Origin of the sequence: Bradyrhizobium sp. 187 (genome assembly GCF_023101005.1) — a bacterium.
GTDB lineage: Bacteria > Pseudomonadota > Alphaproteobacteria > Rhizobiales > Xanthobacteraceae > Bradyrhizobium > Bradyrhizobium canariense_D.
In genome coordinates, this window is sequence record NZ_CP064693.1 from 5217173 (window position 1) to 5274170 (window position 56998).

The 56998-nt window shown below is 62.4% G+C and carries 50 protein-coding genes and 2 pseudogenes (2 of these 52 cut by a window edge); 13 read left to right on the forward strand and 39 right to left on the reverse strand.

Going from position 1 to position 56998, the window contains the following annotated elements; translation table 11 throughout:
* The 3 genes from asnB to IVB19_RS25210 all read right to left on the reverse strand — a co-directional run.
* On the reverse strand, nt 1-103 hold the beginning of the coding sequence (asnB, locus tag IVB19_RS25200; RefSeq protein WP_247819995.1) for an asparagine synthase (glutamine-hydrolyzing). 1736 nt of this gene lie to the left of the window's left edge; 103 of the gene's 1839 nt are visible here — the first part of the coding sequence; it begins with the start codon at nt 101-103; the stop codon falls past the left edge of the window.
* Between the two features lie 3 nt (nt 104-106).
* Nucleotides 107-1660 (reverse strand): lipopolysaccharide biosynthesis protein, encoded by a 1554-nt coding sequence (locus tag IVB19_RS25205; protein ID WP_247821702.1) that lies wholly within the window; start codon nt 1658-1660, stop codon nt 107-109.
* Nucleotides 1661-2976: 1316 nt separating this feature from the next.
* Nucleotides 2977-5727, reverse strand: coding sequence for a M10 family metallopeptidase C-terminal domain-containing protein (locus IVB19_RS25210; RefSeq protein WP_247819996.1), 2751 nt, complete (start codon nt 5725-5727; stop codon nt 2977-2979).
* A 195-nt stretch (nt 5728-5922) separates the two neighbouring features.
* On the opposite strand from IVB19_RS25210, the gene IVB19_RS25215 reads away from it, so the two are divergent.
* Nucleotides 5923-6237 (forward strand): hypothetical protein, encoded by a 315-nt coding sequence (locus tag IVB19_RS25215; protein ID WP_247819997.1) that lies wholly within the window; start codon nt 5923-5925, stop codon nt 6235-6237.
* 133 nt (nt 6238-6370) lie between these two features.
* Nucleotides 6371-7564: a CaiB/BaiF CoA transferase family protein gene (locus IVB19_RS25220; RefSeq protein ID WP_247819998.1), complete on the forward strand. Its 1194-nt coding sequence runs from the start codon at nt 6371-6373 to the stop codon at nt 7562-7564.
* A 130-nt stretch (nt 7565-7694) separates the two neighbouring features.
* Here the strand turns inward: IVB19_RS25220 and IVB19_RS25225 are convergent, their stop codons facing one another.
* The 6 genes from IVB19_RS25225 to IVB19_RS25250 all read right to left on the reverse strand — a co-directional run bounded on the left by IVB19_RS25225 (nt 7695) and on the right by IVB19_RS25250 (nt 14149).
* Nucleotides 7695-8564 (reverse strand): outer membrane protein, encoded by an 870-nt coding sequence (locus IVB19_RS25225; protein WP_247367414.1) that lies wholly within the window; start codon nt 8562-8564, stop codon nt 7695-7697.
* A gap of 156 nt (nt 8565-8720) precedes the next feature.
* The gene (locus IVB19_RS25230) at nt 8721-10238 is read right to left on the reverse strand and encodes a tripartite tricarboxylate transporter permease (protein WP_247367410.1); all 1518 of its coding nucleotides are present in this window, start codon (nt 10236-10238) and stop codon (nt 8721-8723) included.
* 12 nt (nt 10239-10250) lie between these two features.
* Nucleotides 10251-10793 carry a tripartite tricarboxylate transporter TctB family protein gene (locus tag IVB19_RS25235; protein WP_247819999.1) on the reverse strand — a complete coding sequence of 181 codons (543 nt, stop codon included), beginning with the start codon at nt 10791-10793 and terminating at the stop codon, nt 10251-10253.
* A gap of 186 nt (nt 10794-10979) precedes the next feature.
* Nucleotides 10980-11966, reverse strand: coding sequence for a Bug family tripartite tricarboxylate transporter substrate binding protein (locus IVB19_RS25240; RefSeq protein ID WP_524536682.1), 987 nt, complete (start codon nt 11964-11966; stop codon nt 10980-10982).
* A gap of 141 nt (nt 11967-12107) precedes the next feature.
* Entirely contained in the window at nt 12108-12905 is a 798-nt protein-coding gene (locus IVB19_RS25245; RefSeq protein WP_231190537.1) for an enoyl-CoA hydratase/isomerase family protein, read from the reverse strand.
* A 44-nt stretch (nt 12906-12949) separates the two neighbouring features.
* The gene (locus IVB19_RS25250) at nt 12950-14149 is read right to left on the reverse strand and encodes a pyridoxal-phosphate-dependent aminotransferase family protein (RefSeq protein ID WP_247789809.1); all 1200 of its coding nucleotides are present in this window, start codon (nt 14147-14149) and stop codon (nt 12950-12952) included.
* A gap of 219 nt (nt 14150-14368) precedes the next feature.
* Here IVB19_RS25250 and IVB19_RS25255 point away from each other — a divergent pair, with 219 nt between their 5' ends.
* Both IVB19_RS25255 and IVB19_RS25260 read left to right on the forward strand, forming a co-directional pair.
* Nucleotides 14369-17380: an FAD-binding and (Fe-S)-binding domain-containing protein gene (locus tag IVB19_RS25255; RefSeq protein WP_247820000.1), complete on the forward strand. Its 3012-nt coding sequence runs from the start codon at nt 14369-14371 to the stop codon at nt 17378-17380.
* Nucleotides 17373-17801: a GlcG/HbpS family heme-binding protein gene (locus IVB19_RS25260; protein ID WP_247531683.1), complete on the forward strand. Its 429-nt coding sequence runs from the start codon at nt 17373-17375 to the stop codon at nt 17799-17801. The genes IVB19_RS25255 and IVB19_RS25260 overlap by 8 nt, the downstream gene beginning before the upstream one ends.
* A gap of 131 nt (nt 17802-17932) precedes the next feature.
* On the opposite strand, the gene IVB19_RS25265 is transcribed toward IVB19_RS25260, so the two are convergent.
* The 3 genes from IVB19_RS25265 to nagA form a co-directional block, all read right to left on the reverse strand.
* Nucleotides 17933-18229, reverse strand: a complete 297-nt coding sequence (locus IVB19_RS25265; RefSeq protein WP_247820001.1) for a hypothetical protein — start codon at nt 18227-18229, stop codon at nt 17933-17935.
* A gap of 95 nt (nt 18230-18324) precedes the next feature.
* Nucleotides 18325-18699 carry an HNH endonuclease family protein gene (locus tag IVB19_RS25270; protein ID WP_247820002.1) on the reverse strand — a complete coding sequence of 125 codons (375 nt, stop codon included), beginning with the start codon at nt 18697-18699 and terminating at the stop codon, nt 18325-18327.
* 137 nt (nt 18700-18836) lie between these two features.
* On the reverse strand, nt 18837-20045 hold the full coding sequence (gene nagA, locus IVB19_RS25275) for an N-acetylglucosamine-6-phosphate deacetylase (protein WP_247361562.1): 1209 nt from the start codon (nt 20043-20045) through the stop codon (nt 18837-18839).
* Nucleotides 20046-20163: 118 nt separating this feature from the next.
* Between nagA and IVB19_RS25280 the strand changes: the two genes are divergently transcribed.
* Genes IVB19_RS25280 through IVB19_RS25290 form a run of 3 tightly spaced genes read left to right on the forward strand, consistent with a single transcriptional unit; the run spans nt 20164 to nt 23085 of the window.
* Complete coding sequence (locus IVB19_RS25280) at nt 20164-21102, forward strand: glucosamine kinase nucleotide-binding domain-containing protein (RefSeq protein WP_247820003.1); 939 nt, start codon at nt 20164-20166, stop codon at nt 21100-21102.
* Nucleotides 21103-21121: 19 nt separating this feature from the next.
* A complete protein-coding gene (locus IVB19_RS25285) occupies nt 21122-22075 on the forward strand; it encodes an N-acetylmuramic acid 6-phosphate etherase (RefSeq protein ID WP_247820004.1) in 954 nt (317 codons plus the stop codon).
* 11 nt (nt 22076-22086) lie between these two features.
* A complete protein-coding gene (locus IVB19_RS25290) occupies nt 22087-23085 on the forward strand; it encodes an SIS domain-containing protein (RefSeq protein ID WP_247361558.1) in 999 nt (332 codons plus the stop codon).
* 247 nt (nt 23086-23332) lie between these two features.
* On the opposite strand, the pseudogene IVB19_RS25295 reads toward IVB19_RS25290, so the two are convergent.
* Nucleotides 23333-24093: pseudogene (locus tag IVB19_RS25295) on the reverse strand (IS5 family transposase).
* Nucleotides 24094-25664: 1571 nt separating this feature from the next.
* Here IVB19_RS25295 and IVB19_RS25305 point away from each other — a divergent pair.
* On the forward strand, nt 25665-26621 hold the full coding sequence (locus IVB19_RS25305) for a LysR family transcriptional regulator (protein ID WP_247361554.1): 957 nt from the start codon (nt 25665-25667) through the stop codon (nt 26619-26621).
* Here the strand turns inward: IVB19_RS25305 and IVB19_RS25310 are convergent.
* The 11 genes from IVB19_RS25310 to trbB all read right to left on the reverse strand — a co-directional run bounded on the left by IVB19_RS25310 (nt 26594) and on the right by trbB (nt 36117).
* Nucleotides 26594-26833: a DUF2274 domain-containing protein gene (locus IVB19_RS25310; protein WP_247364588.1), complete on the reverse strand. Its 240-nt coding sequence runs from the start codon at nt 26831-26833 to the stop codon at nt 26594-26596. The genes IVB19_RS25305 and IVB19_RS25310 overlap by 28 nt on opposite strands.
* 4 nt (nt 26834-26837) lie before the next feature.
* Nucleotides 26838-28040, reverse strand: a complete 1203-nt coding sequence (locus tag IVB19_RS25315; protein ID WP_247361552.1) for a TraB/TrbI/VirB10 family type IV secretion system protein — start codon at nt 28038-28040, stop codon at nt 26838-26840.
* Nucleotides 28037-29050: a P-type conjugative transfer protein TrbG gene (trbG, locus tag IVB19_RS25320; protein ID WP_247456318.1), complete on the reverse strand. Its 1014-nt coding sequence runs from the start codon at nt 29048-29050 to the stop codon at nt 28037-28039. The genes IVB19_RS25315 and trbG overlap by 4 nt, the downstream gene beginning before the upstream one ends.
* Before the next feature lie 17 nt (nt 29051-29067).
* Entirely contained in the window at nt 29068-29751 is a 684-nt protein-coding gene (trbF, locus tag IVB19_RS25325) for a conjugal transfer protein TrbF (protein WP_247456319.1), read from the reverse strand.
* A gap of 98 nt (nt 29752-29849) precedes the next feature.
* Nucleotides 29850-31079 (reverse strand): P-type conjugative transfer protein TrbL, encoded by a 1230-nt coding sequence (gene trbL / locus IVB19_RS25330; RefSeq protein WP_247820005.1) that lies wholly within the window; start codon nt 31077-31079, stop codon nt 29850-29852.
* Entirely contained in the window at nt 31076-31432 is a 357-nt protein-coding gene (trbK-alt, locus tag IVB19_RS25335; RefSeq protein WP_247334645.1) for a putative entry exclusion protein TrbK-alt, read from the reverse strand. Before trbK-alt ends, trbL begins: the two co-directional genes overlap by 4 nt.
* A complete protein-coding gene (gene trbJ / locus IVB19_RS25340) occupies nt 31432-32163 on the reverse strand; it encodes a P-type conjugative transfer protein TrbJ (protein ID WP_247820006.1) in 732 nt (243 codons plus the stop codon). The genes trbK-alt and trbJ overlap by 1 nt, the downstream gene beginning before the upstream one ends.
* A complete protein-coding gene (gene trbE, locus IVB19_RS25345) occupies nt 32160-34601 on the reverse strand; it encodes a conjugal transfer protein TrbE (RefSeq protein WP_247820007.1) in 2442 nt (813 codons plus the stop codon). The genes trbJ and trbE overlap by 4 nt, the downstream gene beginning before the upstream one ends.
* A 10-nt stretch (nt 34602-34611) precedes the next feature.
* Entirely contained in the window at nt 34612-34875 is a 264-nt protein-coding gene (locus IVB19_RS25350) for a VirB3 family type IV secretion system protein (protein ID WP_018454774.1), read from the reverse strand.
* Complete coding sequence (locus IVB19_RS25355) at nt 34875-35201, reverse strand: TrbC/VirB2 family type IV secretion system protein (protein ID WP_051112975.1); 327 nt, start codon at nt 35199-35201, stop codon at nt 34875-34877. The genes IVB19_RS25350 and IVB19_RS25355 overlap by 1 nt, the downstream gene beginning before the upstream one ends.
* 1 nt (nt 35202) lies before the next feature.
* Nucleotides 35203-36117, reverse strand: a complete 915-nt coding sequence (gene trbB, locus IVB19_RS25360; RefSeq protein WP_247821704.1) for a P-type conjugative transfer ATPase TrbB — start codon at nt 36115-36117, stop codon at nt 35203-35205.
* Between the two features lie 440 nt (nt 36118-36557).
* Here trbB and IVB19_RS25365 point away from each other — a divergent pair, with 440 nt between their 5' ends.
* Both IVB19_RS25365 and IVB19_RS25370 read left to right on the forward strand, forming a co-directional pair.
* Complete coding sequence (locus tag IVB19_RS25365; RefSeq protein ID WP_247337111.1) at nt 36558-36809, forward strand: helix-turn-helix domain-containing protein; 252 nt, start codon at nt 36558-36560, stop codon at nt 36807-36809.
* A complete protein-coding gene (locus tag IVB19_RS25370; protein ID WP_247820008.1) occupies nt 36809-38128 on the forward strand; it encodes a type II toxin-antitoxin system HipA family toxin in 1320 nt (439 codons plus the stop codon). Before IVB19_RS25365 ends, IVB19_RS25370 begins: the two co-directional genes overlap by 1 nt.
* Nucleotides 38129-38138: 10 nt before the next feature.
* Here the strand turns inward: IVB19_RS25370 and IVB19_RS40735 are convergent, their stop codons facing one another.
* From IVB19_RS40735 to IVB19_RS25410, 8 genes are all read right to left on the reverse strand, one after another.
* Nucleotides 38139-38597 carry a hypothetical protein gene (locus tag IVB19_RS40735; RefSeq protein ID WP_247820009.1) on the reverse strand — a complete coding sequence of 153 codons (459 nt, stop codon included), beginning with the start codon at nt 38595-38597 and terminating at the stop codon, nt 38139-38141.
* Nucleotides 38598-38610: 13 nt separating this feature from the next.
* Complete coding sequence (locus IVB19_RS40740) at nt 38611-39471, reverse strand: MFS transporter (RefSeq protein WP_247820010.1); 861 nt, start codon at nt 39469-39471, stop codon at nt 38611-38613.
* 112 nt (nt 39472-39583) lie between these two features.
* Nucleotides 39584-40015 (reverse strand): CopG family transcriptional regulator, encoded by a 432-nt coding sequence (locus IVB19_RS25385; RefSeq protein WP_247820011.1) that lies wholly within the window; start codon nt 40013-40015, stop codon nt 39584-39586.
* A gap of 6 nt (nt 40016-40021) precedes the next feature.
* On the reverse strand, nt 40022-42007 hold the full coding sequence (locus IVB19_RS25390) for a conjugal transfer protein TraG (protein WP_247820012.1): 1986 nt from the start codon (nt 42005-42007) through the stop codon (nt 40022-40024).
* A gap of 37 nt (nt 42008-42044) precedes the next feature.
* Nucleotides 42045-43808, reverse strand: a complete 1764-nt coding sequence (locus tag IVB19_RS25395; protein WP_247820013.1) for a relaxase/mobilization nuclease domain-containing protein — start codon at nt 43806-43808, stop codon at nt 42045-42047.
* Nucleotides 43809-44355: 547 nt separating this feature from the next.
* Nucleotides 44356-45420, reverse strand: coding sequence for an IS110 family RNA-guided transposase (locus tag IVB19_RS25400; protein ID WP_524536763.1), 1065 nt, complete (start codon nt 45418-45420; stop codon nt 44356-44358).
* Between the two features lie 198 nt (nt 45421-45618).
* Nucleotides 45619-46296 (reverse strand): lytic transglycosylase domain-containing protein, encoded by a 678-nt coding sequence (locus IVB19_RS25405; RefSeq protein WP_247820015.1) that lies wholly within the window; start codon nt 46294-46296, stop codon nt 45619-45621.
* 206 nt (nt 46297-46502) lie between these two features.
* Complete coding sequence (locus IVB19_RS25410; protein WP_247820016.1) at nt 46503-46997, reverse strand: S26 family signal peptidase; 495 nt, start codon at nt 46995-46997, stop codon at nt 46503-46505.
* A gap of 35 nt (nt 46998-47032) precedes the next feature.
* Between IVB19_RS25410 and relB the strand changes: the two genes are divergently transcribed.
* Nucleotides 47033-47260, forward strand: a complete 228-nt coding sequence (relB, locus tag IVB19_RS25415) for a type II toxin-antitoxin system RelB family anti-toxin (RefSeq protein WP_007594546.1) — start codon at nt 47033-47035, stop codon at nt 47258-47260.
* Between the two features lie 152 nt (nt 47261-47412).
* Here relB and IVB19_RS25420 read toward each other — a convergent pair whose 3' ends face one another.
* Entirely contained in the window at nt 47413-47733 is a 321-nt protein-coding gene (locus tag IVB19_RS25420) for a DUF736 domain-containing protein (protein ID WP_027562526.1), read from the reverse strand.
* 797 nt (nt 47734-48530) lie between these two features.
* On the opposite strand from IVB19_RS25420, the gene IVB19_RS40470 reads away from it, so the two are divergent.
* The gene (locus IVB19_RS40470; RefSeq protein ID WP_346283309.1) at nt 48531-48833 is read left to right on the forward strand and encodes a hypothetical protein; all 303 of its coding nucleotides are present in this window, start codon (nt 48531-48533) and stop codon (nt 48831-48833) included.
* A 68-nt stretch (nt 48834-48901) separates the two neighbouring features.
* Here IVB19_RS40470 and IVB19_RS25430 read toward each other — a convergent pair whose 3' ends face one another.
* The 4 genes and pseudogenes from IVB19_RS25430 to IVB19_RS25445 all read right to left on the reverse strand — a co-directional run bounded on the left by IVB19_RS25430 (nt 48902) and on the right by IVB19_RS25445 (nt 52516).
* Entirely contained in the window at nt 48902-49825 is a 924-nt protein-coding gene (locus tag IVB19_RS25430) for a DUF2493 domain-containing protein (RefSeq protein WP_247299368.1), read from the reverse strand.
* A 329-nt stretch (nt 49826-50154) separates the two neighbouring features.
* Nucleotides 50155-51216 carry a DUF7146 domain-containing protein gene (locus IVB19_RS25435; protein WP_247820017.1) on the reverse strand — a complete coding sequence of 354 codons (1062 nt, stop codon included), beginning with the start codon at nt 51214-51216 and terminating at the stop codon, nt 50155-50157.
* Nucleotides 51216-51458, reverse strand: coding sequence for a hypothetical protein (locus tag IVB19_RS25440; RefSeq protein ID WP_247392225.1), 243 nt, complete (start codon nt 51456-51458; stop codon nt 51216-51218). The genes IVB19_RS25435 and IVB19_RS25440 overlap by 1 nt, the downstream gene beginning before the upstream one ends.
* A 108-nt stretch (nt 51459-51566) precedes the next feature.
* A pseudogene (locus IVB19_RS25445) lies at nt 51567-52516 on the reverse strand (ArdC family protein).
* A gap of 1426 nt (nt 52517-53942) precedes the next feature.
* Between IVB19_RS25445 and IVB19_RS25450 the strand changes: the two are divergent.
* Nucleotides 53943-55244, forward strand: coding sequence for a site-specific integrase (locus tag IVB19_RS25450; RefSeq protein ID WP_247398422.1), 1302 nt, complete (start codon nt 53943-53945; stop codon nt 55242-55244).
* A 48-nt stretch (nt 55245-55292) separates the two neighbouring features.
* Here the strand turns inward: IVB19_RS25450 and IVB19_RS25455 are convergent, their stop codons facing one another.
* Nucleotides 55293-56075, reverse strand: a complete 783-nt coding sequence (locus tag IVB19_RS25455) for an enoyl-CoA hydratase/isomerase family protein (RefSeq protein ID WP_247820018.1) — start codon at nt 56073-56075, stop codon at nt 55293-55295.
* A 131-nt stretch (nt 56076-56206) separates the two neighbouring features.
* Nucleotides 56207-56998: the 3' end of a molybdopterin-dependent oxidoreductase gene (locus IVB19_RS25460; protein WP_247820019.1), read on the reverse strand. It continues 1299 nt past the right edge of the window; the window shows 792 of its 2091 coding nt (coding positions 1300-2091); its start codon lies beyond the right edge, outside the window — the gene reads right to left on this strand; it ends in the stop codon at nt 56207-56209.

Here is a 56998-nt window from a genome sequence, read left to right on the forward strand (position 1 = left end):
CGCCGAACGGACCACGATGCGCGATCAGGCTGGTCAGTCGCGAGATGTCGGCCGGTTCGACCGCATTGCCACCCAGATTTACGATGCCTGCGATTCCGCACATGTCCTAGACAGCCTTGAGGGGCAAGAAGCGACCGACGATCGAACGAATATCCTGCCAGCAAGCCCTTCGATACGGACCCAATTGCGACACCGCAACCGCGATTGCGAAAATGATCGCGGCCGTCACCGATGAAACAGCTCCCACCGACCACCAGGACGGCGCGGGCCGGAATGGCGCGCGGTCGAGACCGTATCGCACCGCCAGCGCCGTCGCGATGCCGATGCCGAGCGGCATCAGCACGCAATGCACGATGCGTGACCACATGCCGGCGAGGTCAAAACTCCGGCGCAACAGGAAGACAATGGTCGCCATCTGCGCGATCATTCCGGCGCATGCGCTCCAGCCCGCGGCCTGCCATCCGAAGCGTGGCAATGCGATGGCGCTGGTTACGAGTATGACGACACCCGTGATCAAGGCGATGAGCGCGTTGGAGCGCGACCGCCCGTGCGCCAGCAAGTAAAAGCCGAAGACGTTCGCGCTCGATCCGAGGATCCCGGCAATCGACAGGACGACGAGAACCTGTGCAGCCTCGGCCGCGACCTCGGCGCCGGTCCAAACATGCAGCAGCGGACCGGCCACTGGGATCAATCCGCCGAGCGCGCTTGCGGCCAGGACGTTGAGAATCCACGACGATCGGAACAGCAGATCGACCTTGCGGTCGTCGCTCTCCCCCTGCAGCGTGCTGAAGAAGGGAAACAGGATCTCGCCGACCTTCAGGATACCAATATACGTCGCCTCCTGCAGGCGCTGCGCAACGCCGTAGAAGCCGACAAACTGCGGTTGCAGCAGCGCGCCAAGCAGATATCGATCGGCCTGTCCCGCAAGCAGCGCACCGCCCTGTGCAGCAACCTGCCATCCACCAAACCGAACCAGCCTGCCAAGCGCCTCGCGATGCAATGCTGGAGGTGCCAGCCACTGACGCATTTGGCCGCGACACCAGGCCAGGGCCAGCAGCAGACCGATCGCCAACCCCATCGCCTGGCAACCCAGGAATGTCGATGCGTATGGCGCGGCGGGGATCAGGAGGAGCATCGAAAGAGTCGAGACCGCGGTGCTGACGATGCCGATGGAGGCGATCCGGCGATAGTCCTGCCGCGCAGTGAACAACGAAATGAAGACCGCCGATACACACTGGCACAACCAGCCGATACCGGCCAACGCGAAGGCCAGTCCGAGATCGGCAGCGGCGGGGCCGGCCAGATGAAATCCGAGACGCGCAAGCGGTGCCCCGGCGATCAGAAGGAAAATGGCGATCGGCCCGCCCGCGCCGACCGCGAGCATGACCGCGGTCGCGAACAGGCGTCGCGCGTCGTCGCGGTCGGACGGCTCCAGTCGCTGTGCAAGCTCGCGCGACGTCGACAGTCCGAGCGCGTTGCTGAACACCAGTGCTGGCGCGATGCAAGCCGTGACCAGACCCGCAACGCCGAATGCAGCGAGGCCGAGGTGAGTGATCACGAAAGGCAGGATGGCCAGATTCAGCACCACGGCCACAACGAAGGCTATCGCATTCCACGCCGAGTTCCCCAGCAAATCGGGCGGTTTTTGTCTCAAATCCATGCCAACCACCCGGCCTTCACCTCGAGCCTCCGCCACTCACCGATCAGGGTTCCCCTAAGCATCGCGAATTCGGGCTAGCAGTCAGCACAACGAAAGTCGATAGCCGAAAGAGGCGGCAGCGGCCCCACTGCGCTGGGCCCTTTCGACCGCCCACTCAGGCCCAGCGGGCCTCCCGGGACCTATCAGGACGTATGCGGCTTGATCGCGGAAGCCGTGCTCAGAGTCCGTCCGACTCGCCGTTCCTTGGCGTTGAGCGGAGGGCGAAAGGGCACGAACGACGATTCCGCTCGTCGCCGGCGTGACCAGCTTGCCCTCAACCCTCGCAGGATCAGCCGCGATCCGGCCTGAGTTCGCGGGAGCGGCCGCCGCATCCGACCGCTGCAGCGCCGGCACCTGGCTTCTGCTTGAGCGTCACCTCGCTGGCTGCACCGAGGTCAGCGACCAGCCGCCGAGGGATTCGCCCTGTCGCAGCCGCACGACCCTCTGGTCGGTACGGTTGAGAAAAATCGCGATGGCATCGCCCTCCCCGGCCACCGCGCCGACCAGCAGTAGCGGCGGCGCCTCGACCAGCTTGGGCGGCGGCGGAGCGATCTCTTCGATCGGGGATGCGGCGAGGGCGCGCGGTGGCGGCCGGCCGAGAAGATCGAGCGCTCCTGGGTCACGGTACGGAGCAACCGAGACTCTTGCGCACGCCCTCCGGTTGCGATCGCTTAGCTCTCTGCGCGCCGGATGCCATTCACTTCGTGTTCATCCTCTCGCTACCATTCTTGCTCAGGTGGAGGTGTCCAATGATCGTTACTGTTCTCGCAGTTGCACTGATGGCAGGCCGCGCCATGCCGGCGGTCGATGTGCAGCCGTCCGTTCAGCAAGTTCAGTATGGTGTTCCGAGGCATCCCCCGCCGTGCGGGCGTGGCTGGGACGTGAGTGCGCGAGATGGCTGGTGCTATCCGAACGGCTACCTTCCGCCTCAAGAGCAGCAGGCGCTGCAAGGCTACTATCGCGGCGGTCGAGGCTATGGCGGGGGTCGATATCCTGTCCCATGCGGCGATGGCGCAGACGTCGATATCCGAGACGGACAATGCTATCCGACCGGAACGGTGCCGCGCCGATTCCAAGAGGGGCTGCAGTATCGTCGAGGCTATTAGGAGCGCTGAGGGCTATATTGCGGCGAGCGCCGAATGACGGCGGTCAATATCAGCGTGATCGCCCCTCCGGATTGAAGCCGCATTCCTCTTCGGAAAAGAGCGAACTAGCAGCCCAGCCAGCCAATGTGGATGCCGGTTGGGCGGAAGCGGCTCAGCCCGTTCCCTGCGCCGTCAAACCAACAGGTAGCCCGTCACAGGATCGAGTTCGGTCGCGGACAGCGTTGGAGCGGCCGTAACAAGACCGATGTGGCCATCCCCATTGAGGTCCTGATGGAAACTCGGCTCCAGCGGCTGCAGCGCCGAGCTGGCGCCCGAGACAATTCCGCCCGTGCCGTTGCCGACCACGTTGCCGCCATTGTCGGTGGTCCAGACCGTGTACTGATCGCTGCTCAGCGAATGCAATGCAACCTCATAACCGCTACTGGTCTGCTCGGCGCCGATCACCCCCCAGCCGCCCAGCGACGCTGCTGAAAGCGGAGTGGCGCCGAACATCAATGTCGGCCCGGTGCCCCCTGCAACGGGATTGAGATGGAAATTGTCACCAACCTGCACCAGGCTTGTCGAACCAAGCGACTCGATCACGCGGCTCGGACTTCCGATCACTCCATCCCCGTTGAGGTCCTGGTGGAAACTCGGCTCCAGCGACTGCAGCGCCGAGCTGGCGCCCGAGACAATCCCGCCCGTGCCGTTGCCGACCACGTTGCCGCCATTGTCGGTGGTCCAGACCGTGTACTGATCGCTGCTCAGCGAATGCAATGCAACCTCATAACCGCTACTGGTCTGCTCGGCGCCGATCACCCCCCAGCCGCCGAGCGACGCTGCTGAAAGCGGAGTGGCGCCGAACATCAATGTCGGCCCGGTGCCCCCCGCAACGGGATTGAGATAAAAATTGTCACCCAGCAGCACCAGGCTCGTCGAACCAAGCGACTCGATTACCCGGCCCGGACTTCCGATCACTCCATCCCCGTTGAGGTCCTGATGGAAACTCGGCTCCAGCGACTGCAGCGCCGAGCTGGCGCCCGAGACAATTCCGCCCGTGCCGTTGCCGACCACGTTGCCGCCATTGTCGGTGGTCCAGACCGTGTACTGATCGCTGCTCAGCGAATGCAATGCAACCTCATAACCGCTACTGGTCTGCTCGGCGCCGATCACCCCCCAGCCGCCCAGCGACGCTGCTGAAAGCGGAGTGGCGCCGAACATCAATATCGGCCCGGTGCCCCCTGCAACGGGATTGAGATGGAAATTATCACCAACCTGTACCAGGCTCGTCGAACCAAGCGACTCGATCACGCGGCTCGGACTTCCGATCACTCCATCCCCGTTGAGGTCCTGGTGGAAACTCGGCTCCAGCGACTGCAGCGCCGAGCTGGCGCCCGAGACAATCCCGCCCGTGCCGTTGCCGACCACGTTGCCGCCATTGTCGGTGGTCCAGACCGTGTACTGATCGCTGCTCAGCGAATGCAATGCAACCTCATAACCGCTACTGGTCTGCTCGGCGCCGATCACCCCCCAACCGCCCAGCGACGCTGCTGAAAGCGGAGTGGCGCCGAACATCAATATCGGCCCGGTGCCCCCCGCAACGGGATTGAGATAAAAATTGTCACCAAACAGCACCAAGCTCGTGGAGCCAAGCGACTCGATTACGACCGGTGTCATGAACGACGAACTTGCCGTCCTCCCATCGAGGAACTGGAAATACTCGACGCCTGTTATCGTATCAGTACCATCCGGCGAGCCCGAGCGCTGGTCGCTGACAGTGAAGGTTTGAGTGCCCGAATTGTACGAAATGGCGTAATTGGCCCTGTTGCCCGAATACACCGCCGTGTCGGTGCCCGAACCGCCGTTGATGGCGTCGTTGCCGCCACCGCCGGTCAGCGTATCGTTGCCGGAACCGCCGTTCAGTGCGTTGGCGATGGCATTGCCGATGATCGTGTCGTTGCCGGAGCCGCCGATGGCGTTGTCGATGTAGGAACGCGAGTCGTTGTTGTAGAGATAGGCATTGTAGACGTTGCCCGACGCGTAATGGCCGTTGCCGAGATTGGCGAGCTGAACCGACGAGAACACGGACGACGCACCTGGATTGAGATTGATGCTCAGGTTCGTCGTGTAGTTCGACAGGTCGTAGGTATCGACGCCGCCACCATCCCAGATCGTCTCGTAGATGCGATTGGCCGAGCCACCAGCACCGCCATTGTCGGCCGGCTGGCCAGCGCCGTTGATGAACTCCTGCCCGGTGGTCGGGCTCCACGTATAGACGGTGGTCCCGCCCTGGGTGGTGTAGTCCGCGCCGTACATCGTCTGCAGCGCTAGGATATCGTTGGCCATATAGGTCTGCGGATATCCATAAGCTTCGTTGGTGTAGCCGCTCGTGGTCGAAGCACCGACATAGCTCCGATAGCTCATGACGGTGTATTCGCTGTCATCATGCGCGCTCGGCACGGCGACGTTGGCGGGACCGCCCGCTTCCTGACTGTGCTTCAGGCCAAGGGCGTGTCCGAGCTCGTGCAACGCAGTCGTGAAATAGTAGTTGCCGAGCGCAGCGAGCGAATAGTTGTAGGCGGTTCCGAACCACACGTCGCCGCCGGACGCGTAGTTGCCGGGATAATAGGCGTAGGATGTCGGATTGGCCGCTGGCGACTGCGCGACCATGATGTCGGCGCCGTTCGTCCCGGCGTACTGGATGTTGGCGTTGGTGTAGCCGAGGATCAGTCCGATCGCGTAATTGATCGCCGCCTGCATCTGACTCGGCGCCGAGGCAAAACCCGAGGCCGTCGGCTCACTGCTGCCGCCGCTGTAGGGACTGGTGTAGTCGCTTGCAGCGTCCGGAAAGCTGTAGGTGATCGCGCCGGTCCATTTATAGCCTGAAAGCAGGCCGTCGATCTCGGCGTTGTTGGTGGCACTGACGTTGACGGCGGTGGCCAAGGGAATCTCCGAAGCAGCAAACCCCGTTCGATTCGGGGCGCGTCAGGTGATTCTACCTTGAGAGTTAAACGTTTGGTTTAATTTGGGCGAACCGGTCCGGACTCCTTCCGTAAGGCCGTGTTAGCCATCAAATCCCGTAGTCATACGGGCCAGACCAAGGGATGTCGGTTCCGGCGACTTACAGCGAGTGAAATCATGAAACGAGGTCTACTCTCGGCCGGTCTGTTCGGCGCCCTGATGGCGCTCGCCGGGCCGGGCCATCTACCTTTCGGAGGACTGCCTGCCATGGTCGGAAAAGCCAATGCGGATGAGAGCGGCAAACAAGGCGGCACAGCGGGGCGCGCGCCCTCCGTTCCAATGGCCCGCGACCCCTCGGCTGCGGTCGCGGAGGAGTACGAATCCGCCCGTCGCAAGGGAACGCGGGAGGCGTTCGAGCTGTTCATTGCGCGCCACGGTGATGACCCGCTGGCCGAGCGGGCGCGCGCCGAGCTGAAACAGCTGGCGCGCTGATCCTTCGCGGGCGCCCTCAGACATTGCATTTCGACAGGCGGCATCCGCGCGGCCCAGACCTGCCGCGTGATCTCTTGCTGCATGGTCTTTCGGCACTATGGTAGGCCCGCAATCAGTCCCGGAGCCCATCAAGATGCCCTTTCCGCATGCCTCGGAAGCCCTGTCACGCTTTACCGTGCTCGATCTGACCCGCGTCCGGTCCGGGCCCACCTGCGTGCGGCAGCTCGCGGACTGGGGCGCGAACGTGATCAAGATCGACGCGCTGACCGAGGATGCCGGCGGCGAGCAGCCGGGCGGACCGCGGCTGGGCTCCGACTTCCAGAATTTGCACCGCAACAAGCGGGCGATGACGCTGAACCTGAAGGACGAGCGCGGGCTCGCCGTGTTCAAGCGCCTCGCCGCCAAGGCCGACGTCGTGGTCGAGAATTTCCGCCCGGACGTGAAAAAGAAGCTCGGCATCGATTATGAGGGCATGGCCAGGATCAATCCGCGCATCGTCTACGGCAGCATCTCGGGCTTCGGCCAGGACGGGCCCTACCACAAGCGGCCGGGCTTCGATCAGATCGCGCAGGGCATGGGCGGGCTGATGTCGATCACCGGCGCGCCGGGCGAAGGCCCGATGCGGGTCGGCATTCCGGTCGCCGACCTCACCGCCGGCTTGTTTTGCGCCATAGGCATCCTCACCGCGCTGCTGGAGCGCGAGGTCTCGGGCAAGGGCCAGTGGGTGCAGACCTCGCTGCTGCAGGCCCAGATCTTCATGCTCGATTTCCAGGCCGCACGCTGGCTGATGGAGAAGGAAGTGGCAAAGCAGGCCGGCAACAACCACCCGACCAGCATTCCGACCGGCGTGTTCAAGACCTCGGACGGCTACATCAACATCGCCACTACGGGGGGCCGGATCTGGGAGCGCTGCGCGCAGGCGATCGGCGCGCCGGAGCTCTACAGCCATCCCGACTATCTGACCGCGCCGGCCCGCTCCAAGAACCGCGACGCGCTCAATGCCGAGATCGAAAAGCGTACCTTGACGAAGTCCACCGAGAGCTGGGTCCGTGAACTCAACGAGGCCGGCGTGCCCTGCGGGCCGATCTACGCCATCGACCAGATGTTCGAAGACGAGCAGGTCAAGCATCTCGGCATTGCGCAGGAGGTGCCGAATGACGAAGGTCGCGACATCCGTCTGGTCGGCCAGCCCGTGACGCTGTCGCGCACGCCGAGCAGGATGGTGGCGCGGCCGCCGGAATTCGGCGAGCAGACCAACGAAGTGCTGAAGGAGTTCGGCTTCGGCGCGGACGAGATCGCCAAGCTCAGGGACGCCAAAGTGGTGTGAGTGCCTCGTTAGAGGTTGGCCGGCGACTCGCGGAGCAATGAACAGGCAACGCGGGGTCGAATAACCAGGCCGGAAACGACAAAGCCCGGCGTGAGCCGGGCTTTACTTCTTGTTGACGCCTCTGTTTTTCTTAGTACCGGGCGACCACCGGGCCACCGAACTGGTAGTTGATGCCGGCGCGCAGGATGTGGTCGGTGAAGCGCGACGAGACGTTGGCACTGATCGTGGAGAGCGGCGCCAGCGTGAATGGACCGGAGCCGAAGCGTCCGAGGTCCATGTAGAGATATTCGAGCTTGGCGCTCCAGTTCTGGGTGATCTTGCCTTCGACGCCCACGCCAGCGGTCCAGCCGGCACGCGTCGTCGAGTTCGAGCCGACCGAGCCGACCGCCACACCCGCGGGCGTGAAGCCGGACATCGTACCGGTGGTCTTGATCTCTCCAAAGGCCAGACCACCAGTGCCGTAGAACAGCACCTTCGGCGTCGCCAAGATGCCGACGCGGCCGCGGACCGTACCGAACCACTGAAGATGTTGGTCGATCGTCAGCGAGGTGCCGGCAGCGGCGCCGGCGGGAAGGAAGGTAAGGCCCGGAAGACAGGCTCCTCCTGCAGGTCCGGTGGGGGCGCAATTGAAACCGGCGCGGCCCTTTTCACCCGACCATTGCAGGTCTCCCTCGATACCGTAGACCCAATTGGCGCTCTGCCAGTTGTAGCCAGCCTGGCCACCGGCGATGCCACCGTTCATGTCGAACGACGCATTGGTGATGGAGCCGGCCGGCGGCGCGATCGCAGCACCGGTTGCCGAGTTGAAGTAGGAGACGTCGGTGCGCGAGCGGCCCCAGCTGTAGCCGCCATTGGCGCCGACGTAGAATCCGGTCCAGCTCCAGACCGGATCGACCATGACCGGCGCCTTGACGTAGGGCCTTGCGGCCAGATCGGCCGCCAATGCGCCCGTCGCGAACAGCGACATCGCCGCCGCCATTCCAATCACAATCCGCTTCATGGCAATTCCTCCGCCCCAATTTGATGATGAAAATATACGCGGAGGAGCGCCCAACGGCTGTGCCGCGCCAGCAACAACCGGAAACAATCGGGGCGTGCAACGCCCAAGCCTAGAGCGACATCACCCCTATGTATCTGAATCCAGGGGATATTCTACCTAGCTGGGCGCCTGCTTGGACCGCTGCGTCAATCCGACACGGGCAAGCAAGCCGTCGATCACAGGCCAAAACAGCAGCACGATCGCCAAGGTTGTGATCGAGCCCACCAGGCCGTTCGCCCAAAACACCTTGAGGTCGCCGCCCGCGCCGATCATCGACAGACGGAAGGCATCCTCGGCGCGGTTGCCGAGCACGAGCGCCAGCGTGAACGGTGCGAGCGGAATGCCGATCTTCTTGAAGACGTAGCCGACGACGCCGAAGCCGAGCATCAGCCAGATATCGAACATCGCGTTCTGGATCGCATAAGCGCCGATCGCGCAGGACACCACGATCATCGGCGCCACCGCGGCGAACGGCACGCGCAGGATCGAGGCGAAGATCGGCACCGTCGTCAGCACCAGCACGAGGCCGACGACATTGCCGAGATACATCGAGGCGATCAGGCCCCAGACGAAATCCTTGTGCTCGACGAACAGCAGCGGTCCCGGATTGAGCCCCCACACCATCAACCCGCCGAGCAGGATCGCGGCGGTGCCGGAGCCGGGAATGCCGAGCGCCAGCATCGGCAGCAGCGCCGCGGTGCCGGAGGCATGCGCCGCCGTCTCCGGCGCGAACACGCCCTCGATACGGCCCTTGCCGAAGCTCTCGGGATCCTTGGAGAAACGCTTTGCCAGGTTGTACCCCATGAAAGAGGCAGCGATCGCGCCGCCCGGGGTGATGCCGAGCCAGCAGCCGATGAAGGATGAGCGCAGCAGCGTCACCCAGTATTTCGGCAGGTCCTTCCACACACTCAGCACGACGCGCAACGAAATGCTCGCCGCGTGTCCGCGCAGCGCCAGGCGCTCCTCCATCGTCAGCAGGATCTCGCTAATGCCGAACAGGCCGATGACGGCGACGAGGAAGTTGATGCCGCGCAAAAGCTCGGAGGAGCCGAAGGTCATGCGCAGATTGCCTGACACCGTGTCCATGCCGATGCCGGCGAGCAACAGCCCCAGCGACATCGAGATGACGGTCTTGTGCTTGGCCTCGCGCCCTAGCCCGACGAAAGAGCAAAAGGTCAGCAGATACACCGCGAAGAACTCAGGCGGGCCGAACTTCAAGGCAAAGGACGAGATCATCGGGGCGAGGAAGGTGATCAGGAGCACCGCGACCAGTGAGCCGATGAAAGAGGACGTGAACGCAGCCGTCAGCGCCTCCGCCGCCCTGCCCTGCTGCGCCATCGGATAGCCGTCGAAGGTGGTCGCGACCGACCAGGCCTCGCCCGGGATGTTGAACAGGATCGAGGTGATCGCGCCGCCGAACAGCGCGCCCCAATAGATGCAGGACAGCATCACAATCGCCGAGGTCGGATCCATCGTGAAGGTGAGCGGCAACAGGATCGCGACGCCGTTGGGTCCGCCGAGCCCGGGCAAGACGCCGACGAAGATGCCGAGCACCAGCCCGACCATCATCAGCACGAGCGTTTTCCACGTCAGCAGGACCGCAAAGCCGTGAAGCAAGAGACCGAAAGCTTCCATGGCGGGCCCGCCTTAGTGGCCGAAGGCCGCTTCGAGCGGCCCTTTCGGCATGATGACGTCGAAGGCGATGTCGAAGGTAACGAACATGATCGCCGTGAATACGATAGCAGTGAGCAGCGACTTCCACAGCGCGATCTTGCCGACGAGACGCATGAAGCTCGCGATCAGCAGGAAGCTCGCGACATAGAGGCCGAGAAACTGCGTCGCCAGGCAGAACAGCAGCGTCGGTACGAACACCGCCATGACGCGGCGGGCTTGCGCGCGCGTGACGAAGGTTCCGGGTGCCGCGCGGTGCGCGACCAGCGCCACGATCAGGCCGTAGAGGCTGGCACCACCGAGAATGACGGAGAGGTAGAACGGGAAATAGCCGGGCTCCGGCCCGGTCGAATCCCAGGAGGCGCCGGTGCGCCAATTGTCGTAGCCGAGCGTGGCGGCCAGCGCGAGCAGCAAGAGACAGACGAATATCTCGATCGTGCCGGAGGAGACGACGGAAGGCGAGTCGTGTTCGGGCGCGGTCGGATCGTCGACGACGATTTCAAGATCAGTCTGGGGCATGAGCCGTTTCGGACGGAGTAAGTTCAATTCCCCCTCTCCCCCCTTGTGGGGAGAGGTCGGGGTGAGGGGAAGTCTCGACGGGGAGGGTGAGAGTTGGACTCGCGGAGAGAGTCCTCACCCCAACCCTCCCAGCGCGAGCGAAGCTCGTCGCGCCTCCGTAAGAACGGGGCGAGCGAGAAGAGGCCGCTACTTCGCGACGAATCCGGCTTCCGTCATCAGCGACTTGTTGACTGCATCGTCCTCCTCGAGGAATTGCACCATGTCCTTGCCGGTGAGGAAGATCGGCTTCAGCGCCTGCTTTTCCATGTAGTCCTTGTATTCCGCGGTCTGCGTCACCTTGTGGAACAGCTCGACATAGAAGGCCTGCTGTTCCGCCGTGACCTTGCCGGGCAGGAACATCGCGCGCAGCATCAGATACTGTACATCGACGCCCTCCTCCTTGCAGGTCGGGATGTCGGCCCAGGACTGCGTCTCCGTCACTTTACTGGTGTAGGAGATTCGCTCTTTGTCGAACACGCAGAGCGGACGCACCTGGCCCGCGCGCCAGACCTCGAGATTTTCGGATGGATTGTTGACGTTGGATTCGGTGTGGTTGCCGACGAGCTGGGTCGCGGCCTCGCCGCCGGACTTGTAGGGCAGATAGGAGAATTTCGCGCCGGTCTTCTGCTCGAGGAACACGGTCAGCACGTGATCCTCGCGCTTGGAGCCGGTGCCGCCCATCTTGAACGGCGCGCTCGCCGCCTTCGCGGCGGCGACGAACTCCTTCACCGTCTTGGGACCCGCGCTGTTGTCCCACAGCACGAACTGGTCAAGCGCGATCACCGAAATCGGAGTCAGCTCACGCCAGTTGAACGGGATCTTCGCCGATAGCGGCAGCATGTAAATCAGCGAATAGGCGATCAGCACCTTGTTGGGATCGCCCTCGCTGGACTTCATGTACATCAGTGCTTCCGCGCCGGAAGCCCCGCCCTTGAGCGAGACCACGATCGGTTGCTTCATCAGATTGTTCTTCTGGATGGCGGCCTGCATCATCCGCGCCATCTGGTCTGAGGCGCCGCCCGCGCCCGCGGCGACCACGATCTCGACCGGTTTGGCTGGCTCCCAGCCGGCAAGGGCCGGCGTGCTCGACGATAGCGCCGCTGCGACGCCAACAGCTTGGATCAGAATTCGCACGAGTTTCGTCCCCTGGTTATTGTTGGCTTTGTTTGCCAGGAATTTATCGGCGCATTGTGCGGACTAATGCGAGCGAGTTCAAGCACGCGGGCATGCCGCTGCCTATGACTTTCGGCTGACGAAGCCAAGCCAGGGTCCGCGCTACTTGCCCTTCCAGTTCGGCGTGCGCTTGTTGAGGAAGGCGTCCATTCCCTCGCGGAAATCTTCGCTCATATAGGCCTTGAGGATCAGATCCTCGCCTTCTTCGCGCGACAGCGTGCGGCGGATACGGCGCACTGCCTCCTTGGTCGCTTCAAGCGTCAGCGGGGCGTGGCTCGCCACCAGCCTGGCGGTCTCGTCGGCGCGGCGCTGCAGCGTCTCGACGTCGGGAACGATCTCGTTGAGGAGGCCGAGGGCCAGTGCTTCCGGTGCCTCGACGAGGCGCGCCTTGAAGATCAGATCCTTGGTGCGGGCGGGGCCGACCAGCGACACGACGCGGCTGATGTTCGACATCGACAGGCAGTTGCCGAGCGTGCGCGCGATCGGAAACCCGATGCGCGTGGTTTCAGTCCCGATGCGCAGGTCGCAGCAAGCCGCAATTCCGGCTCCGCCGCCGGTGCAGGCCCCCGCGATCGCCGCGATCACGGGCACGCGGCACTGCTCCAGCGTGCCGAGCACGCGGTCGATGCGGGATTCATAGTCGAGCGCATCCTGCGCGGTCTTGAACGCACGGAATTGAGAAATGTCGGTGCCGGAGGCAAACGCCTTGTCACCGGCGCCGGTCAGAATCAGCGCCTTGATCGAGCGGTCGGCGTTGATCTCCTGGCAGATCTCCGCCATGCGCTCGTACATGGCGAAGGTCAGTGCGTTGCGCGCCTGCGGGCGGTTGAAGGTAATCCGCGCGATGCCGTCCGTGACGGAGTAGAGCAGGTCTTCGTTGGCGGTCGTCGGTGCGTTCATCGCGCGCTCTCTTTTCTCGAAGTTGGCTCAGGCAAGCTGAGCCTTCAGGCAACCTGAGCCTTGGACATCGGCACCACGTCGCGTCCCTTCAGGACGTCCATGGCCGCCAACACCCCGCCGCTCCTGTGCGGGATCTTTGCAAGATCGAGGCCCATCTCGACTCCGGCGAGCGTGCCCATCAGCATCAGATCGTTGAAATGACCGATATGGCCGATGCGGAACACCTTGCCCTTGACCTTGTTCAGGCCGGTGCCGAGCGACATGTCGAAGTTTTCCAGCACCACCTTGCGGAAGGCGTCGGCATCGTGGCCATCAGGCACGCGCACGCCGGTCAGCGCCGGCGAATGCGCGGCAGGATCGGCGCACTGCGTCTCCAGGCCCCAGACCTTGATCGCGGCACGGGTCGCCGCGCTGTGGCGCTTGTGGCGCGTCCAGACGTTCTCGAGCCCCTCCTCTTCCAGCATCTTGATCGCCTCGCGCAGGCCGTACAGTAAATTGGTCGCGGGCGTATAGGGGAAGGTGCCGAGCTTGTTGAAGCCGATGACCTCCTGCCAATCCCAATAAGAGCGCATGCCGGGGTTGGCCTTGGCCACCGCGAGCGCCTTCTCCGAGACGGCGTTGAAGCCGAGGCCCGGCGGCAGCATCAGGCCTTTCTGGGAGCCCGCGACCGAGACGTCGATGCCCCAGGCATCGTGCTCGTACTCCATCGAGCCGAGGCCGGAAATGGTGTCGACCATCAGCAGCGCCGGATGCTTGATCCGGTCGAGCAGCTTGCGCACCTCCAGCGGCGGCGTCACGCAGCCGGTCGAGGTTTCGTTGTGGACGACGCAGACCGCCTTGATCGTGTGCTGCTTGTCGGCCACAAGGCGCTTCTCGATCTCGGCGAGATCGGCGCCATGGCGCCAGTCGCCCGGGATGAAGTCGACGTCGAGCTTGAACTTGTCGGCGATACCGCGCCACAGCACGGCGAACTGGCCGGTCTCGCACATTAGCACCTTGTCGCCGGGCGCGAGCACGTTGACCATCGCAGCTTCCCAGGCGCCGGTGCCGGACGAGGGGAAGATGATCACGGGCTGCTTGGTGCGGAACACCCGCTGCATGCCGGCGAGGACGGCGAAACCGAGCTCTGCGAACTCCGGACCGCGATGGTCCAGCGTCGGCATATCCATCGCCCGCAGCACCCGGTCGGGCACGTTGGTGGGTCCTGGAATCTGGAGAAAATGCCTTCCAGTATGCACGGTCATCGGCGTCCTTCCCGGTCTCTTGAGTCTGTCTTGGCTTTGAGCCCAGCTTGACTTCGCGCCCTTTGGCCTCAAGGGGCTGCGCAAGCCGCTCGAATATCACTATTCGCCGGGCTTGTCCCTCGCCGGGCGGGGTCCGTCAATGCACAAGAAGCAGGGCTCGCCTTGCCAAGGGCCGTGACCGGAGGCAAGACGGGGGTAGCGAACAGGCAAGAGCGGACCATGGCGGCGGAAGTGCCCGGAAAATCACAGGAATCGGCCAAAAAGGACGGCCTCGCGGCGCGTCTCGCCCGGGAAATCACCGGCGACGTCCTGTTCGACGCTTTCAGCCGGGGCCGGTACGCCACGGACGCGTCCTTCTACCAGATCATGCCCACTGGCGTAGTGGTGCCGCGCACCATGGACGACGCCCTCAAGGCGCTGGCGATCGCGCGCGACGCGGGATTGAAGGTGACCCCGCGCGGCGGCGGCACCTCGCAATGCGGTCAGACCGTCAATGACGGCCTCGTGGTCGATCTCTCGAAGCACCTGAACCGGATCCTGTCGCTCGACGTCGATGGGCGCACCTGCGTGGTCGAGCCGGGCATCGTGCTCGACGACCTCAACCGCCAGCTGAAAAAGCACGGCCTCTGGTTTCCGGTCGACGTCTCCACGGCGTCGCGCGCCACCATCGGCGGCATGGCGGGCAACAATTCCTGCGGCGGCCGTAGCCTGCGCTACGGCACCATGCGCGACAACACGCTGTCGATGGAGGCCGCGCTCGCCGACGGCACGCTGAGCCGCTTCGGCGAGGTCTCGCGCGATCTCTCCGATCTCGATGCGAACGACAGCGCGCGCGCCCTGTTCCGCGACATGCTCGAGCTTGGCGCCCGCGAGGCTAACGAGATCGCCGCACGCTTTCCAAGAGTGCAGCGCCGTGTCGGTGGCTACAATCTCGATGCGCTGGTGCCGCGCAATGCGCGCAACAACATGGCCCACCTTCTCGTCGGCTCCGAGGGTACCCTCGCTTTCACCACCAAGGTCGAGCTGAAGCTGTGGCCCGTGATCCGCAACAAGGCGCTCGGCATCTGCCATTTCGGCAGTTTTTACGAGGCGATGGACGCGGCCCAGCATCTGGTCAAGCTGAAGCCGATCGCGGTCGAGCTGGTTGATCGCACCATGCTCGCGCTCGGCCGTGACATCGCGATGTTCCGGCCCATCATCTCCACCGCCATCAAGGGTGATCCGGATGCGGTGCTCGTGGTCGAGTTCGCCGAGGAGGATCAGGCGGACAACCTCGTGCGCCTGAAGCAGCTCGGCGAGCTGATGGGCGATCTCGGCTTCGGCTGGAACAACGACAAGCGCAAATGGGGCGGCGTGGTCGAAATCACCGAGCCCACGCTGCAGAGCGGGATCGCCGATTTCCGCGCCGCCGGCCTCAACGTCATGATGTCGATGAAGCAGGAGGGTAAGCCGGTCTCCTTCGTCGAAGACTGCGCCGTGCCGTTACCACATCTCGCCGACTACACCGCGCGGCTGAGCGAGGTGTTTGCCAAGCACGGCACCAGCGGCACGATGTATGCCCACGCCTCCGAAGGCTGCCTGCATGTGCGGCCCGTGCTGAATTTGAAGCTGGAGAAGGACGTCAAGGCGATGCGGGCCATCGCCGAGGAAGCCTTCGAACTGGTACGCGAATACAAGGGCTCGCATTCCGGCGAGCACGGCGATGGCCTGGTGCGCTCCGAATTCCACGCAACGATGTTCGGCGAGCGTCTCGTCGCCGACTTCCGCGAGGTGAAGCAACGCTTCGATCCCGATGGCGTGCTCAATCCCGGCAAGATCGTCGACGCTCCCAGGATGGACGATCGCTCGCTGTTTCGCTTCAAGCCCGAGTATCGCGTCGCTGAGCTCAAGACAAAACTCGACTGGTCGGCTTATCCCGGGGCCGGCGGCGGCTTTCAGGGCGCGGTCGAGATGTGCAACAACAACGGCGCATGCCGCAAGCTCGAGGGCGGCGTGATGTGTCCGTCCTACCGCGCGACGCGCAACGAGAAGGACGTGACGCGAGGCCGGGCCAACACACTACGGCTCGCGATCTCCGGCCAGCTCGGCGCAGGCGCGCTCTCCTCCGACGAGATGATGGAAACGCTGAAGCTCTGCGTATCCTGCAAGGCCTGCCGCCACGAGTGTCCGACCGGCGTCGACATGGCCAAAATGAAGATCGAGGTGCTCGCCGCGCGCGCGGCCTCGCATGGTCTGACCTTGCGCGATCGCCTGGTCGGCTACCTGCCGCGCTATGCCGGCCTCGCGTCGCGCTTCGCGGCGCTGGCAAATTTGCGCAACCGCAGCCCTCTGCTGCGAAAGCTGTTCGAGCGCTTTGCCGGCATCAGTGCGCGCCGCGCGCTGCCCGCGTTCCGCAGCGACGTGTTCGTGCCGCCGGCCGAGGCGGTCGGGCCGGAAACCGGCCGCGAGATCGTGCTGTTCGCCGACACGTTCAATCGCATCTACGAGCGCGAAAATCTCGAGGCCGCGCTGCGCGTGCTTTCGGCCGGCGGCTATCGCGTGCATCTGCCGAAACCCGCAAGCGGCAGCCGTCCGCTGTGCTGCGGCCGCACCTTCCTGTCCGCCGGTCTCGTCGACCAAGCCAGGTCCGAGCTCGATCGTCTCGTCGCCGCCTTCGCTCCCTTTGCCGCGCGCGGCGTCCCGATCGTCGGGCTTGAGCCAAGCTGCCTTTTGACCTTGCGCGACGAGCTCGCCTCGCTGCGCAAGGACGATGATGCCAAGGCCGTCGGCGCCCACGCGCTGACCTTCGAGGAATTCCTGGTGCGCGAGGCCGAGGCCGGCCGGCTGCAACTGCCACTCGGCGCCGTCGCCGACAAGGCCGTGGTGCACGGCCATTGCCATCAAAAATCTCTCGGCGCGTTCAAGCCGGTCGAGCAGGTGCTGCGCCTCATCCCTCGCCTTGAAGTCGAGACCATCGACTCGAGCTGCTGCGGCATGGCCGGCGCCTTCGGTTATGGCGCGGACACCTACGATGCCTCGATCGAGATGGCCGAGCTCTCGCTGCTACCCGCCGTGCGGCGCGCGGACCAGGCGACGCTGGTCGTTGCCGACGGCACCTCCTGCCGGCACCAGATCCATGACGGTGCCCAGCGCGACGCGCTTCACGTTGCGCGCGTGCTGGCGATGAGCCTCGATCGTGCCGACATTCAATCCACAACCCCTCCCATTGCAAAGGAAACCAGCCATGGCTGACCTCACCCTCGACACCGCCGGCAAGATCCTCGACGCCGCCTTCGCGAAATCCACCGAGTTGAAGCTAAAGCCGCTCGTCGTCACCATTCTCGACGCCCGCGGCGTGCTGAAGATCGCCGCGGCGCAGGACGGCACCAGTCTGATGCGCGCCGAGATCGCGCACGGCAAGGCCTATGGCGCGCTCGCATTGGGCATGGGCTCGCGCGCTCTCTTCCAGCGCGCGCAGGAGCAGGCCTATTTCATCGACGCTGTGAACACCATGGCCAACGGCGCGCTGGTGCCGGTCCCCGGCGGCGTGCTGATCATGGACGGCACGACGCTGCTCGGCGCCGTCGGCGTCTCCGGCGACACATCGGACAATGACGAGGCGTGTGCGGTGGCGGGCATCCAGGCGGCAGGGTTGAAGGCCAACGCGGGATAGCGATCATCCACGCACCCAGATGAAACGATCCGCCCGCGCAGGGCGAAAGAGGGGCCGACATCGCCATTCTCAGCTTAGCTTAAAGATCACATGGCCGGATTTTGACTTAAGCTCTCGAATCGAGCTGCGAGTCAGGCTTCATCAACGTCGCCATCGTCATCCTGATCGTCATCATCCGAATCGACAGCCATAGCTTCGATGTAGTCACGGCGGACATCCCGCAGCGTGCGACCCGATGTCGGATCGGCCAGGAAGAACCACCATCCCCCGGTCTTCTTTCCATAGATGGCGATCGCCGCTTCCCTTGCGGTCTCAAAAGGCTGACCATCGACTTCCACGCGCCCGTCCGCCAGCAAAGTTGCCACGCGATGACTGTATTTCTTTCGTTTCGGAATCAAAGACATTCCGGGGGTGTAAATGACCTGCATTGATCAGGTCTGTAAGCTCCACCTTCCTTACAGATCGCTGCCGAGGGCGGCAAAGCCCGAGCGATGATTCGGAGGCACCGCCCAAATCTCCGCAATCAGACGCACCAGCTCTTGGTACGTTCTCGGATGGCCGCGTCTGTCCACTCGCTACCGCCCCTCTTCAACAAGTCCCTGTTCAAGATAAGTACGTCGTGACCCTCAAAACCCACGCGCTTGCCGTTTGCGCCTGACCAAGGACCGTTAGAGACTGTTGAATTAAGCTTTCCGGTCAGCAGGGTAAGATTGCCCAGCGTGTGTATGAGGCGATCTCGATCCTCCTCATCGATTCCCTGCACCGGCCAATGCTGCTGCCACTTCCGCGGCATCACATGCTCAATCGCCAATTTTGCACGGGAGACCCGCTCGCCTCCGAGTCCCTGCTTGCTACCATTCCAGCCGCGTAGATGATCTTCAATGCTTTCAAGCACCATACGAACCTGCTTGAGTTCATCAAGTGAGAAGAACAAGTTTACGAAGGGATTAGGGGTGGGCTCGGTTCTCCCAACCACCAGCGGGAAGAGATGGCAACATCGCCCGCTTCAATGTCGGGTTGCGAGTCGGTGGTCCGCTATGAACCGGGCGGCAGACTTGCGTCCTCTCCTTCAATCTTCGGCGTGAAGTCTCTGCCCATCGAACCGACACCGCCTACCCACGTGCCGACGATTTCAAAGTTCCGATTGAAGGCGACCAAATCCGCGCGGTATCCCGGCGCGATCCGTCCAAGCTCGGACTCAAGGCCCAGAAATGCCGCGGGCGTCCGAGAGGCCATGATGAGGGCATCGATAAGGGAGATTTCGAGCAGCGCAACAACATTGCGCACCGCCTCGATCATGGTGAGGTGAGCGCCAGCGAGTGTCCCATCGGGACCCGTCAGGCGGTTTTCGTGCAACGTGACCTGCCTTCCTTGCAGCAAGAATTGCCGGTCGTCGGTGCCCGCCAGTGGCATGGCATCGGTGACCAGCATCAATCGATCACGTCCCTTGCAGCGGAACGCAACGCGCAAACCGGCGCGATCAACGTGGATGCCGTCGCAGATGATCCCTGCAAACAGCCGGTCATCGTCAAGCGCGGCGCCGACCAGGCCCGGCTCCCGGGGGTTCAACTGCGACATGGCGTTGAACAGATGGGTCGCCCCCGAGACACCGCGATCGACCGCCTGCCCGATTTCGGCTGCGGTGGCGTCGCTGTGGCCGGCCGCGATACGCAATCCGGCGCCGATCAACTCATCGATCATGGATGCGGGCACGCATTCCGGGGCCAAGGTCACCATGGAGCGGCCGCACCCCCCAAAACTTTTGATTGCCGCGAGATCGCGCCGATCCGGCACGCGTATCTCGGCTTCCGGATGAATGCCCTTGCGAGACCTGTTGAGGGCCGGTCCTTCCAGATGAAAGCCGAGAACGCCGGGAATCGTCAGGCAAGCCTGGCCGACTGCAGCCAATCGCTCGATGACCTCGCTGCGATCGGTGATGAGGGTCGGCAAGCAGCCCGTGGTCCCCGCCTTGCGGTGCGCCTCAACGATGCGTCGGACGCCAGCCTCCGTGGGCTGGTCGTTGAGAAGAACGCCGCCGCCTCCGTTGACCTGGATGTCGATGAATCCGGGTGCAAGGATCGCGTCTCCGGGAAGATGGATTGAGGCGCGCGCCTCCGCCTCGCCGAAGGTGATGCTTTCAATCCGCCCCTGCGAGATTCTGACCGACCCCGGCCCGCGCATGTCGGCACCATCAAAGATGTGCTGCGCGGAAATCGTGGGAGCGGAATAACCAGCGTTGCCCATCTGTATTGATCCGAGAATGGCAGTCACGGACTCGTGAGGCGAGTCCCGTAGAAGGCCCTCAAATGTACACCAAGCAGCTTCGGCGGGACCCGGAAAGAAATCTCCGCGTTAACTTTCCATGGGAACAAAAGGTACCACGTATCTCGGCATTGATGGCGGCGGAACCCGCTGCCGCGCCCGGATCGAGGACGAAAGCAGCAGGGTACTCGGTGGAGCAAGCGCGGGGCCCGCCACGACGCGGATTGGCTTTGACAATGCTTGGCGGTCCATCATGGAAGCCACTGAAGCGGCAGCCGCACAGGCCGGACTGACGCGCGAGGATTTCGCGCGGATGCACGCCGGAATTGGCCTTGCCGGTCTCGGTCGCCGCGGTGCGGAAGCGGCCCTCAACAAGATCGCGCATCCCTTTGCGTCGGTCATCTTCATCAGCGACGGCCTGGCGGCCTGTCTCGGCGCCCATAGCGGTGCGGACGGGGCCATCGTGGTAGCCGGCACCGGCTCGGTGGGTGTCGGCCTGATCGACGGCCGCGAAGTCCGTCTCGCCGGTTACGGCTTTCCCCTGTCGGACGAAGGCAGCGGCGCCGACATCGGCCTGCAGGTTGTTCGACTGGCGCTGCGGGCCGCGGATCGCCGCGGCGAGCTGACCCCATTGCTTTCAGAGGTGCTGGGCGCCTTCGATCATGATCCTTATCAGGCGGTGGCCTGGTCTGAAGAAGCCAGGGCCACAGACTACGCAGCGTTCGCCCCGATCGTGATGCGGCACGCCAATCAGGGCGATCCGGTCGGCCGTCGCATTGTCGAACGCGCGGCCGATGCCATTGGCGATCTGCTTGATCTTTTCCTGGCGAGAGGAATTGACCGGCTCTCGCTGGTAGGCGGGCTCGCGGATGCCATTACGCCGTGGCTGACGCCAGACCTGCGCGCGCGCCTGAGGTGTCCTGATGCCGACGGGGCGGCCGGCGCATTACTGGTGGCGCGAGGGCGGCTTGAGGTGCCCAACAAAGACCTGCCCAAGAGAGAAGCTGACCAAGAGCAGGCTTCAAAGTTCCGCGTTTGATGGAGCATGGATCAATTATATGGCCACCGAAGAAGTCGATCCCCGCTTTGCCGATCTTGATGCATGGCAGCTCGCGTCAGCGATGGAAGCGATGTGGGAGGGCCAGCTTGCGGCAGTCGCGGCGATCGGCCCTGCCCTTCCCGCGATTACTGCGGCGACCGAGGCCGCCAAAGCGGCGCTGGGTGATCATGGACGCATAGTGTATGTCGGCGCCGGCACCTCGGCCCGCGTGGCGGTCCAGGACGGCGCCGAGTTGATGCCGACCTTCGCATGGCCCAGCGAGCGCGTTCACTTCATCGTCGCCGGCGGAGACAGCGCGTTCGTCACCAGCATCGAAGGTGCTGAGGATGATATCGATGACGCGGTCACACAGATCAATGCCGCGCGGCTCACGCCGCACGACGTTGTGATCGCCGTTGCCGCCAGCGGAACAACGCCATTCACGGTCGGGGCGCTGCAGCAGGCAGGCTCTTTTAGTACAGTGACGATCGGCGTTGCCAACAATCCCGGCACCGTACTGCTGGCGTCGGCAAAGTTTCCGGTGCTGATCGAGACGGGCCGCGAGTTGATTGCCGGCTCCACGCGGATGAAGGCCGGCACCGCGCAAAAGGTCGTGCTGAACCTGATCTCCTCAGGAATCATGCTGCGCCTTGGCCGGGTGTACCGCGGCATGATGGTGAACATGCAGCCGACCAATGCCAAGCTGAAGCGGCGCGCCGAGGCCATGGTGGCGCAAATCGCGCACTGTGATCCGTCGCACGCGGCACACTGGCTTGAGCAGGCCGAGGGAGACATCAAGACGGCAGGCCTGCTGGCGTTGGGTGTCGACAGCCTCGATGCCGAGACCATCCTGAAAAACTGTGACGGCAATCTTCGGCGCGTGTTTGCCGAGCTCGCCGCGGATCGTGACTCGCATCGTGATCGGCATCCCATGGGAGCGGCGCGCAAGCAAGGCGGAGCGGTCGAGCCGTGACGACATCCGCGATGGCGAGCGAAATCGGAGAAAGCGCGGATGTTGTCGCCAAAACCCTTGGTAATCGCCCGGCCACGCGCGACATCGCACAGCGAATTGGGATTGGCTGTGCGCCCCTGTGCGTCGTGTGCGGCCGGGGCAGCTCGGGGCATGCCGGGGTTTACTTGAGATACCTTGTCGAGACGCGGCTTCGCCTTCCCGTTTCAGCCAGCGCTCCTTCGGTGATCACGGCTTTTCGCACGCCGTTGATGCTGCGCCATGCGCTGTTCATCGTGATCTCGCAATCCGGGCGCAGCCCGGATCTTGTCGCGGCGACCAGGTCGGCGCGCGCCGCGGGTGCCCGCACCATCGCCATCGTCAATGCGACGTCGTCGCCGGTGGCTGACGAAGCGGAATTCGTTGTTCCGATCGAAGCCGGACAGGAGCACTCCGTAGCGGCGACCAAGACCGTGATCGGCTCGATGGCCGCCGGCGCCGGACTTGTTGCCGAGCTGGCGGGAGATCATGCACTGCGATCAGCCCTCGACAGGCTGCCCGAGCGCCTGCACTGCGCGCTACCGCTCGACTGGTCGGGAATTGCTGACGATCTCACCAAAGCGTCAGCGGTGTTTGTGGCGGCGCGGGGCCTAGGCCTGGGCTCGGCGCGGGAGATCGCGCTCAAACTTTCGGAAATCCTGCGCCTGCCTTCCATTGGTCTGAGCGCCGCCGAGCTGCAGCATGGGCCGCGCGCCGCGTTATCCTCGCGCACGCCGGTCATCATCATGCGCCTGATGGATGAAACGGCGGCCATGGTGGACGCGCTGGCAGAAGAATTGCGCGGGCAAAAAATCGCGCTTCATCTATGCGGCGGACCGCGTGGCTCGCTGCCCTGGCTGGCCGCGGATGATCCCGCCACCGACCCGATGACCATGCTGATTCCGGCCTATCGGATGATCGAGCAGGCCGCCCGGGCCTGCGGATTTGACCCGGATCGTCCACCTCGCCTGAGCAAGATCACCGAGACGTTCTGACGGCTGACCAATCAATGGCTAGTCACCGAAAGCTGGGACTTCGCACAACGCGCGGCCTTCGCTATGTTTATCTACAAGCCGAACAGGCGGTGAGTGCACCGAACGTATTGCCTGCCTTCAAAAAGGGATACTAGAAGCCGCTGGCCAATGTTAGCCTGACCGCAAAGGGGTCGATCGCTGGATGACGTAGTCCATCACGTGGCTGGGCGCGGTATGCTGCACTTGCAGAGGTTGTTAGGGGTCAGACTCAATTGATCCAATAAGCGACGAGAGCGGCGAGGTGGACGGCGGCCAAGAAGTTTCTGGCAAGTTTGTCGTAGCGAGTAGCAACACGCCTGAAATCCTTGAGCCGGCAGAAACAGCGCTCGATAACATTGCGCCCTTTATAGAGGCGCTTGCTGAAGCTGTGGAGGGTTACCCGGTTGGATTTGTTTGGAATGACGGGTTTCGCGCCGCGATTGACGATTTCGGCGCGAAAGCCGTCGCCATCGTAGCCTTTGTCCCCAATGAGGGAAGACATGGGCGGCGCGAGCTTCAAAAGGGCCGGCCCTGCGGCAATGTCTGCGGCTTGTCCCGGAGTGAGATGAAATGCGCAAGGTTTGCAATCAGGGTCGCTCAGCGCGTGGATTTTCGTGGTCCGCCCACCGCGCGAGCGGCCGATCGCCTGTTCACACTCCCCCCTTTTCCGCCGCTCGCCGAGCGATGCGCTTTGATCGAGGTGGAGTCGATCGACAAAGCCACTCGGTCCTTGCCGCAGCGGGCGAGCGCTTCAAAGATCGCCTGACAATGTCCGCGCTTAGCCCAGCGATTGAACCGATTGTAGATCGTCGTGTAAGGGCCATAGTCGGACGGGCAATCGCGCCAGCGTGCGCCGCACTGGAGCATGTGAATGATACCGCTGATAATGCGTCGATCGTCTTCGCGCGCCGGGCCGGTCTGGTTTGTTGGCAGATGCGGCTCTATCTGAGCCCACTGCTTGTCGTTGAGCCAGAACAGTCCTTTGCGCATCGAAGTCCCCCGTGCCGAATCAACTTGGCACCAGGGAATCAGAACTCGCTAATTAGGTACAGACCCTAGCTATCGGTCTTAGAGGACGGGACCGCTGAGATGCCGCAGATGTCTTAACAGGGCACCGCTTCCTTCTTGTAAGTCCCCTAGAGATGCATCAGCGGTACTTCAGAGAGCGCCTAGCCTCGCGGATATTCGAGTTGCATGGCTACCATGTTGGTTGTGCGCTCTCCGTAGCGGGCTGTGATCGTATCTAAGGTATGATCGAGGGCTTCGGCCGGAGGGAGGCCGGGAAATGTTGAGACGCGCCGCACCCCGGGCCAGCTCGCGTTAGTGCGGTCGGGAATGATCCGGATCTTGTCGGGGTCTCCAGTGCCTCAGGGGTCAATGGCCCCGGCGTTGGGGTGACGATTGTGGGCTGGCTTCGGTGCCGGATGCCATCACCTCGCATCGGTCCATCAAATAGGAAAAGGTGTGTTTCATACGTGCTGGTAGTGGCCGGCCCTCGCCTTTGTCCTGACGCAGTATCTTGCGCCGTGGGCAAAGTGACAGCAAATGCCGACACTAATACGATTGCCAATTTCGACATGACGGGCTCCGTTGGCGCGCAGCAGGAACGCGCGGCGGGATAACGCGGCTTCGATAATCCTCAAGCAGGAGCTTGGCGCGAAGATGGCGGTCAGACGTCCGCTCCAGCCCCATGAAGCGGGCGTTGATGAGATGCGTCTCGAATTCGGTTATGGGGCCCAAAGGCGACGTCGCAGGCTAGACCCGACATAAACGAAAGCCGCCGATCGGGGCGGCCTCCGGGGTGCTGTGCATGTGGGGTCGCGAGCGATGGCGGATCACTGTACCACACCGACCATCAGCGCTTTACAAGCGCCCTCTGCAGGTCTGGCGGTACCTGCGGCAATTTCCTTCGCCTCGTTCGCCCAATTCGTCCTTGTTGAGGCAGGCTTGTCGCAATTCGGCGCACGCATCCCTCCGAACTGGCCGTTGGCAGGTCTCCCTGTATCGCCGACAATTTCCTTCGCCCCGCTCACCTAGCACGTCCTTGTTTTCGCAGGCTCGCCGCAATTGCTCGCATTCCCCACCTCGCATCCGGACGCCGTCCGGTACAATCTCAAGTGATTGGGAAAGCGCCGAGACTGGAATTACAAAAAGAGCAACTGCCGCCGCGGCGCCGAGCGAATATTTTTGCATTCCTTGCAACATTCCTGATCCTCCAAGTTGGTAGGGTGTCGATGGATTTGGCGGATGCAGCCGGCATTATCGCATCTCCGCTCCCGCCACCCTTAGGTGGCGCGCACCTCTCCGCCGTCAGCTCAGCGAGCGTCTCATTTCGTAGGCGGCTATGAATGTTGTCAAATTGCGCACTTGGAAAGCAAAGGATGAGCACGATCACTCGGCTGTACTGATCACGGATGCCTACGCAACCGTGGCCATTGCTTCTGGACGCTGGCATTTGTGTTCATAAATCTGTCATCATCTCTTGGTTGAAGTTACAACCTAAAGCTGAGGTCGAAAGATTCTTGGCCCGTCGAAAATGTGGTCTTGTTCGGCTCTCTGGGATGAATATCAACGCATCAAAGGACGGCGATACTAACCGTGCCACCATCAACAACGTCGATCTCCATCATCTCCGATCCGCAGTCGCCGCGGCCGATTGCGGTAGCTTCCGACGGGCTGCGGAACTGCTCTCCGTTCGCCATTCGGCGCTCAGCAGGTCTATCAAGCACTTCGAGCAGTCCATCGGGATGATGCTGTTCGAGCGTTCGAGCAGCGGAGTGAGGCTGACGCCCGCCGGTCGAAATGTCTTGCGGGCTGCGAGAACTATCCTGGAGCAGATCGATGCCCTTATGAAAACGCGGACATCCAGCGGTGGGTGCGAACCAGAATACCTGCGCGTGGGGTTTTGCACATCTATGTCAGCAGGCAATTTGCGCGCCACATTGCTGGACTTCAAGCGTCGCTTTCCGGCTATCGAACTAGTCACGGCGGAACGATCAAAAACTGGCTTAACGACGGCTCTCCGGAACGGCAGCCTCGATCTTCTTTTCCTTACGGGCGAGGTGCCATTGCCGGGCAACCATGTTTGGCCACTTTGGAGTGAGCGGGTGCTCATTTCCTTGCCTCAAGATCACCCGATGGCTGCACGCGATAGTATCTACTGGACCGACCTTAGGAATGAGAAGGTTTTGTTGAGCCAACACGATCCCGGGCCGGAACTCGAGGACTTGCTGACATCCAAGCTCGTATGCGCTGACCGACCGAGGATAGAACGGCACGATGTCAGCAGAGGTATCATCAAAAGCCTCATCAGCATGGGCCTTGGGATTAGCCTGGTCATGGAGTCGGAGACGGGCGCGACTTTCCCTGGCTTGGTCTACCGCGAACTGCGCGATGGAACAGGAGCTAGCAGGATTGGCTTATCCGCACACTGGCGACCTGATAACGAAAGCCCGGCCCTACTGAGCCTCCTCACACTTTTGGGTGAACGCTATCCTGCGCTTAATTCTCGCGAATAAATCGCACGCCGTACCTTCGCAAAGCCGCGATCCGTGGCCATGAAGCGCGCCAGCATGGGCGCTATCAGCTTTGCCGGATCGACGCGCTGCCCGCTTTCGATTGCCAGGGCCTCTGCATAGGCGACGAGATCCCGATGCACTGATGCTGGAATCTCAGTGGTGACCTTGACGGGCTTGTCGTCGGGCAGTGCCCCTATTCTAAGCTTGGGCAAACCGTTAGCCTCCGTATAGCGCAAGTACGAGGTCACGATTGACAAGGACACGAACCGGAAAACCAGGCCGCACGGTCAGAGTCGGCTGAATGTTGAGACTGCGCCGAACCACCTGCTGTCCGGTCTGGTTAAGGGAGTCGGAGGCGCCGTGTCGCAATGCCTGGATGATTGCGCTGTCGTTGCTGTTGGCGTCCGAGCCGGCACCTAGTTCGGTCCCGACCGCCAGAAACGTCGATAATGCCGCAGCCTTGAATAGCTCACCCCAGTGATTGTCGACCTGGTCTTTGAGGCCTGCATACCCGGCGGTATCAGCGCCAGGCTGCCGCTCGAGAACAATCGAACGTCCATTTGGCATGATCAGGCGTGTCCAGACGAGCAGTACACGTGACTGGCCGAAGGTGACCTGACTGTCGTACATGCCGATCAGACGCGCTCCCTGAGGCACAAGCAGAAAGCGCCCGGTCGGCGTGTCGAAAACATTTTCGGTCACCTGCGCTGTAACCAAACCGGGCAGGTCCGATCGGATTCCGGTGATCAGGGCTCCCGGAATGACCGTCCCAGCCTGCACGATATATGGCGAAGCCGGCCTGGTGACGCGGTCAGAGCTAATTGTGCGACGATCCACAGAAGCGTTCACGAAGGCAAGTTTGCGGTCCTGCCCGTTCTGCTCGTCGCCACTGCTTGTCGCGTTCGGCGGCATGACGCGGTCGCCTCCAGCTGCCGTAGCGGCAGGCGGACGCACTTCTCTGCCATTGGTCGAAGCGAACAGATGGCTGATACGGGCCGCCTCGCTCTCTTGATCCCGGCGCTGCTGTTCCGGGTCTCCACCGGTCGTCGGCGACTGGCCTTGAGCGGCCAGGATCGGTCGACCGAGGTCGCCTGGGAGCGGCGGACCAAGCTGCGGCACGGTTTGGCGTGAGACTCCAGTGTAATCCTTCGGCAGCGCCTCGATACCATCGGCAAGATTGTGATGATCCGTGCTATAGAGCTCGTCGGGCGCGTGGCTGCGTGGGCGATTGCTTTGCAATGACCACAGTACAGTTCCGCCGATAACCAGCAGGGCAACCGCGCTTCCTCCCGCCAGTACCTTGCGAGACAATCGGGTGACCCGCGGAGGTTCGGCTCGGAGCCGGAAGCTCACGGAGTGCTCCTCCGGTGTTTGCGGCGGAATGCCCCCGTTAGGATTGTTTTCGTTCTGCGCGTTCATGACGACGGCCTCCCGTCAGTCCTGACAATTCTGACCTTCTGCTGATGCTCACCCCCGAGCCGCAGTTCTGCGGCTGCAAAAAGCCGGTCCACGATCAGCACATTGCCGTGGGCGCGATAATTGACGAGTTCGGTCTTGCCGTCGGGGCCGATGACGAAGAGCGGTGGCATCTCGCCCTGGACGATCCCTTGCGGGAATTCGATATAAACTTTCCGCCCGTCATCATACGCCGCGAGCGGCCGCCACGGTGGGCTGTCGCCCTCGATCGCGTACCGAAAGGCACGCTGCGCCGGATCTGGAATGACGGGTCTGAGGGCGACAGAGCGCGATCGCTCGCGAACCGTTTCTGGATAGTACCAGGCAACAGACGGCATGTAGGGCCGCTCGCGGGAGCGAAGCTCGATCAGGTAGGTGCGCCGGTCGGTATTGACGACAAGATTGGTCTCGATCGAAGCCCGGGTCGGCTTCACCAGGATGTGGACGCGACGCGTATCCCCGCTCCCGCTCTCGGTATCTCCGACGACCCAGCGCACGGTATCGCCGGCCGCGATCGGTCCAGTTCCCGTCAATTGCTCTCCTTCTTCTAGGGCAATGTCCGTGATCTGTCCGGGAGCAGCGTAGACCTGGTACAGCGCACCGGGGCTGAAGGCGTAAATCTGCGCCGCGTTAAAGTATCCCCTTTTCCGCGGCTCGACTCGCGCTGCGCTGTTTGCGATCTCAACCCGGCTCACGGGTTCAGTCTCTTCCTTGGCCCCCGACTTGCCACCGAGAACCGGTTTCCACAGCGGTGGAACGTGAAGCGGCTGAGGTCGGTTATCGAGTGCCGCTGGAGGCGCTGGCAACGGCGGGACCTCCGCGTCATAGCTGATTTCCGGCGGAATGTAGGTGGCGCACCCAGCGAGGGCCGATGTGCCAAGCAGCAGAGCTGGCAAAAGGGCTCGCCTCAAAGCCACGAGCTTGCACCTGCGCGAGCTAAACCTGCGGTATTGGATCGGACCTTTTGAACACATGTCACGCGTCGTCTTGATCACTGCCCCAGCTCCTTTGACCAGTTGATGGCGCGGACGTAGACGCCAAGGGGATTCTTGCGCAGGCGTTCGGCATCGCGCGGCGTCTCGATTGCCACCGTGAGAATCGCGGTCCAGCGCTCCGTCGCACTCAGCGAACCGTTCTCGTAAATGCGTTGGGTCCATGCGACCCGGAAGCTCTCTGAAGACGCACGGATGACGCTCGACACATCGACCGAGATCTGCGCCTTGCCCAGCTTGGCAAAGGGGTCGTTGTTGCGCGCGAAGTCGTTGAGCGCAGCTGCTCCGCGATCAGTGGTAAAGTCATACGCTCTAAGCCAGTTCTGGCGCAGAACGATGCCGTCAGCCGGCAAGCCTCTGACGTCCTCGATGAAGCGCGCCAAATGGTAGGCGATCTGGGCGTCCGTGGGCTGATAGTCGATGTTGGCTGGCGCAACCCGTTGAGTCTGGCCCAGGCGATCGACCTCGACGACCCAGGGCGTGATTGATCCCTGTGCTGATTGCCAAACAAGTCCGCCGGCCAGGCCGCCCGAGAGCATGAGGCAACCAAAAGCCATCAAGCGCCAGTTCTTGGCCTGCACGCGCGCCGATCCAATGCGTTCGTCCCAGGCTTGCGCTGCTTTTTGGTAGGGCGTGACCGGTTCGGGCATACGCCCGTAGTGAACGGAAGGTCGTCTGAACATGGATAGTTGCCCCTGAGATCGTGATTGGCTTGAACTGGTGCGGCGTGCCGTTTGAGGCCCTGCTGGCGGCGGGCGGTAAATTGGCGGTTGGCTGGCTGTCAGCGCTCTCCTTCGGAGAGATCGACAGAAGAGCCGCTGCCGCCATGATCGCCGGAGCGCACTGCGTGACCTGCTGCTGACGCGCCGTGCCGAATGGTCTGGGCGCGCTTCATGCGCCGTGCCCAACCGGGCTGCCCCTCGCTGGACGTACTCGCGGCTGGCTCACTCGCTTGGCCGCTGCCGGCGAATGCAGCCGCGGCTCGACGTAACGGGCTCATCGCAGCAGACCCACCCGCCTCCGCAACGCCAGCAAGGCCGCCGCTTCGATACGCCGCGGATGCGCCGCTCACCATGGCAGCCCCACCACGCCCTGCACCGGCGAGCGCACCACCCGCGAGACCAGCGCCACCCGCGGCAAGGCCGGCACCTGCCGCAATAACACCGCCGGCAGCAAGGCCCGTCCCAATCGCGGCGCCGGCGCCGAGCTGGGGTCCGCCCGACACCAGGCCGTTTGCGATTCCGGGACCGAAGATGCCGAGACCCAGCAAGGACAGCGCCGCGAGCACCAGCGTCATCGCATCTTCAATCGTTGGCTGCGCGCCGCCAAAGCCCGTCGTGAACTGTGAAAACAACGTTGAGCCAATGCCGACAATGACGGCCAGGACCAAAACCTTGATCCCGGAAGATATGACGTTGCCGAGGACCCGCTCGGCCGCGAATGCAGTCTTGCCAAACAGGCCAAACGGAATGAGCACGAAGCCGGCCAGCGTCGTGAGCTTGAACTCAATGAGCGTGACGAAGAGCTGGATCGCCAAAATGAAGAAGGCGAGCAGCACCACGACCCAGGCGAACAGGAGAACGACAATCTGGACGAAATTCTCGAAGAAGCTGATGTAGCCCATCAGGTTCGAGATCGAATCAAGCATCGGCCGACCGGCGTCGAGTCCGACCTGAGCGATCTTTCCCGGCCGCAGGAAGTCTGACGCCTCGAGGCTCGAACCGGAGGCTTTCAGGCCGAGGCCGGCAAAGCTCTCGAAGACGATCCGGGCGAGGTTGTTCCAATTACCGATCAGATAGGCAAAGACTCCAACGAACAGCGTTTTCTTGACGAGACGCGCGATGATGTCGTCGTCCGTGCCCCAACTCCAGAATAAAGCGGCAAGCGTGATGTCGATGGCGGCAAGCGTTGTCGCGAGATACCCGACCTCGCCACCCAACAGCCCGAAGCCGTTGTCGATATAGCGGGTGAATGTCTCAAGGAACTGGTCGATGATGCCGGTGCCTGTCATGGCTTATCTTCCCCGGGCACCCCGGCGGGCGGATATCCTTGCGGCATCCGGCTCTGATCTTTTAGTACGGGTGTCGCGGCGGTTTCTGCCGCGGCAGCACCGTTCCGCCCGCCAAAGAAGCGGCGCCGGTTTTCAGCCCAGACCTTCTGGCAATGCTGATAATACGCAGCATCTTCGGAAGAGACGGTGCGGCAGCGGGCAAGCTCGGAACGTTCAATCCCTTTGGTCTGCTCGGCTTCTAGCTTCGCAGAGGCATCTTCTCTGCCACGAAGCTGGATCGCGCAGCCTGCGACCACCAGCACCCCGACCGACATAAGCAGCGATAACGTTTTGAATGGGCCTGCATCAGTCATCAGTGAAACATCCGCACGTCCTGGGATTGATAGCCCTGCCCCGGCGTCAGAAACCGCCGGAGCTGTTCGCGCCCCTGGTCCTGGGCTGCCGCGCGCTGCGCCGCTTCAAGGCTCTGCGCCCTGCCCTGTGCCGCGACAGTGGCGGTAAGATCGGCGAGTTGCTGCGCCTGAAGCGCGAGGATCTGGTTGCCGGCCTGGGTTGCCTGCAGGGCGCCGCTCGCACCCTGGCTCGACGTCACAAGCGCCGATGTCTGGACGCGATTGGTATCGAGGTTGCCGACAACACCGGCCTGGACCCGGAGCGAGTCCTGCAGCGCGGCGACCGAGTTTTGCCAGCGGGATTGGGCATTGCTGATCAGCAGCTGGCTGGACTGGCTGCCGCTCGCCGGCGCATAGCTGGTCGAGAACGCGCGATCGATCTGCTGAACGTCGTAGGCAATCCTCTGGGCCTGGGCCAGCAATTGCTGGGTGCGCTGGATCGAGGATTGCAGTTGCTGCAACGATGAATACGGCAGGCTTGCCAGATTCCTGGCCTGATTGATCAGCATCTGCGCTTCGTTCTGTAACGAGGTGATCTGATTGCTGATCTGCTGCAGCTCGCGCGCGGCTGTCAGCACGTTCTGAACGTAATTGTTCGGATCGAAGACGATCCACTGCGCTGGTGCGGGCGCCGTGACGCAAAGCGCGAGCGCGATCGTGCCAGCAGCGGCGAATAGACCAAGGCGCCTCATTGCGACTTCTCCAGATTGACGAGACTGGGAATCAGGTCCGTGGCCCAGGCGACGCCGCGGTGCTGAAGCCAGGCAGGCACGAAGCCATCCGCTCCATGCTCGGCGAGAAGCCGCTCAGTGGCCGCTTGGTCGGTCTTGGAGGAAGCGGCTGTAAAGGCGAGCGCAACTTCGCCAAGCCCGAGCTCAAACATCCGGTTGCCGCGACGGGATTGGCAGTAGTAGTCGCGCTTGGGCGTCGCCCGGCTCAGAAGCTCGATCTGGCGATCATTGAGCCCGAAGCGACGATAGATAGCCGTGATCTGCGGTTCGATCGCCCGCTCGTTCGGCAGCAACAAGCGTGTTGGACAGCTTTCGATGATCGCGGGAGCGATCGCCGAACCATCGATGTCCGAAAGCGACTGGGTGGCAAAGATGACGGACGCGTTCTTCTTGCGAAGCGTCTTCAGCCACTCGCGAAGCTGCCCGGCAAAATCATCGTCGTCGAGGGCGAGCCAGCCTTCATCGACAATGAGGAGCGTGGGACGCCCATCGAGACGATCTCCAATGCGATGAAACAGGTAGGCTAGCACGGCCGGGGCCGCACTCGTTCCGATCAACCCTTCGGTCTCGAACGCCTGGACGGAGGATTCCCCAAGGCGCTCGAATTCAGCATCAAGCAGGCGCCCGGACGAGCCACCGAGGCAATAGGGTTGCAGGGCGCGTTTCAGGGCATTCGATTGCAGAAGGACTGACAGGCCCGTCAGGGTGCGTTCCTGCATCGGCGCGGACGCGAGAGACGTCAGTGCCGACCAGAGATGATCCTTGACCTCCGGGGTGATTTCAACCTTTTCGCGTGCCAGGATTGCACCGACCCATTCGGTAGCCCATCCGCGCTCCGACGGGTCATCGATCCAGGCCAGCGGCTGCAACGCGACGGCTTGATCGCCTCCGTCAGACAAGGCACCACCGAGATCATGCCAGTCGCCGCCCATGGCGAGCGCGGCCGCCCGGATCGAACCACCGAAGTCGAACGCAAACACTTGGGAGTTCGGGTAACGGCGGAATTGCATTGCCATGAGGGCTAGCAGGACCGACTTGCCAGCACCTGTCGGCCCCACCACGAGAGTATGGCCGACATCACCGACGTGGAGCGAAAACCGGAACGGTGTTGATCCCTCGGTCTTGCCGAACATGAGCGGCGGAGCGCCAAAATGCAGATCCCTCGCCTCACCCGCCCACACGGCCGACATCGGAATCATATGGGCAAGGTTGAGCGTCGACACCGGCGGCTGCCGCACATTGGCATAGACATGGCCGGGCAGACTGCCGAGCCAGGCTTCCACGGCGTTCACTGTCTCGATCATGCAGGTGAAATCGCGGCCCTGAACGACCTTCTCGACCAGGCGGAGCTTTTCATCTGCAGCATTGGCAGCACCGTCCCAGACGGTGATGGTTGCGGTGACAAAGGCCTGTCCGATCTGGTCCGAACCCAGTTCCTGCAGGGCAGCGTCGGCGTCTAGCGCCTTGTTGTGTGCATCGGTATCGAGGAGCGTCGAGGCCTCATTGGTCATGACCTCCTTGAGAATGGCCCCGATCGACTTCCGCTTGGCGAACCACTGGCGGCGGATCCTGGTCAAAAGCTTGGTGGCATCAGTCTTGTCGAGCATGATCGCGCGCGTCGACCACCGGTACGAGAATGGCAGGCGATTGAGGTCATCCAGAATTCCCGGCGTGGTCGCGCCTGGAAAGCCGACAACGGTGAGAACTCGCAGATTGGCCGAGCCCAACATCGGCTCGAGACCGCCGGTCAGCGGCTGGTCCGCCAACAACGCATCGATGTACATGGGAATTTCTGGCACGCGAACCCGATGACGCTTGGTCGAGATCGTCGAGTGCAGGTAGGTCAGCGTGGCCTGATCATCGAGCCATGCGCATTCGGGCATGAATCCTTCCAGAAGTCCGAGTACGCGGCTGGTTTGATCGATAAAGCCGCGAAGCACCTCGCGAGCATCGGCTCCAACGGTCCGATCGCGCCCTTCATAGAGCAGTCGCTCTGCCTTGGCCGCGCCCTCCTCCGGAGGCAGATAGAGGAAAGTCAGGAAGTAGCTGGACTCGTAGTGGGCGCCGGCCTCCTCAAACTGGGCCCTGCGCTCGGCGTCGACCAGCGCGGATGCGACGTCCGGAAATGTGCTCGGAGGATAGCTGCCGGCAAAATGGCGCTGCGCCTCAACGAACACGGCCCAGCCGGATCCCAGGCGGCGAAGTGCATTGTTCAGACGACCGGCGACCGCGACAAGTTCAGCTGGCACCGCACTATCGAGGTCGGGTCCACGGAACTTCGCTGTCCGCTGGAACGAGCCATCCTTGTTCAGGATGATGCCCTCGTCGACGAGGGCGGCCCAAGGCAGGAAATCGGCAAGACGCGCATTGGAATGACGATATTCGGCAAGGTTCATCATGACCGAGAACTCAGAGGTTGAGATGACCGGGAATGCGCAGATGGCGCCGCACGACATCCACAAAGGCGGGATCGCGCCTGGCGGCCCAGACGGCGGCCATGTGGCCGATGAACCAGAGGACAAGACCTGCGATCCAGAGCCGCAGTCCGAGTCCAAGGGCGGCCGCCAACGTGCCGTTGACGATGGCGACCGCCCGCGGCGCACCGCCCATCAGGATCGGCTCGGTAAGCGCACGGTGAACCGGCACGACAAAACCTGCGGCCGCCTCGTCCATCAGATCACCACGCCGCCGCCGAACGAGAAGAACGACAGGAAGAAGCTAGAGGCCGCAAATGCGATCGACAAACCAAACACGATCTGGATCAGCCTGCGGAAGCCACCTGACGAATCCCCGAACGCGAGCGTGAGTCCGGTCACGACGATGATGATGACGGCGATGATCTTGGCGACCGGCCCCTCGACCGACTGCAGGATCTGATTGAGTGGCTGCTCCCATGGCATGTTCGAGCCGGCCGCCCATGCGGGCGCTGTCGTCAGAACAACCGGGCTGACAATCGCCAGCAAAGCAGCTTCTCCAAGGATACGAAATCGTGGACGCATGTCAGTCTCCTGCTGGTGAAAGGCTGTAGTCGCCGGCGGCACCAAGCCCCGTCACGAGAGCGAGTTCTGCGAGGCGACGATCGGCGCCGCGCCCCGCAAGCACGGCGACGACGTTGATGGTCTCGGCGATCAGGGCACGCGGAACCGTGATGACCGCTTCCTGGATCAGCTGCTCAAGCCGCCGCAAGGCACCGAGCGCGGTGCCCGCGTGAATCGTGCTGATGCCGCCAGGATGGCCGGTGCCCCAGGCCTTGAGCAGATCGAGCGCTTCGGCACCGCGAACCTCGCCAACCGGGATACGATCGGGACGCAGTCGCAGCGAGGACCGAACGAGATCCGATAGCGTCACCACGCCATCTTTGGTCCGCAATGCTACTAGGTTGGGCGCCTTGCACTGAAGTTCGCGCGTGTCTTCAATCAGAACGATCCGATCGGAACTCTTTGCCACCTCAGCCAGGAGCGCATTCGTCAACGTTGTCTTGCCGGTCGATGTCCCACCGGCGACCAGGATGTTCTTACGAGCGGCGACCGCACCCTTCAGGATTGTGGCCTGCTTCGAGGACATGATCTCTCTGGCGACGTAGTCGTCGAGCGTAAAGACGGCGACAGCGGGCTTGCGGATCGCGAACGCCGGAGCTGCCACGACGGGAGGCAAGAGACCTTCGAAGCGCTCCCCGGTTCCGGGCAATTCGGCCGAGACCCGAGGCGCGCCGGCATGCACCTCGGCGCCGACGTGATGCGCTACCAGGCGAACAATGCGCTCGCCATCTGCTGCGGACAAAGTTTCGCCTGTATCGATCAAGCCGCTCGACAACCGATCGATCCACAACCGCCCATCCGGGTTGAGCATCACCTCGATGATCGTTTCATCCTCGAGGTAGCTGGCAATCGCCGCGCCAAGCGCGCTACGCAGCATTCGCGCACCGCGCGAATTCGCTTCCGATTGGATGGAATGGATTGCCACCGACGTCCCCACCGAATGAGGACCTCCACAGCGGGCCCTCAGGTGGGGATGATTAGAAAAGGCATCAATGGGCTTGGCGCAACGAGCGCTTTCGGTGATCGTAGACTGGCGTAGAAAAAGAAAGACCGAGAACCGATGTTTGAGGCTTACTCAATCGCATCGGGTCGCTTGCGAGTTGCTGCTCACCACTCGGCCTCATCATACGCGCTCATAGTATGACCGTGGCGCCGGCGCTATTCATCCAATCACTGCAACGTCCGCCTGCGGTGTGATCGGGCCAAAGCGCTATACGCGAGTGCGTATATTAACATTCTATACGCGATATCGTATATTTCTTTATATACGCATTCACGTATATTGACATCTTATACGCGTTCCCGTATCAAGCTCCAATGGATACGATCGCTCGCACCCCGCAGCAGCTTGGCGCCGCCATTAAGCGGCACCGCCGGCAAAAAAAACTCACCCAGGGCGGCCTAGGCGACGAGATGCACGCGCGCCAAGCGACTGTCTCGAAGCTGGAGGCCGGCGAACCAGCGACGCAACTGCGCATCCTCATGGATGCGCTGGCCGCGCTCGACCTGGAACTGGTCCTCCGACCACGCACGAAGGTGTCGGCCAAAGCCATCGAGGATCTGTTCTGATGGGACGCCGTCCTATCCGAGCGCCTCTCAACGTCTACCTGAACGCTCGTCTGGTCGGGCGGCTGCGGCGGGAGAGCAGCGGCGCCATCGATTTCCAATACGACGAAGCCTGGCTGGGATGGGAGAACGCCATCCCGGTCTCGGTATCGATGCCTCTACGCGAAGACCGCTATATCGGTGACCCCGTCATTGCAGTCTTCGATAACCTGCTTCCCGATAACGACGACATCCGTCGGCGTGTCGCCGAACGCGCGCATGCCGGCGGAGCCGATGCTTACAGCCTGCTTTCCGCGATCGGCCGCGACTGTGTCGGCGCCCTGCAATTCCTTCCGGATCGAACGGCACCCGGAGCGGCGGGCGCGATTGACGCTCGCGTCGCGAGCGACGAGGACATCGCGGCGATCCTTGCCAATCTCGCCAACAATCCGCTCGGCATCGGTCCCGATCAGGAGTTTCGTATCTCTCTGGCTGGAGCCCAGGAAAAAACCGCCCTTCTCTACTGGAAGGACAAGTGGCATGTGCCGCACGGCACGACCGCCACCACGCACATCATCAAACCGCAGATCGGCAGGTTACCGAGCGGCGTCGACCTGACCCACAGCGTTGAAAACGAGCATCTCTGCCTGAAGCTCGTCGCCGCGCTCGACTTGCCCGTCGCCAAGTCGCGCATCGTTGATTTCGCGGGCCGGCGCGTGCTCGCCGTTGAGCGCTTCGACCGCACATGGGCGCACGACGGACGGCTTCTGCGCCTGCCACAGGAAGATTGCTGTCAGGCGCTTTCCGTCCCGCCCGGGCGCAAATACGAATCGGACGGCGGCCCGGGCATCCGAAATATCTCTGATCTCCTCAAAGGCAGCGATACACCGGCGACCGACCAGGCGACCTTCTTCAAGGCACAAATCGTTTTCTGGCTTCTGGCGGCTACTGACGGCCACGCCAAGAATTTCAGCATCCACCTCTCGCCCGGCGGACGATTCGTCCTCGCGCCGCTGTACGACATCATCTCAACGCAACCGAGCCTCGATGCCAAGCAGATCACGCAAAACCAGATGAAGCTCGCCATGGCGATCGGCAATAGTCGCCACTACGTAGTACACACGATTCTCGGCCGACATTTCGTGCAAACCGCAAAGACTTGCGGCCTGCCCGACAGCGTGGTTCGCGGTATCGTCGAAGAGCTCGCGGATACGGCTGGCACGAAGATCGACGCAACGATTGCGAAGCTGCCGAAGGATTTCCCCCAGGCGATGGCAGAATCCATCGCGACCGGCGCGAAGCGACGCCTCGACAGCCTCGTCACGACGGAGAGTGGCGCTTAGGTCGCGCGGGTCACCACTCCACCTCGCCGTCCGATTGCTCGCAGAAAATGCTTGCTTCGACCACATCGAAAGCGCTGACCGGCATGGTGGAAGGGACTGAATTCATCCAGCAAGCAAAGGATTGGATCCAGGGTAGCCCGAACCAAACCAACGCCGCGATCTGCAGCGCTACGTTGAGACTGAACGCGACTTGATAAGCCAAGATCGACCTATGGCCATCGTTCGTGGACCATTGCTCCAGGATCACTCCGGTCGCATATTGTGCCAGAAATGCCCAACCAAAGTGCAAGACGTTCAAGGCGCCATTGGCACGGCCGGCAAGCTCCGACGGAAAATAATCAGCTATCACGGCAAAGCTGACCACGGTTGCCGTTCCGACAATTGCGACAACCGACCAGGGCAAGATGGACGGCAGAGGTATTTGCAGGATCAAGGCTAGCTCGGCTGCGATAAATAGCATGGCCACCATCGCGAATATCGTCTCAGCCGTGAGGCCTGTTCGTTTGACATGATGGATCGTCATACCGAACAACCAGGCACCGCCGCTGAGTACGATCGACATGATCAACAGCTGTCTGACGAGGCCTGCGCGATCGAGGCCCTCCACGTCTGCAAGCCACGGTGATGCCCACAATCCCTGCAGCGACCAAGCTGAACCAACGCAAGTCGCCGACAACGGGGCTATCCGCCAGAAGCCTGTCGCTGAAAACGGATCCCAGCGTGGCGGAGACTGGTGCTTTCGATGGGATAACGCGTTGCTCAGGAACTACGACATAGATGAGGATCGCTGTGGCACCGGTCGTAGCCGCCAGGACCTCAAAGAGCTGCCGCCAGCCCATCCAACCGAGCAGGTGCTCGACGGGAACTGTGGCCGTCGCCGCTCCTAGTGATCCCAGCATGATCATGTAGCCGTTGAGCAAGGCAACTCGCTCCCTGGGGAACCAAAGGATGATGGACTTAAGTCCTGCCGTCAGCGCCCCCGCGACGCCAAGCCCGATCATCGCACGCGCGATCAAAAACGACAGGAAGCTGGTCGATACGGCGAACAGTCCGGCGCCCAGTGCTGCGAACCAGAACAGCGCGCTCTGGACCCGACGCGGACCAAAGCGGTCCAACAATATACTGACCGGGATCTGAGCCGCCGCGAAGACCAGGAAATAGACTGACGTAAGCATTCCGACGTTGGCTGACCCAAGCCCGGCATCCGAGCTAAGATGACTCACGATCAAAGCGTTGATCGTCCGAAACAGATACGAAAGATAGTAGCCAGCAGCAAACGGTAGAAATACGCGCACGGTGAGACGCCACGTCCTTGTAACTCGCATGCCGGCCTTCTTGCTCATCAACTCATTCGAGCCGATAGCGCGTTCAGCTTTTTATAGGCTCGGCTAAATTGCTGCGGTCGTAGGCTGGCGTAGAAAAAGAAGGGTTCGCGCGATGGCGCATTGAGAGCGATCAGTCAGGTCGTCCGCCGGCGGGCTCCTGACGGACGATATCTTCCGGTATCTCACGCAGAAAGCTCTGCCCCTTTTGCAAACGACGCCCGAGCGCCTCGACAAATCCTTCAAACCGCTCCCGGCCTTTTGCCTGTGCAGCCGCCTGCGCGTCGTTCGGTAGCGGTGGCGTAACCGTCAGCCAGAAACGGACGAAGAGAGCCAGGGTCTCGGCTGTCAAACCAACGTCACGCTCCAGTCTCTGCATCTGACGCGACAGCCGATCCAGGCGACGGGTAAACGCCGCCTCCCGCCTGTCCGATCCATCCGGCGACAGAAACGAAGCAACGGCCGCCTCCACGATCGCAGACCGCGAGAGCTTCTGGCGATCCGCCAGATCCGAGACCTGCTTCAGAAGCTCCGGCGGGAAATACACGTTCATCCGGTCGCGCATAGTGTCTCAGAGCTCCATGCCGTCATTCGGGTCCATAGCGGCTTGACGGGCGACGCCGCGCATTTGCTGACGGAGAAGCCGGGACTGGCGGACCGCGTCCTCGTCGTCGTCAAGAACGACGGCAAATTCCTCGGCTGGCGTCGGTTCGGCCGTCTCCTTGGCGATCGCGACGTGGTCGGGGAGTTCGGGCTCGCGACGAAGGCCGCTATTCGCCGAATCTTCCTCCGCTCGCCCCCTTTCGGTTGGAAGCGACGCCGGCTTGGGCGCTCCCAATGCAGACCATCCGTCCGTTCGCGGTGACCGGCCGGATGCGGCTGGATCGGGCGGCGGCAAGACCCGCTCGGTAAACCGCCGATCTTCATAGTAGCGAGCCTTCCGAGCTCGAATCGGCGGCGTACCCGCCACCATGACGATCTCGTCCGACGGCGAAAGCTGCATGACTTCGCCAGGAGTCAGAAGCGCGCGCGCCGTCTCCTGCCGCGAGACCATCAGATGCCCGAGCCACGGGTTTAGCCTGTGTCCGGCATAGTTTTTCATCGCCCTCATCTCGGTCGCCGTACCAAGCGCATCGGATACGCGCCTCGCGGTCCGCTCGTCATTGGTCGCAAAGCTGACCCGGACGTGGCAGTTGTCGAGGATGGCGTTGTTGGGCCCATAGGCCTTCTCGATCTGATTGAGCGACTGCGCGATCAGGAAACTCTTGATCCCGTACCCCGCCATGAAAGCGAGCGCGGACTCGAAGAAATCAAGCCGCCCAAGCGCTGGGAACTCATCCAGCATCATCAGGACACGATGCCGCCGTTCACGGCCGTGCAAGTCCTCGGTCAGGCGCCGGCCGATCTGGTTCAGCACCAGGCGGATCAGCGGCTTGGTCCGCGAGATGTCGGAGGGTGGCACCACCAGGTAAAGCGTCGTCGGCCGGCTATCAGCGATCAGATCTGCAATCCGCCACTCGCAACGTCGGGTCACCTGGGCCACGACAGGATCCCGGTAGAGCCCGAGGAACGACATGGCAGTGGACAAGACGCCGGAGCGTTCATTCTCGGATTTGTTGAGTAGTTCACGTGCGGTCGAGGCGACCACGGGATGGGGGCCATGCTCGCCGAGGTGTGGCGTGGTCATCATCGCCTTCAGCGTCGCTTCGATCGGCCGCTTCGGGTCCGACAGGAAGGCGGCCACGCCAGCCAAGGTCTTGTCCGCCTCGGCATAGAGGACATGGAGAATGGCGCCGACCAAGAGCGAATGACTGGTCTTCTCCCAATGGTTCCGCTTGTCGAGCGAGCCTTCGGGGTCGACCAGGACATCGGCCACGTTCTGAACGTCGCGAACCTCCCACTCCCCACGACGGACCTCGAGAAGCGGATTATAGGCTGACGACTTTGGATTCGTCGGATCGAACAGCAGGACGCGGCCATGCCGCGCGCGAAAGCCGGCGGTCAGTTGCCAGTTCTCGCCCTTGATGTCATGAACGATGGCCGAGCCGGGCCAGGCCAGCAGCGAGGGAACGACCAGGCCGACACCTTTGCCCGACCGGGTGGGCGCAAAGCACAATACGTGCTCGGGTCCGTCATGGCGGAGGTAGTCGCGGTCAAGCTTACCGAGCACCACGCCATCTGGACCGAGGAGCCCTGCCGCTCGAACCTCTCCAGCATCAGCCCAGCGCGCCGAGCCATAGGTCTCGACATTCTTGGCTTCGCGCGCCCGCCAGACCGACATGCCAATCGCCACGGCGATCGAAATGAATGTCCCCGACGCCGCGATGAAGGCGCCCTCAACAAAGACGTGCGGCGCATAGGCGTCGTAGACAAACCACCACCAAAAGAAGACAGGCGGGTAGTAGACTTTGAAGGCCGCCAGTTCGAACCAGGGACGTCCCAATTCGGGCTGCCAGGCGAGCCGCCAAGCCGTCCACTCGGTCGCGCCCCAGATGGCCAGCAAGACGATCAGGCCGACAACGATCACCTGTCCCCAGAGGATCTTGGTTCCAGACATCGCGAAAGTCCTTTGCGCAACTGCAGTGGAGAGAATGCTAGAGGCCGAGGTCGCGCTTCCGACCAAAGCCCCATTCGATGCCACCGTCGTCCTTCACGACGCCGGTGACGTGCTGGCCGAGCCTCTTCTCGAGCTCGCGCGACCAAGGCACGAGCTGGAAGCCGAGCCCATTATCAATCGTGGCGAAGCGCCCCGAGGAGAGCGTCAGGCGCTGCCGATAGGTGCCCGCCACATGCTCCCCGTAGGCCGCCTTCACGTAAGGCAGGCCGGTGTCGGTCGAGACTTTTGCCGCCACTTCGTCCAGTTCACGTCGGCGCAACGTGTCCAGAAGGTCGCGCTGCAAGATGATGTGTTGGCCCTTCCGGCGCGCCAGACCTTCCTGAACCAGATGCTTGGTACGGGCTTCCACGGCGTCGCGGGTCTCGCGGCCGAATCCGCCCATGGCGAGCGGCATGGGGTCGCGTTCGACCAGCCTGTGGTCAAGCCAGGTTGCTCCTCTTGCGGTGATCTGCCCACTGAGATCGAGATCGGAGCGGGTCGCGAGCACAAAGGTGGGGCGCGGATCGCCGGTTTGGCCGAAGCGCCGGACTTCGACAATGCCGCCGATCGGCGGCGCCTGTTCGAAGGCCTCGATCCCTCGGAAGCGGACGTGGTGCGCGCGTCCGTCAGTTCCATCGATCAGGGCGTAAGCCTCACCCGTCAACTCATCGTGCAATCCCCGATCGACCAACCGTCCGATGATCTGGGACGAAGGCTGTCCACCTTCGATGACAAAGTCGGCAATGCCGCGCGCTTCTCCACGCTCGGTAAAGGCGCGGTGCATGGTCTTGATGATGTCGCCGCGCATGCCGAGGTCGCGCAAGCTGCGCTCGGCCTCGAGGCCGACCATCCATTCGCCTGGTGCGGCGGATACGGCAAGGCGCATCTTCTCCAGATGCTGCAGGCGGCCGACCATCAGGCGTCTGATTTCAGGATCGGAGCTACCGGGATGTTCGGGGCGGAGATCGACATACCCGGTCTCATCGGCCGCCAGCCGGATCTCCCGATCGAGCCGCGTCCATCGTTCAGCCGAAACCTCCCTCTCCAGTGAATTGCGGATCTCGTGCTCGGGTTTTGGGCCCAGTTCGATGGCGACCAGTTCCTCGGCGCGCGAGCGCAGGCCCTGGCCGATATAGTCGCGGGAGATCACGAGATCTGCCCCTTGCTCATCTACTCCCCGCACGAGAAGATGGACGTGAGGGTTATCCGTGTTCCAGTGATCGACGGCCACCCAATCGAGCCGCGTACCGAGATCGGTCTCCATCTGCTTCGCGAGATCGCGGGTGAAGGCCTTCAGGTCGGTCATGTCGCCGGCATCCTCTGGTGAGACGATGAACCTGAAATGATGCCGGTCGTCCTTGCACCGGTCAGCAAAGGCTGCGCTATTGGCGCGGTCGCTGCCCCCATCGAACATCTCGGCCCGCTCACCACTTCGAGTCACGCCGTCGCGCTTGAGATACGAAAGATGGGCGGTCAGTGGCGCTGAACGGAAGGCTCGGCCCTTGTGCTGGACAACACGCGCCTTCGCCACAACGCGTCGTGCCGGGCTGAACAATCTGGCGCGGCTAAAGGCGAGGCGCCCGCGGCCAAACGTGGAGCGCCCATAGGCCACAGAACGCCTGCCAGCCGCGGCCTGTCCTGAGGTGTGACCGGCTTTCGTCGCGGCACGTAGCACCTGGTTGATAAAGCTCTTGGGCTTCGGCGAGCGGGTACTCCGGATACGCCCAGGCCGAATACGTAAATCGCTGTCGCCCACGCTCATGGCAGGGCCTCCCAACGAACAAAAGCGCACACAGTGCCGAAAACGCCTTTGATTGCATTCGCCAAAATCCAACGCGCGGCACGCGCTCCGACCGACCGGCACGCCAGGACCCAAGCCATGTCAATGGCTTGCGGTTCGACCGGCGAGCCCCTTTTATCTCGCCTTCCTAATCGGGCGGGCAGAGTCAACTCATTCCTACGCTTTTCTTCGACTCTTCGAACTTCAGTCATTACCGACTCCCTGCACCAACAACGCGCAACTTCACCGCAGCCGCGTACGCCACTTGCATTCACCAGGCGGGGTCCGTGCGTTCCTTCGCGTTCAGCACTTCGGCCGTCGCATGCTCTTCATCAGGTTCGTAAACAGGGATGTCCAAGCAGTCCGGCGCTCTCGTCCCCGAAGGGCGGCAGCAGGCAAGCGATAGCGGACATTTCCCGTTTCGCGGCCCGCCAGGGGACGCTCACCGCGCGCGCGGATCTGTAGTTACGTTCCTCCTCAACATGCCGGGCGCAGACCCAGCGCCAATCTATCGTCACCTGCACCGCGGCTACTGCGCCGGTTTCAACCGCAGCCGCTGCGTGATCTTTGCGCCAAACCCGACGTGGAAGTCGGTCTCGCTGACCCACATCCGGTGCAGAATGCTTGCGAGCTTGCGCGCCACCGCGGTGATCGCGCACAACATGCTGGACCGTTTGGCGATCCGCGGGCCCCACGCTCGCAGGGCCGACCATTTTCTGACCCGCAGCAGCAGGCTTGCGGCTGCCTCGCAAAGCGCCTCTCGGACGGCAACGTCGCCCTGTTTGCTGATGCGCCCTTCAAAGTCGATCGACGTGCCGGACTGGTGCCGCCTCGGCGTTAGACCAAAATGGGCGCCGACCGTTCGTGATCGCGCAATGCGATGGGGGTCGTCGACGCCGACTTTGAACGACAGAGCCGCGACGGGACCGACGCCGGGAACCGTCATCAAACGCCGGCAGACGGGGTCATGCTGGACCACTTGCAACAGCACACGATGTAGCCGATCGTAGCCCTCGAGGATGACGCGACGCATGTCCAGCATGGCCTCGATGGTCATCACAAAGATCGGATCGCTGTGCTCGATCAGCTCGCGGACGCGTGCTTCGTAGGCCCCTCGAGCGACGGCTCCGACGAGCAATCCATAGGCCCGCAGCGCACCACGAATGTAGTTTTCGAGATCGATCAGTTTGCGCTTCAACAGCTTCCGGCTGGTGAACAAGGTGCGCATCTTCTGCATGTCGATGTTCTTGACATGAACGGCGCGGTACCAACCCAGTCGCATCATCTGCGCGATACCCCGCGCGTCGTTCCGGTCGGTCTTGTTCCTCATTGTCGACAATGAAACGCGCATGCGGCGCGCTTCAACAACAATGATTGGAAGCCGGGCCGGCTGAAGTTCACGATACAGCCAGATACCAAGGGATGACGCCTCGACGCCCACTCGCTCGAGGCGATCCGCGTAGCCCTCTACTGCGGAGCGGATCGCCGCTGGCTCGGTGCTCACCTTGAGCTCATGGACGGTGAGACCCTCGCCATCGACGATGCAAAGACTAGTTTCTTCAAGACCGACATCCGACCCAACGTATAGCTTCAGCGGAGCTCTCCTGTGTGGCAACGAAGGCCTAAGTCGTTGCACCAGGCTCCGGATTCGGCCACACGGCGGCTATCGTCGTGCACCGGTTTCTCGAAGCCGATTTGAAGAGCCGTCCTGCTGTCGTGCTTGCCCACCGCTCTCCCCATTCCGCCCGTTCTTCTCCAGAGCACGCCAACGCATGCGAGCTTGCGCGTTCCATCATTGCGCGCCTCCCGCGCCAGATCTCGCAACAAACAACCCTGTTGCTTGTGGCACAATGGCCGAGCCGTCGTGAATCGAGGCAGCCGTCGGAGCCCGTTTCGGTGGACGCCTGGCAGCGCTCATTGGGCTTTCAGGCCGCACAACGAAGAGTTCTCCAGCGGATGACCGCAGACGAGCGACTGCGCTGGAAGTAGTAAGGTCGCTGCCGATGACTGGCGCGAGCTTCCGCAAATAGGCTTCCGTCTCTACTGGCAATGGGCGGCCGGCGAGACGCTCATCGTAACGAGCAGGCCCCGCGTTGTAGGCTGCAAACAAGCCCGGCGCACCGTAACGGTCGCGCAGTTCGCGCAGGTACGCCGTACCTGCAAGTATGTTGTCATGGGGATCGTAAGGATCGTTGCCGAGGTCGTACCGCAGACGTAGCTCCGCCCAGGTTTCTGGCATGATCTGCATCAACCCCATGGCGCCCTTGGGTGATTTGGCGCGCATGTCTCCGGCGCTCTCGACGTCTATGACTGCCAGTATCCAGCGCACCGGCATGCCAAAGCGACGCGAGGCCGCTTCAACGAAATCCGCAAATGAATTGCCAGTTCGATAACTCGCTGTGAGCTCTGCCGGTCGCGTCTCGGCGACAGCAGCAGCGTTACTCACAGTCAGTGCCACGAACAGCGGCACGGCAGCGCACAGGCTCCTCTCGAAAAAATGCAAGAGTGCCGGCGTGCTCGCGCCCGTCCAGGGTAAAGCCGCTTCGCGCCGGCCTTTCGGCCGCGCTGGACCGCCGCTGCGCGCGTCGGCTTTGCAAGCTTTAGTCGGGACGGAGGAATGGTCCTGCACTTGATCGAACAGAGGAATGGCAGAACGGAAACGTAGAACACGCACGATCACTCCTCCCACGTCCACACCGGGAGGGCACGGCCGATCACGCCCGACGCCGGAAGAAATCCAAAATATCGGCCGTCAAGGGAGTCATCCGACTGCCAATTCATGAGAAAGAGCTCGCCCTCCCCGACGACTCGGCAGCCCTGCCATTTCGGCAGCGGCCGGCCGCGTCCGTCACGATCCCGGGCCTGGCCGACTTCAATTTCATTCACGGAAATAGTGAGACCGCTTCTGCAGACCGTCTGCCCCGGCAGCGCCAAGACCCGCTTGAGCATGGGGACGCCGACCGGCAGATAGCCGTTCAGGTCTAGAAAGGTCGCAAGTGGTTCCGGCGGATGAATGGCGACCAGCTCTGTGACACGAAAGAGTTTTGCCGATCGCAAGCGATAGAGACCGATAGGTACGCTCGTCGATGCATTCCAGATGTAGAGCGGAAGCGGCTCCAGAAAGATTGTCGTGACAAGGGCGGCAGCAACCAGGAACGTCGTTATCAGCATGATGAAACGGTACGCGATTGCTTCCTATCCTGCGGATGGATATCCGCAAGGTTTTCGGAGCGAACGCGCGTCGATTTCGACTAGCCCTTGGCTTGAGCCAAGAGGCGGTGGCGGAACGCATGGGCGTCGATCGAGCCTTCGTGAGTAGCATGGAGCGAGGGTTGCAGAACGCTACATTGCTAACGATCTGGCAGATTGCCCAAGCTCTAGGGGTCCGGCCTGCAGATCTGCTTGAGGAGAAGGTGTCCAAAGTTCGATCATGAACTTCCGCGAGCCGGGCCGGTAGCCAGGGAGCGCCCGACACGGACACGCGTCACGGCCCCCGATCCGGCTTGCTGGATCGGCGGCCGTGCGTGAGGCCTCGAACAGGCGCCCACACCCCGCCCGGCGGACCGGACGGGGCTTGGCGGAGCGTCTACTCGCCGCTCTTGCGGGGCCGCGACCAGAGCAAGGTGTAGCCCTCGCCGCCTTCATCATCGAACAGGTTGGCGTAGATCGGCGCGTTGAACGAGGGATCATCGAGCTTGAGCGAGAGGTAATCGCGGCCCTCTTCGGAGCGCTTCGACCAAGCTGCGCCGATCTCGGCCCGGCCCACGTAGATGCGGTGGCTGGGAGCGTTGTCGTTGGATCGGTTGGTCTCGGCGACGATACGGACGCCCTTGGCTTGCAGACTCAGGGTGACGATCTCGCCCTGGAAGTCGTTGCCGACCTTCTTGAAAGAACCGATGTTAGCCATGTGTCACTTCTCCTGTTGTGTTTCGAGCCCGCGACCACCGCGACCTCGATGGCGATCTAGAGGCCGAGGACGATCGGCGACGCACCCGCTCGCGGGCCGGAGCGCAGCGGAGGACGCCGTTGTTGCGACTTTCTTGCCTCGCGAGGAATGGGCGTAAGCCCAGGGGAAGAAAGTCGCATCAACGGCGTTGCGGCTCAGACGATCGAGGCGCAGCCGGTCTTCGGCCAGATCAAGCCATCAAAGAGGCCACGTGCGTCCGCGTGCTGAACCGCAACCTTGGGAGAAGATTTGGCGAATCTCGATTGTGCAGAACAAGAGGTCGGTACGGTTCGCCGCACAAAGAGAAACAATCTGCCGCAAAGGGCGGTATCGTCTCGGAACGAATGATCGAGCGCGGCGCGCCGCTCCACGCAACTATGTGGATCAGACAGAGATTGCTACGGCTTGCTTAGAGCGCTCTGACGAGAAGTGCGGTTACCTCTCGCTCAAGCTCGACGCCCCTCGTTCAACGTGGTGCCCTGTGCGGTCTTGCTCTGCCGATGATGGCGACGAAGCCTCATCACTCGTGCGTCGCTGCTGGAAGAACTGGGCGAGCCGTATTCTCCAGCACCCCGTCCGACTTCGACGGGCGGGTCTTCGCGAAAACAGTCAAACGCGCCGATGCCGTGCCGCTGATGCAAGCGGCGCCCAAACAAGCGAAGACGTGGCGCCGAGCCGACGACGGCACACCGATCTGCGATAGGGCGAACACCACATGATAGCCGGCGATTGCCGCAGGGACCGCGAATACGGTTGCGATGGCGACGCGCCAAGGACCGACTAAAGGCAACGGCGACCCGACCAGCGGCAAGCGTCAGCGCGCCCGAAGCAACTCCAATAAGCAGTGCGCCGAAGGCGCCCGCGCCATCGCGAAATGCCAAAGTCCCGATACTGAGTGCGACGAAAAACGGCAAAGCGTACACCGCGAGCGCAAAGATCGCCCAGCAAAACAAACCGATACTGACTGCGTTGAGAACAAGCCCAATGCCAAGCATGGTGGTGGCTCCATGTGCATGCATTTATCAATCGCGCCTTCCACCACCACCACGGCGCAGTTTTGAATGTAAAAACGAAACGAGGCGGAGTTGCGGCGTGCAACTCCACCTTGGCGCCTTCGAGGCGACGGCACTCATGCGCCGCCGAACTTCCAGACGGGAATGCCGAGCCGCTTCGCCTTGTCGGCGAGATTGTCCTGAATTCCCGTGCCCGGGAAATGCATGACGCCGATCGGCAGGAGTTCGAGCATAACATCGTTGCGCTTGAAGGGCGCTGCCTTGGCGTGCTTCGTCCAGTCGGGCTTGAAGGCGATCTGAGGTACCTTGCGGGTGGTCGCCCATTTGGAGGCGATCAGTTCGGCGCCTTTCGGGGAGCCCCCATGGAGGAGGACCATGTCGGGGTGCTTGGCGTGAACCTTGTCGAGGCGGTCCCAGATGAGGTTGTGGTCATTGAAGTCGAGCCCACCGGTGAGTGCAATTTTCGGTCCTGGTGGCAACATGACCTCGGTCTCGGAACGACGCTTGGCGGCGATGAAGTCGCGGGAGTCGATCATTGCCGCGGTGAGCGTTCGGTGATTGACCAATGATCCCGATCGTGGGCGCCAGGCTGAACCGGTGTGGACCTCAAATTGTTCGATGGCCTGGTCGCGGAAGAGCTCCAGGCAGTTGCGGCGCTCGATCAGCGTTATGCCTTCGGCCGTCAGGCGCTCGAGTTCGACCGATCGCACTTCCGAGCCATTCTGCTCGCGCTGGCTCTTATGCTGCGCCTGTTCGTTGTTATCGAGCTGCCGTTCGATGCGGTCGAGGGCACGATGGAACAGGTTGACAGTCGACCAGAGCAGATCGTCAAGGTCCGGCTCAAGCCGCGTGTCGTTCAGGGTCGCGACAAGGGCGTCAAAGATATCGACCACGGCTCCGACGATCATCTTGCCCTCGGGGAGCGGCCTTGGATCGGGCTGGTCGTCGAAGGGACGGTAGCCGAAGAGCTGTAATTCGGTGAGGACGTGGTCGGTCGAAGATGTTGCGTGCGGCGGTTCGATGTCGTCGTGGTCGGTCATGGAGGAGGTCCTTTGTCGGATCGGCCGCGCCCTTCGCGGCCTTCGTGGCGATCCTCTGACGGCGGGCGGACCGGGCCAGAACCCGACAGGCCGAAGCGGCAGCGGAGGATGGCGGAGGCCGGCTATTTTGCTTCGCGATGCAAAGCGCGCGGCCAACTGCATGATGTATCTTCACATCGCTGGCGCGCGGCGGAAAATAGCCGGACGTTAGCCATTGCCGGCCCGGGCCGGCTGCCGTCCGATCGCCCTCTAGAAGGCCGAGGTCGCGTCCTCTTCCGGTATTGGCCTCGCCTATGACCGGCCCATCAACGTCGATCGAAGACCCGGAGCTATTCCGCGGCCAGCGTCGACGAATGGAGGAAGCGAACGATATCCTCTGGCACAAGCTGAAACCGCAGCGCTGCTCGGAGGGCTTCGAGACCGAAGACATGCAGATCTTCGTTGAAGTCGCCCAGCCTGGGCGACAGCACGACCACTTCAATGCCGGCGTCTGCTGCGCGCTGGCTGAGAGTTGCCACGACCGCACCACCGGCGGCATCGGCATCGCGCGCAATGTAGAGCCGGCGCAGGCTAGACGCCAGCGTCATGGCGGAGAGGTGATTAGCCGAAAGCGCGGCCGCCATCGGCATAGTCGGCAGCAGGTAGCGTAGCGAAAGCATGGTCTCGATACCTTCGCCGGCAGCGAGCACGTCATCCGCCAGGCCGAACCGAACGGCGTTACCGAGCAGATCGCCCATCGCGCGCCGCGGAGTATCGATCGGAGCCTTACCGAGCCGCACGCGATCAAAGCCGTCCGGATCGAGCCAGGTCCGGTGCACACCCGTGATCCGACCATCGAGATCGGTAACGCAGGCAATCATCGCCGGCCAGGTCTCGGTCGGCAGATGGTCGTCCGGTCGATAGTAGCAGCGTGGATGAAAGCGCAGACTGCCGCCATGATGGATGCGGGTTATGCCGCGGCCCTGCAAATATGCCTCGGCAATGCTCCCCTCGATCAGGCTCGATATCGCAAAGAGCCGGCGGCCGGCTTCCTGCGATCCGCGCGGTACGACCGAGGGAATAGGTCTTGGGGCGGGTTTCTGCTCAGAACGAGGCAGGTTCAAAAAGCGCCTCGCCTCCTCGGCGACCTCACGAAAGTCTCGCAAAGCCAGCGTTTCGCGGATGATGTCGAGGAGATCACCATGCGCGCCGGTTGCGGCATCGGTCCATTTGCCCGCCGTTCCCTTCGGCGATTCCTGGAGCCGCACAAACAATGAGCGGCCCGGGTTGTTGTGGACGTCGCCGACCACCCAATACCGCCCCGCCCGCTTGCCATTGGAGAGATAGCGTCGGCATACCGCCTCCGCCTCTCGCGCAAGGCGGCGTGCCAGTTCGCAAGGTTGGCGGGACATCAGGCCGCCTCCTGCCAAAGGACACCTTCGACTGGATACCGGTTGAGCACCTTCGACAGCATCTCTATGCCGCTCGCGTGCATCCGCACGAACATGCGGAGCTTACAAAAGGTGATCTCTCCAAAGAGGCCGTAGCCTCGCAAGCTCTTGCGCATCTTGGCATGGGATCCCGACACTTCGATGTGCTTTCCACGGGTCACTGCGACATCGGCCGACGCGATTTTTTGGACAGCTTTTGGCATGCTGATTCTCCACGACGGGCAGCCGGGAGCCTCTCTCTCGGCCTCCAACCCGTCACGGAAACGACCCTGCCCCTCTCACTCTTGTGCGCGCGCCCACCGAGCAGAACCTCACGCCGCCTGCTGGTCCTGCCTCGGCATGTCGCCGACGGGTTCTGGGAGAAAGCCAAGCAGATAATCGGCAACCTTGCTGGCCTTGGAAGCAGCCCGGATGATTGCACGATTGTCCTCGCGCAAGACTTCAAGCCATGAGCCGATATAGTCGGCATGCCGCACCGTCGGCACGATGCCGAGCGAGGCGCAACTGAACGCAGACGATATTTCCGCAACCAGCTCCTCAAAGGCATACTTCTTGGTACCGCAGCTGCCTGACAGGTCACGGTTGAGACGCGATGGATGGCCACTGGCATGCGCCAGCTCGTGGAGGGCCGTTCGATGCCAATTGATTGGTTCAAAATAGGCCTGCGGAGGCGGCACCTGCACATAGTCTTCCGTCGGCATATAGAAGGCACGGTTGCCGCCGATGCGAAAGTCGATGCCGGTCGCCTTGATCAGGTATTCCACCTGCGGCTCGATCAGGCCTGGCGGCGGAGGTGGCGCCGTTTTTGCGATCTCTGGCGGCAGGCCGTCACATTGATCGCTGTTGAAGACCGTGAAGCGCTTGAGGAACGGAATGCCCTGCGCTTCCTCACCGGTCTCATGTGCGCGGCGTTTTTCGTCGACCGGCACGAAGCGGTCGGCGTAGACGACGGTCGTGCCGCGCTCGCCCTTGCGGACGTGACCACCGAGCGACAGCGCCTGGCGGAAGGTAAGCCAGCTCTGCCCTGTAAATCCGTGTTCGGTCGCGGCACCCCAGAGAAATAAAATGTTAATGCCGCTGTATTGACGCCGGATGCTGCGCTTTTCGGCATGGCCAAAGGCGCCTTCGCCGCCACCGTGCCCCAAGGCTGCACCCACGGCACTCGGCCAGCCTCCAGCTCGGCGATGATCTTGTTGGTGATGTCGTCATAAAGGCTTGCCCGGTCCTCACCGGTGCGCGCCCGAAGATAGTGTCTGGACATCGCGGGTCTCCGCGACGGGGACCGCGAGCCTCTCTCGCAGCCTGTAACCCGTCATGGCAAAACCCGGCCGACACTCTGACTCTGTCCTCCTACTTGAGAGAATGCGAAAATCTGTGACGCAGCCCGCCTTCCATCGTATCTTCATGGGAATTGAGCTGAGCTACCGGGGCCGCAGGCCCCACCAGGCGTGCGCCAGGGGCGTATCGCCCTATGGAAAATGGCACCCGGAGAGCGTGAGCATAGCGAGCCGAAGCGGCACGCGGGTCCGAGTGCAGCGACGAGACCGGTTTAATAGCGGCACCCGGGAACGGGGCAGTGATAGCGATCGCCGCAAGGCGAGCCCCTTTTCCGAGTGCCCCCGGCGAGGAGCTCCGCTATCCCTGCGCGAGGGATCGAAGCCGGATGGCCGAGACGCAGCGCGGCTCGGTTCACAAGAGCCCGTTGCGGCGCAGCCGCACGCGCGCAAACGGGAGAACTCGCCAGGGCTTGACCAGAGGACCTCGTTTCGTCGCTTGAATTCGTCGGCGCGTCGAAAAGTCTCTTAGTCCTATTTACCCATCCAGGCGCAGTTCGGGCTGCATTCTGCTTTGCATCGTCCATCCGGCTCAGGCGCATCACGAGAGGCCTGCAGCTCACGGTTATCTGCAACTATCAGTCCCAATACGTGAGCAATTGAACCATTCGAGCAATGGCCGGCCGTGCAGTGCTCAGCCCAGCAACCATAGCCTGCTTAGTCCAACCCGCACGTTGAAATTCCGAGAGTCGAAAGCGATCCGAAGGCTTCGATACAAGTCTCCCATCGGACCTGTCGGATTGACTATTGATCTATCGTCCAGAGCAGGTGACTGCGTGCTACCTGCCGCCGCCGACGGAACGCCGCAACTGTCCCCTTTTTCTTTCGCGAGCAGAATTGGCTTTCCTGGAGAACTCCACGCCAAAGGCTTCCTTTTCGCGCGCCAATCCAGCCTTTTCCCGCCCGGCCGCGCTTCGCAGTAGAGGTGCAAACTCTTTGGCCGTAACACTCCGCTTAATCCGCAATCCGAACACTCGCTCCCCCGACCGGGGGCGAAGAGCAATCTGGATCGACCAGATCCCGTCTCGTTCGTCAGTGAAATCAGCACATGTTACACCACGGGCATTCAGCAGTGAGATCAAACCGCTTAGTCTCGCCGCGCACCGCACTACCTGCCCGCTACCCTCTCGCTGGAACCTGGCCCACGATGATGAGAGCGGACATGGCCGCCGCTTACCTTGACTTTGGAGACACAAGCGAACTCATGCGCGCGATCAGCCGACGAGACGCCCCCCCGCCAATCGGCTTTCGCGGAACAGGGCGCCTGCGCCAGCCAGTTTGGTCGAAGGCGACTATGGATCACTTCGCAGCGTCGACCGGAAAAAGAGATCTTAAGCAGGGGGAGGATCTTTTATGCCTGGTGTGATTTCGCTTGAAAAGGCACCGCATCTGCCCCGTTATTGTCGCCGCAAAATATTAGCGAAGAATAGAATAGCCTACTATTTTGAACCCCCAACCTGGGCTCGTCGACAGGGCTGCGATTTAAACCCTGAAGCTCTAGGCTGCGATTACGCAACTGCCGTCGAGCGGGCAGAGAAAGTCCTCCTGCCGGCGTTCGACAGTTGGCACTCACGGGGTCTAAGCGACATCATGCCGGCGACGATCGAACCCGGCACGTTCGATTGGCTCGTCGGCGTCTTCCAAGCTCACCAGAAGTGGACCGAAATCGAAAGCGCTACACAGCGGCACTACACCAAAAGTCTCGCACTGTTCGCCAATCACGAGCTGAAAGATGGAAGTCGCGTTGGGTCTAAACAGTTGTCCGATTTCACCAAAGCGTTTGTCGACGCAGTTTATCGAAAATTATTGTGCGTGACGAAAGTCAATAACAGTGGAGAGGTCGTCGTTCGCGAGCGTCGTCGCTATGTAACTATGGCCATGGCGGCCTGTCGCCGTGCTTGGTTCGTTGGTCAGCGTGCTCAAGAACGGATCGTACCAGCGACCAATCCGTTTTCCCGGATGGGACTAAAATCTCATCCGCCTGGGCAACCGATACGGCCCACACCGACCGCAACTTGGGACGAACTCGTCGCGTTCAGAGCTGCCGCGAGAAAGCTTGATTACCGCTCGATCGCAACAGCTGCTTTATTGTCGTGGGAGTGGCTGCAACGAGAGCAGCACGTGTTTGGCGCCTTCGACATTTCGCATTATCGACCCAGCGAGCGGCCAAATAGCGTCAGAATCGTGCATCCGAAGAATGGAGAGGAGGCTTGGTGGCCACTATCAGACGAAACGGGCACCCCTCTCTTTCCTGAGCTTATGGAGGAACTCGACGAGATCAAGAGGACCACCCTCTCCGGTCTGGTATTCCGTCGTGATCATGCGCATCGTCAGTCGGCAATCCCGCTACCATGGATTACCCCACGCAAGGATCTCCGCTATCTACGAAGTGTGGTAAAAACCATCATCACAGAGGCTGGCCTACGTCAGGAGCTTTCTTTTAGGTCTTTCCGACACGGAGGATTTACCGAGGGCGCCGACAGCGATCTCACGGATGCAGAGTTGCGCGCGGCTGGTCGTCATAGATCAAGTCGCCAACTGCCAACCTACGCCAAGCGTACGGCCAGGCAGTTGATCATTGCCACAAAAAAGCGTCGCGAAGAGCGGACAAGATCTCTCCTTATTCGGCTAAACGCCAATCTCCCCTCGGAATAAAGGCACGTCGGCCGACGGCAAAACCGATGAATGCGCTGAAAGGATCGCCTATTTTCCCGTCCACACCGGCTTGCGCTTCTCGCTGAACGCCTTCAGCCCTTCCTTGGCATCCTCGGTCATGGCAAGCAGCGCGATCTGGCTTTCGGTGTAGGCGATGCTCTCGTCGAACGACATCGAGGCGATGGCGCGCATCGCGTATTTGCCGCGACGGATCGCGGTCGGGGATTTGTCGACGATGCGGCCGATCAGCCAGTCGACTTTGGCATCCAGCTCGGCCGTGGGCACGACGTAGTTCAGCAGGCCTGCTGCCAATGCCGCTTTCGCGTCGAACGGCTCGCCGGTCAACGCCCATTCGTTGACGAGGCGCGGTGGCGCGATCGACTGCAACAGGCTCAACACCTGCATCGGGAACACGCCGACCTTCACTTCCGGCAGGCCGAAGATGACGTGATCGGCGGCGACGGCCATGTCGGTCATGCAGAGCAGGCCCATGCCGCCTGCCATGCAGACGCCGCTGAGGCGCGCAATCGCGGGCTTGGTCGCGTTCCGCGACAAGCGCAGCAAATCGGCATAGTCGACATTGGGCTTCGAATGATCCATCGCGAAAGCCGCGCCGGAGTTCTGCAGGTCCGCACCGGCGCAGAACGCCTTGTCGCCCGCGCCCGTCAGCACGATGACGCGCACGTCCTTGTCGTCATGCGCGTCGCGATAGCCGCGCGCGATGCCGCCGATGACCTCGCCATTCAGCGCATTGCGTTTCTCGGGCCGGTTGATGGTGATCCAGAGCGCCTGCCCGCGCTTCTCGGTGATCACAGCTGTAGTGTCGGTCATGGCACCCTCGCTTCCTTCTCTCCGTTTTGCAGCCATTTGCGGCAGCTCGGGCGGAAGGTGCAAGGGCAAACTGCGGCGCGGCGCCGCTTTAGCGCCTCGACACAAGCTTGTAGCGCGATCGCAGCGTGGGCTCAGCCCGCGACCGCTTTCCTGATCCAGACCTTGTTGTCGTGGAAAGCGGCGCCGCCGATCGGCGCGATGGTGTCCGCGCCAGTCAGCATGTTGATGCCGCGGTTACCGATATGGTTCTTGTTGGGATGAACGGACTCCGCGATCAGCACGCCGCGCCGAACGCCGTCAAACAGCGTGGTGATCAGCGTGGTCTCGCCGCGGATGTTGCCGAGCGTCACGGCGTCGCCATCGGCGATGTCGAGCGCGGCCGCATCCAGGGGATGGATCATCACGCTCGCCTTGCCCTCGCGCGCCTGGGAGGACGGCGTCTCGTTGAAGGTCGTGTTGAGGAAGCTGCGCGACGGGCTCGTGGCAAGCCGGAACGGATGGGCCTGGTCGGCATGCTCGATCACCGCCCAATGGTCCGGCAGCGACGGCATCTTGTCGAAGTCACCCATCGTCTGGCCGAACGGCGGATGCGCCCAATCCGCTTTGAAATGGAATTTCCTGTCGGCGTGGGCGAAGCCGTCGAGATAATGCGACGTGCGGAAGTCCGGCTGCAGGTCGCGCCAAAGGTCGGCTTCGAGGCCGGCAATGTCGCCGTGGTCGCTCAGCTTCAGCGTCGCGTCGATCAACTCGCGGGGCGTCAGCTCGAACCCCGGATGACAGGCGCCAAGCCGCGGCGCCAGCGCCTGTAACACCTCGTGATTGGAGCGGCATTCGCCGGGCGGGTCGATCAGCTTCGGCCCGACCGAGATGTGCTGGTGGCCGCCGCCGTAATAGAGATCGTCATGTTCCATGAACATCGTCGC

What these genes read in the sequence shown, in the direction of transcription:
- IVB19_RS25420 (WP_027562526.1), bottom strand. Translation starts at nt 47,733, where the DNA reads ATGGCTAACATCGGTTCTTTCAAGAAGGTCGGCAACGACTTCCAGGGC.
- relB (WP_007594546.1), top strand. Translation starts at nt 47,033, where the DNA reads ATGGATATCCGCAAGGTTTTCGGAGCGAACGCGCGTCGATTTCGACTA.
- IVB19_RS25355 (WP_051112975.1), bottom strand. Translation starts at nt 35,201, where the DNA reads ATGCGTCCACGATTTCGTATCCTTGGAGAAGCTGCTTTGCTGGCGATT.
- trbF (WP_247456319.1), bottom strand. Translation starts at nt 29,751, where the DNA reads ATGTTCAGACGACCTTCCGTTCACTACGGGCGTATGCCCGAACCGGTC.
- IVB19_RS25315 (WP_247361552.1), bottom strand. Translation starts at nt 28,040, where the DNA reads ATGAACGCGCAGAACGAAAACAATCCTAACGGGGGCATTCCGCCGCAA.
- IVB19_RS25220 (WP_247819998.1), top strand. Translation starts at nt 6,371, where the DNA reads ATGCCCTTTCCGCATGCCTCGGAAGCCCTGTCACGCTTTACCGTGCTC.
- IVB19_RS25225 (WP_247367414.1), bottom strand. Translation starts at nt 8,564, where the DNA reads ATGAAGCGGATTGTGATTGGAATGGCGGCGGCGATGTCGCTGTTCGCG.
- IVB19_RS25255 (WP_247820000.1), top strand. Translation starts at nt 14,369, where the DNA reads ATGGCGGCGGAAGTGCCCGGAAAATCACAGGAATCGGCCAAAAAGGAC.
- IVB19_RS25430 (WP_247299368.1), bottom strand. Translation starts at nt 49,825, where the DNA reads ATGACCGACCACGACGACATCGAACCGCCGCACGCAACATCTTCGACC.
- IVB19_RS25440 (WP_247392225.1), bottom strand. Translation starts at nt 51,458, where the DNA reads ATGCCAAAAGCTGTCCAAAAAATCGCGTCGGCCGATGTCGCAGTGACC.
- IVB19_RS40740 (WP_247820010.1), bottom strand. Translation starts at nt 39,471, where the DNA reads ATGAGCAAGAAGGCCGGCATGCGAGTTACAAGGACGTGGCGTCTCACC.
- trbG (WP_247456318.1), bottom strand. Translation starts at nt 29,050, where the DNA reads ATGTGTTCAAAAGGTCCGATCCAATACCGCAGGTTTAGCTCGCGCAGG.
- IVB19_RS25280 (WP_247820003.1), top strand. Translation starts at nt 20,164, where the DNA reads ATGGGAACAAAAGGTACCACGTATCTCGGCATTGATGGCGGCGGAACC.
- IVB19_RS25250 (WP_247789809.1), bottom strand. Translation starts at nt 14,149, where the DNA reads ATGACCGTGCATACTGGAAGGCATTTTCTCCAGATTCCAGGACCCACC.
- IVB19_RS25410 (WP_247820016.1), bottom strand. Translation starts at nt 46,997, where the DNA reads ATGCTGATAACGACGTTCCTGGTTGCTGCCGCCCTTGTCACGACAATC.
- IVB19_RS25390 (WP_247820012.1), bottom strand. Translation starts at nt 42,007, where the DNA reads ATGTCTGGAACCAAGATCCTCTGGGGACAGGTGATCGTTGTCGGCCTG.
- trbL (WP_247820005.1), bottom strand. Translation starts at nt 31,079, where the DNA reads ATGACAGGCACCGGCATCATCGACCAGTTCCTTGAGACATTCACCCGC.
- IVB19_RS25450 (WP_247398422.1), top strand. Translation starts at nt 53,943, where the DNA reads ATGCCTGGTGTGATTTCGCTTGAAAAGGCACCGCATCTGCCCCGTTAT.
- IVB19_RS40470 (WP_346283309.1), top strand. Translation starts at nt 48,531, where the DNA reads ATGGCGACGCGCCAAGGACCGACTAAAGGCAACGGCGACCCGACCAGC.
- IVB19_RS25215 (WP_247819997.1), top strand. Translation starts at nt 5,923, where the DNA reads ATGAAACGAGGTCTACTCTCGGCCGGTCTGTTCGGCGCCCTGATGGCG.
- IVB19_RS25385 (WP_247820011.1), bottom strand. Translation starts at nt 40,015, where the DNA reads ATGCGCGACCGGATGAACGTGTATTTCCCGCCGGAGCTTCTGAAGCAG.
- IVB19_RS25205 (WP_247821702.1), bottom strand. Translation starts at nt 1,660, where the DNA reads ATGGATTTGAGACAAAAACCGCCCGATTTGCTGGGGAACTCGGCGTGG.
- IVB19_RS25285 (WP_247820004.1), top strand. Translation starts at nt 21,122, where the DNA reads ATGGCCACCGAAGAAGTCGATCCCCGCTTTGCCGATCTTGATGCATGG.
- trbB (WP_247821704.1), bottom strand. Translation starts at nt 36,117, where the DNA reads ATGCTGCGTAGCGCGCTTGGCGCGGCGATTGCCAGCTACCTCGAGGAT.
- IVB19_RS25235 (WP_247819999.1), bottom strand. Translation starts at nt 10,793, where the DNA reads ATGCCCCAGACTGATCTTGAAATCGTCGTCGACGATCCGACCGCGCCC.
- IVB19_RS25270 (WP_247820002.1), bottom strand. Translation starts at nt 18,699, where the DNA reads ATGGTGCTTGAAAGCATTGAAGATCATCTACGCGGCTGGAATGGTAGC.
- IVB19_RS25350 (WP_018454774.1), bottom strand. Translation starts at nt 34,875, where the DNA reads ATGGACGAGGCGGCCGCAGGTTTTGTCGTGCCGGTTCACCGTGCGCTT.
- IVB19_RS25395 (WP_247820013.1), bottom strand. Translation starts at nt 43,808, where the DNA reads ATGAGCGTGGGCGACAGCGATTTACGTATTCGGCCTGGGCGTATCCGG.
- IVB19_RS25370 (WP_247820008.1), top strand. Translation starts at nt 36,809, where the DNA reads ATGGGACGCCGTCCTATCCGAGCGCCTCTCAACGTCTACCTGAACGCT.
- IVB19_RS25230 (WP_247367410.1), bottom strand. Translation starts at nt 10,238, where the DNA reads ATGGAAGCTTTCGGTCTCTTGCTTCACGGCTTTGCGGTCCTGCTGACG.
- IVB19_RS40735 (WP_247820009.1), bottom strand. Translation starts at nt 38,597, where the DNA reads ATGGTGGCCATGCTATTTATCGCAGCCGAGCTAGCCTTGATCCTGCAA.
- IVB19_RS25305 (WP_247361554.1), top strand. Translation starts at nt 25,665, where the DNA reads ATGAATATCAACGCATCAAAGGACGGCGATACTAACCGTGCCACCATC.
- IVB19_RS25365 (WP_247337111.1), top strand. Translation starts at nt 36,558, where the DNA reads ATGGATACGATCGCTCGCACCCCGCAGCAGCTTGGCGCCGCCATTAAG.
- trbE (WP_247820007.1), bottom strand. Translation starts at nt 34,601, where the DNA reads ATGATGAACCTTGCCGAATATCGTCATTCCAATGCGCGTCTTGCCGAT.
- IVB19_RS25245 (WP_231190537.1), bottom strand. Translation starts at nt 12,905, where the DNA reads ATGAACGCACCGACGACCGCCAACGAAGACCTGCTCTACTCCGTCACG.
- trbK-alt (WP_247334645.1), bottom strand. Translation starts at nt 31,432, where the DNA reads ATGACTGATGCAGGCCCATTCAAAACGTTATCGCTGCTTATGTCGGTC.
- trbJ (WP_247820006.1), bottom strand. Translation starts at nt 32,163, where the DNA reads ATGAGGCGCCTTGGTCTATTCGCCGCTGCTGGCACGATCGCGCTCGCG.
- IVB19_RS25455 (WP_247820018.1), bottom strand. Translation starts at nt 56,075, where the DNA reads ATGACCGACACTACAGCTGTGATCACCGAGAAGCGCGGGCAGGCGCTC.
- IVB19_RS25290 (WP_247361558.1), top strand. Translation starts at nt 22,087, where the DNA reads ATGGCGAGCGAAATCGGAGAAAGCGCGGATGTTGTCGCCAAAACCCTT.
- IVB19_RS25265 (WP_247820001.1), bottom strand. Translation starts at nt 18,229, where the DNA reads ATGCAGGTCATTTACACCCCCGGAATGTCTTTGATTCCGAAACGAAAG.
- IVB19_RS25435 (WP_247820017.1), bottom strand. Translation starts at nt 51,216, where the DNA reads ATGTCCCGCCAACCTTGCGAACTGGCACGCCGCCTTGCGCGAGAGGCG.
- nagA (WP_247361562.1), bottom strand. Translation starts at nt 20,045, where the DNA reads ATGGGCAACGCTGGTTATTCCGCTCCCACGATTTCCGCGCAGCACATC.
- IVB19_RS25260 (WP_247531683.1), top strand. Translation starts at nt 17,373, where the DNA reads ATGGCTGACCTCACCCTCGACACCGCCGGCAAGATCCTCGACGCCGCC.